This window comes from Nitratireductor sp. GZWM139, assembly GCF_030068685.1.
Lineage (GTDB): Bacteria > Pseudomonadota > Alphaproteobacteria > Rhizobiales > Rhizobiaceae > Nitratireductor > Nitratireductor aquimarinus.
The window spans coordinates 1-51,892 of the sequence record NZ_JAMQML010000022.1 but is presented as its reverse complement, the minus strand read 5'-3'; the positions used below and the strand labels follow the sequence as shown (position 1 = coordinate 51,892).

At 61.9% G+C, this 51,892-nt stretch carries 46 protein-coding genes and 1 tRNA gene; 20 read left to right on the top strand and 27 right to left on the bottom strand.

The window, feature by feature from the left end; translation table 11 throughout:
- Positions 1-10 precede the first annotated feature (10 nt).
- Complete coding sequence (locus NDI72_RS20410) at positions 11-298, bottom strand: hypothetical protein (RefSeq protein WP_283801627.1); 288 nt, start codon at positions 296-298, stop codon at positions 11-13.
- A 429-nt stretch (positions 299-727) separates the two neighbouring features.
- On the opposite strand from NDI72_RS20410, the gene NDI72_RS20405 reads away from it, so the two are divergent.
- Positions 728-1,639, top strand: a complete 912-nt coding sequence (locus tag NDI72_RS20405; protein ID WP_283801626.1) for a transglutaminase-like cysteine peptidase — start codon at positions 728-730, stop codon at positions 1,637-1,639.
- A gap of 2 nt (positions 1,640-1,641) precedes the next feature.
- On the opposite strand, the gene NDI72_RS20400 is transcribed toward NDI72_RS20405, so the two are convergent.
- From NDI72_RS20400 to NDI72_RS20370, 7 genes are all read right to left on the bottom strand, one after another.
- Positions 1,642-2,256 carry a ribbon-helix-helix domain-containing protein gene (locus NDI72_RS20400; RefSeq protein ID WP_283801625.1) on the bottom strand — a complete coding sequence of 205 codons (615 nt, stop codon included), beginning with the start codon at positions 2,254-2,256 and terminating at the stop codon, positions 1,642-1,644.
- Positions 2,257-2,261: 5 nt separating this feature from the next.
- Complete coding sequence (locus NDI72_RS20395; RefSeq protein WP_206546884.1) at positions 2,262-3,539, bottom strand: HlyD family type I secretion periplasmic adaptor subunit; 1,278 nt, start codon at positions 3,537-3,539, stop codon at positions 2,262-2,264.
- Between the two features lie 60 nt (positions 3,540-3,599).
- Positions 3,600-5,774, bottom strand: coding sequence for a type I secretion system permease/ATPase (locus NDI72_RS20390; RefSeq protein ID WP_283801624.1), 2,175 nt, complete (start codon positions 5,772-5,774; stop codon positions 3,600-3,602).
- Positions 5,775-5,803: 29 nt separating this feature from the next.
- Positions 5,804-7,249, bottom strand: a complete 1,446-nt coding sequence (locus NDI72_RS20385; RefSeq protein WP_113154097.1) for a TolC family outer membrane protein — start codon at positions 7,247-7,249, stop codon at positions 5,804-5,806.
- Positions 7,250-7,495: 246 nt separating this feature from the next.
- Complete coding sequence (locus NDI72_RS20380) at positions 7,496-8,083, bottom strand: L,D-transpeptidase (protein ID WP_502888436.1); 588 nt, start codon at positions 8,081-8,083, stop codon at positions 7,496-7,498.
- 80 nt (positions 8,084-8,163) lie between these two features.
- Positions 8,164-8,670: a hypothetical protein gene (locus tag NDI72_RS20375; protein ID WP_113154096.1), complete on the bottom strand. Its 507-nt coding sequence runs from the start codon at positions 8,668-8,670 to the stop codon at positions 8,164-8,166.
- Positions 8,671-8,838: 168 nt separating this feature from the next.
- Positions 8,839-9,627, bottom strand: coding sequence for a GGDEF domain-containing protein (locus tag NDI72_RS20370; RefSeq protein WP_206554274.1), 789 nt, complete (start codon positions 9,625-9,627; stop codon positions 8,839-8,841).
- Positions 9,628-10,001: 374 nt separating this feature from the next.
- On the opposite strand from NDI72_RS20370, the gene NDI72_RS20365 reads away from it, so the two are divergent.
- A complete protein-coding gene (locus NDI72_RS20365; protein WP_113154094.1) occupies positions 10,002-10,220 on the top strand; it encodes a hypothetical protein in 219 nt (72 codons plus the stop codon).
- 23 nt (positions 10,221-10,243) lie between these two features.
- Here the strand turns inward: NDI72_RS20365 and NDI72_RS20360 are convergent, their stop codons facing one another.
- Entirely contained in the window at positions 10,244-10,594 is a 351-nt protein-coding gene (locus NDI72_RS20360; RefSeq protein WP_283801622.1) for a hypothetical protein, read from the bottom strand.
- A gap of 378 nt (positions 10,595-10,972) precedes the next feature.
- Between NDI72_RS20360 and NDI72_RS20355 the strand changes: the two genes are divergently transcribed.
- From NDI72_RS20355 to NDI72_RS20330, 6 genes are all read left to right on the top strand, one after another.
- The gene (locus tag NDI72_RS20355; protein ID WP_113154093.1) at positions 10,973-11,995 is read left to right on the top strand and encodes an ABC transporter substrate-binding protein; all 1,023 of its coding nucleotides are present in this window, start codon (positions 10,973-10,975) and stop codon (positions 11,993-11,995) included.
- Between the two features lie 158 nt (positions 11,996-12,153).
- A complete protein-coding gene (locus tag NDI72_RS20350) occupies positions 12,154-13,659 on the top strand; it encodes a sugar ABC transporter ATP-binding protein (protein WP_283801621.1) in 1,506 nt (501 codons plus the stop codon).
- Positions 13,656-14,648, top strand: a complete 993-nt coding sequence (locus tag NDI72_RS20345) for an ABC transporter permease (protein WP_390881186.1) — start codon at positions 13,656-13,658, stop codon at positions 14,646-14,648. Before NDI72_RS20350 ends, NDI72_RS20345 begins: the two co-directional genes overlap by 4 nt.
- Positions 14,645-15,601, top strand: coding sequence for an ABC transporter permease (locus NDI72_RS20340; RefSeq protein WP_206546880.1), 957 nt, complete (start codon positions 14,645-14,647; stop codon positions 15,599-15,601). The genes NDI72_RS20345 and NDI72_RS20340 overlap by 4 nt, the downstream gene beginning before the upstream one ends.
- Entirely contained in the window at positions 15,598-16,617 is a 1,020-nt protein-coding gene (locus NDI72_RS20335) for a LacI family DNA-binding transcriptional regulator (RefSeq protein ID WP_113154089.1), read from the top strand. Before NDI72_RS20340 ends, NDI72_RS20335 begins: the two co-directional genes overlap by 4 nt.
- Before the next feature lie 14 nt (positions 16,618-16,631).
- The gene (locus NDI72_RS20330) at positions 16,632-17,870 is read left to right on the top strand and encodes a Gfo/Idh/MocA family protein (RefSeq protein WP_206994298.1); all 1,239 of its coding nucleotides are present in this window, start codon (positions 16,632-16,634) and stop codon (positions 17,868-17,870) included.
- A 52-nt stretch (positions 17,871-17,922) separates the two neighbouring features.
- Here NDI72_RS20330 and ampC read toward each other — a convergent pair whose 3' ends face one another.
- The 4 genes from ampC to fmdA all read right to left on the bottom strand — a co-directional run bounded on the left by ampC (position 17,923) and on the right by fmdA (position 21,564).
- Positions 17,923-19,122: a class C beta-lactamase gene (gene ampC / locus NDI72_RS20325; RefSeq protein ID WP_283801620.1), complete on the bottom strand. Its 1,200-nt coding sequence runs from the start codon at positions 19,120-19,122 to the stop codon at positions 17,923-17,925.
- A gap of 196 nt (positions 19,123-19,318) precedes the next feature.
- On the bottom strand, positions 19,319-19,624 hold the full coding sequence (locus NDI72_RS20320) for an FmdB family zinc ribbon protein (RefSeq protein WP_007007627.1): 306 nt from the start codon (positions 19,622-19,624) through the stop codon (positions 19,319-19,321).
- A 62-nt stretch (positions 19,625-19,686) separates the two neighbouring features.
- Complete coding sequence (locus tag NDI72_RS20315) at positions 19,687-20,199, bottom strand: AmiS/UreI family transporter (protein ID WP_113154086.1); 513 nt, start codon at positions 20,197-20,199, stop codon at positions 19,687-19,689.
- 138 nt (positions 20,200-20,337) lie between these two features.
- Positions 20,338-21,564, bottom strand: coding sequence for a formamidase (fmdA, locus tag NDI72_RS20310; protein WP_007007629.1), 1,227 nt, complete (start codon positions 21,562-21,564; stop codon positions 20,338-20,340).
- Between the two features lie 376 nt (positions 21,565-21,940).
- On the opposite strand from fmdA, the gene NDI72_RS20305 reads away from it, so the two are divergent.
- Positions 21,941-22,678, top strand: coding sequence for a response regulator (locus NDI72_RS20305; protein WP_283801619.1), 738 nt, complete (start codon positions 21,941-21,943; stop codon positions 22,676-22,678).
- Here NDI72_RS20305 and NDI72_RS20300 read toward each other — a convergent pair.
- Together NDI72_RS20300 and NDI72_RS20295 are read right to left on the bottom strand one after the other, a co-directional pair.
- Positions 22,663-23,862 carry a sensor histidine kinase gene (locus NDI72_RS20300; RefSeq protein WP_206554266.1) on the bottom strand — a complete coding sequence of 400 codons (1,200 nt, stop codon included), beginning with the start codon at positions 23,860-23,862 and terminating at the stop codon, positions 22,663-22,665. The genes NDI72_RS20305 and NDI72_RS20300 overlap by 16 nt on opposite strands.
- On the bottom strand, positions 23,859-26,489 hold the full coding sequence (locus NDI72_RS20295; RefSeq protein WP_283801618.1) for an ATP-binding protein: 2,631 nt from the start codon (positions 26,487-26,489) through the stop codon (positions 23,859-23,861). The genes NDI72_RS20300 and NDI72_RS20295 overlap by 4 nt, the downstream gene beginning before the upstream one ends.
- 398 nt (positions 26,490-26,887) lie before the next feature.
- Here NDI72_RS20295 and NDI72_RS20290 point away from each other — a divergent pair, with 398 nt between their 5' ends.
- Positions 26,888-27,994, top strand: coding sequence for an NAD(P)/FAD-dependent oxidoreductase (locus NDI72_RS20290; RefSeq protein ID WP_113154082.1), 1,107 nt, complete (start codon positions 26,888-26,890; stop codon positions 27,992-27,994).
- Positions 27,995-28,005: 11 nt separating this feature from the next.
- Positions 28,006-28,356, top strand: a complete 351-nt coding sequence (locus tag NDI72_RS20285) for a RidA family protein (RefSeq protein WP_283801617.1) — start codon at positions 28,006-28,008, stop codon at positions 28,354-28,356.
- Here the strand turns inward: NDI72_RS20285 and NDI72_RS20280 are convergent, their stop codons facing one another.
- Together NDI72_RS20280 and NDI72_RS20275 are read right to left on the bottom strand one after the other, a co-directional pair.
- Entirely contained in the window at positions 28,357-29,580 is a 1,224-nt protein-coding gene (locus tag NDI72_RS20280; RefSeq protein ID WP_283801616.1) for a multidrug effflux MFS transporter, read from the bottom strand. It lies immediately after the preceding gene.
- 32 nt (positions 29,581-29,612) lie between these two features.
- On the bottom strand, positions 29,613-30,074 hold the full coding sequence (locus NDI72_RS20275; RefSeq protein ID WP_113154079.1) for an Lrp/AsnC family transcriptional regulator: 462 nt from the start codon (positions 30,072-30,074) through the stop codon (positions 29,613-29,615).
- Positions 30,075-30,182: 108 nt separating this feature from the next.
- On the opposite strand from NDI72_RS20275, the gene NDI72_RS20270 reads away from it, so the two are divergent.
- Positions 30,183-31,640: an aminotransferase class V-fold PLP-dependent enzyme gene (locus tag NDI72_RS20270; RefSeq protein WP_283801615.1), complete on the top strand. Its 1,458-nt coding sequence runs from the start codon at positions 30,183-30,185 to the stop codon at positions 31,638-31,640.
- A 207-nt stretch (positions 31,641-31,847) separates the two neighbouring features.
- Here NDI72_RS20270 and NDI72_RS20265 read toward each other — a convergent pair whose 3' ends face one another.
- The 3 genes from NDI72_RS20265 to NDI72_RS20255 are packed head-to-tail and all read right to left on the bottom strand — an operon-like array spanning position 31,848 to position 36,656.
- On the bottom strand, positions 31,848-33,005 hold the full coding sequence (locus NDI72_RS20265) for an osmoprotectant NAGGN system M42 family peptidase (protein WP_206544538.1): 1,158 nt from the start codon (positions 33,003-33,005) through the stop codon (positions 31,848-31,850).
- Positions 33,006-33,062: 57 nt separating this feature from the next.
- Complete coding sequence (gene ngg / locus NDI72_RS20260) at positions 33,063-34,877, bottom strand: N-acetylglutaminylglutamine synthetase (RefSeq protein WP_283801614.1); 1,815 nt, start codon at positions 34,875-34,877, stop codon at positions 33,063-33,065.
- Positions 34,878-34,880: 3 nt separating this feature from the next.
- On the bottom strand, positions 34,881-36,656 hold the full coding sequence (locus tag NDI72_RS20255) for an N-acetylglutaminylglutamine amidotransferase (protein ID WP_283801613.1): 1,776 nt from the start codon (positions 36,654-36,656) through the stop codon (positions 34,881-34,883).
- Between the two features lie 90 nt (positions 36,657-36,746).
- On the opposite strand from NDI72_RS20255, the gene NDI72_RS20250 reads away from it, so the two are divergent.
- Together NDI72_RS20250 and hemA are read left to right on the top strand one after the other, a co-directional pair.
- Positions 36,747-37,265, top strand: coding sequence for a MarR family winged helix-turn-helix transcriptional regulator (locus tag NDI72_RS20250; RefSeq protein ID WP_283801612.1), 519 nt, complete (start codon positions 36,747-36,749; stop codon positions 37,263-37,265).
- A 163-nt stretch (positions 37,266-37,428) separates the two neighbouring features.
- Positions 37,429-38,706, top strand: coding sequence for a 5-aminolevulinate synthase (gene hemA / locus NDI72_RS20245; protein ID WP_206544534.1), 1,278 nt, complete (start codon positions 37,429-37,431; stop codon positions 38,704-38,706).
- 99 nt (positions 38,707-38,805) lie between these two features.
- Here hemA and mscL read toward each other — a convergent pair whose 3' ends face one another.
- On the bottom strand, positions 38,806-39,225 hold the full coding sequence (gene mscL, locus NDI72_RS20240) for a large conductance mechanosensitive channel protein MscL (RefSeq protein ID WP_206544533.1): 420 nt from the start codon (positions 39,223-39,225) through the stop codon (positions 38,806-38,808).
- A gap of 204 nt (positions 39,226-39,429) precedes the next feature.
- Here mscL and NDI72_RS20235 point away from each other — a divergent pair, with 204 nt between their 5' ends.
- Positions 39,430-42,918, top strand: a complete 3,489-nt coding sequence (locus NDI72_RS20235; protein ID WP_206544532.1) for a PAS domain-containing hybrid sensor histidine kinase/response regulator — start codon at positions 39,430-39,432, stop codon at positions 42,916-42,918.
- Between the two features lie 11 nt (positions 42,919-42,929).
- Here the strand turns inward: NDI72_RS20235 and NDI72_RS20230 are convergent, their stop codons facing one another.
- Entirely contained in the window at positions 42,930-43,607 is a 678-nt protein-coding gene (locus NDI72_RS20230) for a response regulator transcription factor (RefSeq protein ID WP_222473776.1), read from the bottom strand.
- Positions 43,608-43,835: 228 nt separating this feature from the next.
- Here NDI72_RS20230 and NDI72_RS20225 point away from each other — a divergent pair, with 228 nt between their 5' ends.
- Positions 43,836-44,165, top strand: a complete 330-nt coding sequence (locus NDI72_RS20225) for a hypothetical protein (protein ID WP_283801611.1) — start codon at positions 43,836-43,838, stop codon at positions 44,163-44,165.
- 40 nt (positions 44,166-44,205) lie between these two features.
- Here the strand turns inward: NDI72_RS20225 and NDI72_RS20220 are convergent, their stop codons facing one another.
- Positions 44,206-44,643: a hypothetical protein gene (locus tag NDI72_RS20220; RefSeq protein ID WP_283801610.1), complete on the bottom strand. Its 438-nt coding sequence runs from the start codon at positions 44,641-44,643 to the stop codon at positions 44,206-44,208.
- A gap of 136 nt (positions 44,644-44,779) precedes the next feature.
- Between NDI72_RS20220 and NDI72_RS20215 the strand changes: the two genes are divergently transcribed.
- Positions 44,780-45,127, top strand: a complete 348-nt coding sequence (locus tag NDI72_RS20215) for a DUF952 domain-containing protein (RefSeq protein WP_113154070.1) — start codon at positions 44,780-44,782, stop codon at positions 45,125-45,127.
- Entirely contained in the window at positions 45,124-46,215 is a 1,092-nt protein-coding gene (locus NDI72_RS20210) for a quinone-dependent dihydroorotate dehydrogenase (RefSeq protein WP_283801609.1), read from the top strand. Before NDI72_RS20215 ends, NDI72_RS20210 begins: the two co-directional genes overlap by 4 nt.
- A 125-nt stretch (positions 46,216-46,340) precedes the next feature.
- On the opposite strand, the gene NDI72_RS20205 is transcribed toward NDI72_RS20210, so the two are convergent.
- The 4 genes from NDI72_RS20205 to NDI72_RS20190 all read right to left on the bottom strand — a co-directional run bounded on the left by NDI72_RS20205 (position 46,341) and on the right by NDI72_RS20190 (position 49,263).
- A complete protein-coding gene (locus tag NDI72_RS20205; RefSeq protein ID WP_283801608.1) occupies positions 46,341-47,684 on the bottom strand; it encodes an MATE family efflux transporter in 1,344 nt (447 codons plus the stop codon).
- Positions 47,685-47,694: 10 nt separating this feature from the next.
- Entirely contained in the window at positions 47,695-47,958 is a 264-nt protein-coding gene (locus tag NDI72_RS20200) for a DUF6460 domain-containing protein (RefSeq protein WP_113154067.1), read from the bottom strand.
- A 98-nt stretch (positions 47,959-48,056) separates the two neighbouring features.
- Positions 48,057-48,130, bottom strand: a tRNA-Gly gene (locus NDI72_RS20195).
- Positions 48,131-48,345: 215 nt separating this feature from the next.
- Positions 48,346-49,263: a LysR family transcriptional regulator gene (locus NDI72_RS20190; RefSeq protein ID WP_283801607.1), complete on the bottom strand. Its 918-nt coding sequence runs from the start codon at positions 49,261-49,263 to the stop codon at positions 48,346-48,348.
- 102 nt (positions 49,264-49,365) lie between these two features.
- Between NDI72_RS20190 and NDI72_RS20185 the strand changes: the two genes are divergently transcribed.
- Together NDI72_RS20185 and NDI72_RS20180 are read left to right on the top strand one after the other, a co-directional pair.
- The gene (locus NDI72_RS20185; RefSeq protein ID WP_206554259.1) at positions 49,366-50,187 is read left to right on the top strand and encodes a carbon-nitrogen hydrolase family protein; all 822 of its coding nucleotides are present in this window, start codon (positions 49,366-49,368) and stop codon (positions 50,185-50,187) included.
- A 36-nt stretch (positions 50,188-50,223) separates the two neighbouring features.
- Positions 50,224-51,552, top strand: coding sequence for an MFS transporter (locus NDI72_RS20180; RefSeq protein ID WP_206554258.1), 1,329 nt, complete (start codon positions 50,224-50,226; stop codon positions 51,550-51,552).
- Positions 51,553-51,892 lie beyond the last annotated feature (340 nt).

Here is a 51,892-nt window from a genome sequence, read left to right as displayed (position 1 = left end):
GGGATACACCTTAGCTGACTGTCCGATTTTCCGGGACCACTTCACCCTGCGGAAGGCGGACAACATTGTCTGCGTCGGGCGTGATCGTTTCCGGCACATCCGGCACGGCTGCCTGAGAGGTTGGCTCCGCGACCGGCTGACCGGTCGCCGGATCGACGGGCGTCGGCTCGGCGGCAGTCTCGTTCTGCGCGAACTGGAGAGCGTTCTGCTCTGCCTGGCTCAGGCGCGTGCTGGTTGAAGACTGTTCAGCGGCAGTTGCGCGCTCGTCGGTGGTATTCGTGCGGTCATTGTTGGCCATGGGAACCCCCAGAAACAGATGTTCCCGGGAGCCAGACACGCCGTTTTAGTCGGCACAATATGAACTGAGCATCATTGATATATCATCATATTCCGAACGGACGAAAATTTCCCGTTGGTTAATGCTTGAATATAAGCAATTATACATTTGCCTATAATTATCCCTTTTTGACAGCCTGCGCCGGCTGCTCCCGCCGGCCATTCTGCCCAGAGACCTGAATGGTAAACAGAGATGAAATAGATAAAATCCCATTTTAAATAAATTGAACAACATGTCTAAGTATAAAATAATCCAAACAACTTAATCGGCATTTCATTTGCGCCTCTTATCGTCATTGCAAGATCAGGGGACGATCAAATGAAAAACTCCAGAGGCCTATACATAGGTGCAAGCCTTGCGCTTGCCATCTCAGCATCCGCCTCACTTGTCATGCAGAAAGAAGCGCAGGCGGGCGCTTATGTGCCAACGCCGGTGCAGATTTCCTTCATCTCCAGCATGAGCGCCATGTCGGCGGCCGCAACGATGACGGCGGCGACCCGGGGGCTTGCGGAACTGAAGACGCAGTGGGAACGGGCGGCTTCGCGCGCCGCTCCCCAAAATGCGCGCTTTGCGGCAGGCGCCGGCAAAAGGCCCGCCGGAGAACGCAGGCAGGCGGGCAATGCCGCCATGGGCGTTTTCGGCTCCGTGGCCATTCCCTTTCGCGCCCTGCCATCCAGCGCCAGCTGGAAAGCCGTGTACCCATCCATAGCGCGCGCCGATTTCGCCGCCTGTACGGAGGCCGGAGACTGCGCGCAACGGGCGAAAGACCTGGCGCAGCTTGTGCGTGACGTCAAAGCAGGCCCGTTCTCGCGCAAGCTTGCGGAGATCAACCGGGCGGTCAACCGCAGAATTGCCTACGTCTCGGACCGGAACAATTATCGCCAGCTGGATCTTTGGGCGAAACCCCGGGACATTCTCCAGCGCGGCAAGGGCGATTGCGAGGACTATGCCATCCTGAAGATGGCGGCGCTCAACGCTGCGGGCATTCCGCTCGGCAGCATGTCGATCGTGGTGCTTCAGGACCAGCGGCGATCCCTGTTTCACGCCGTTCTCACGGTTTCCACGAGCCAGGGGCATTATGTGCTCGACAATCTGCACGACCGCGTGATGAAGGACACCGCCTTTGGCGACTACCTGCCGCTTTACTCGCTGAGCGCAGACCGCTCCTGGATCCACGGAAGAAAGCGCGACGGCTCCATGGTCGCAACGCTTGAAGGACTGCCCTCGGATCTTTCTCCGGGAGAAGGCTTCGACAATGCGGCGGCGCCCCAGAACCGGGTGACCGGCGTGAATGGCGGTTAGGGTCAGTTCGGCAGGATGAAACCGACAATCGCGTCAAGCCCGGCCAGCGGCGCAAGGATGGCGTTGAGACGACCGCGGATAAGCTGACGGTCCACACCGATCACAAAGCCCACCATTGCCGGTCCGCTGCCCTTCATCTTCAGCTTCTCGATCAGCTCTGAAAACTGGATATCGAGCGACAGGCGCACACCCCGCGCCGTGGCATCCGACGGCAGGCTGGACAGCCGCGACTGCACAAAGGCGATGAAAGGCGGATTGTGGGCCATCAACTGCCGGTCACCGGCAAGGGCGAAACAGGGCGACGGGCAGGCCATGACCATGTTGCGCACGGCCTGTCTGCCGGTTCTGGCCCGCATCAGATCGAGCGCGCCTTGCAGGTGGGAGACGGTTTCCACCCTGAGGGCCGATGTGAGGTTTGAGCCCTGTTCAAGCCGGTTCTCGCAGGCCTCGATCACATCGCCGACACTGCAGTCCTTCTCATCCGCGATCTCCTGCAGGGACGACCAGAATATCTCTTCCAGCCGGATGCCGCGCCGCGCGGCCCCGACCCTGAGGACGCGAAACCGGGGCTGGAAGGCCCAGTCTTCTTCACCGTGCGTTTCAACCGCTTTGTCCATGGCTGTCACCGCTCGCGCAGCGCTTCGGTGCGCGCCTTGTTAATCGGCTTCATCAGATAGGCGAGGATCGTCTTCTTGCCGGTCATGATGTCGGCAGTCGCGATCATGCCGGGAATGATCTTGTGGCTCCTGCCATCCCGAACCAGCTCGGCCTGATCGGTCTTGACCCGCACCTGATAGAAGGTTTCGCCCGTATTCTGATCCACGAGGCTGTCGGCGGAGATGTTCTCCACCTCGCCCTCAAGCCCGCCATAGATGGAAAAATCATACGCGGAAACCTTGATCAGCGCGGGCTGGCCCGGCCGTACGAAGGCAACGTCGCGCGGCGATATCCGCGCTTCGACGAGCAGTGTGTCGGATGTGGGCACCACGCCGGCCACCACGGTGCCGGGCTCCACATAGGCCCCGATCGTGTTCACCTCGAGCGTGTTGATGATGCCATCGACCGGCGAGCGGATATCGGTGCGCGCAACCCGGTCGGTTGCCCCGCGAATGGTCTCTTCGATGACCGACAGTTCCGCCAGCGCCTGTGTCTTTTCCACCAGCGCTTCCTGCTGAACCTGGAGCGCCAGCTCCTCGATCTGCAGCGTCGCCTCCTTGATGGAGGCTTCGATGCGCTCGACCGACTCGCGCGTGGATTCAAGCTGGCCCCGCGTCTCGGATAGTTCCTTCTGCACCCGCAGAAGCTCGGTCTGCGCCACCAGCTTGCGCTTGACCATGGGCTCCAGAAGATCGGCCTCACGCTGGGCGAGCGACAGGTTTTCTTCCAGCCGGGAGATGTTCGCGTTCGCCTCGTCGAGCTCATTCATGCGCTGTGTGCGCCGTTCGATCAGCACCGAGCGTTTGTTCTTGATGTTGTCGGCGCGGGCGCGCAGCAGGCGCGCTTCGTTCTGGCAGATGCCGGGCGCAACCTCCTGCAGCGATTCCGGGCAGATATATTCGGCTTCTAGATCGCCTTTCTCTTCCAGCTCAAGTCTGGCGATCTGGGCGCGCAGCGCGCGGGCGCGGGCGGCGGACTCGCCAAGCGACGACGCCGTGACCGTATCATCAAGCTGAAGGATGAGGTCGCCCTTGCTGACGGTCTGGCCGATCGTGACAGCGATTTCCTGCACGACACCGGCTTCGCTCGACTGAATGATCTGCGTCTTCGAGATCGGAATGATCTTGCCTTCGCCGCGCGCAATTTCCTGCACCTCGGCGATGGACGCCCAGCCAATAAATGTCATCAAGAGGGCTGCAATAACGACTAACCCCAATCGCGCAGCCAGTGGTGGACGGTCCATTTTCAATCCGCCTTTCGTCTTTTTATGTAAGGTCGCGCGCCACGCGGGCAACGCCTGGAGCTATTGCCCCCTTCCCGAACGCCCACCCGCGGCGTTCTTTTGCAGTTCTGCGATTACCCTCTCCTTGGGTCCGTCGGCGATGACACGGCCCTGATCGATGACCACCAGCCGGTCGACGAGTTGAAGCATGCTGTGCCGGTGCGTGGAGATCACCAGCGTCACATCATCCCGGAAGGCGGATTTGAGCCGCGCGATGAGTTCGCGCTCGCTTGCCAGATCCATTGCGCCAGACGGTTCGTCCATGAACACGATCTTCGGGTCGCTCAGGAGAATGCGCGCAATCGCGACCGCCTGTCGCTGACCGCCCGAAAGCTGACTGCCACGCTCACCCACCGGCATGTCATAGCCCCTGGGATGACGGGCGACGAACGCATCGACACCGGCGGCCTTTGCGGCGTCGACCAGCTCATCATCGGTCGCGCCGGGCTTGGCCATCAGGAGGTTTTCCTTCACCGACCCGGAAAAGAGGTCTGCCGCCTGCGACGCGAAGACGACCGCGGAACGCACCACGGACGGGTGATACTGGCGTATATCCACCCCATCGATGAGCAGATTGCCGCTCGACGGCGGATAGAGCCCGGCAAGCAGGCGGCCAGCCGTGGTCTTGCCGGAGCCAATGCGCCCGATGATGCCGACGCGCTCACCGCCCTTGATGGCGAGGTTGAAATCGTTGAGCGCGGGGCTGGCGGCCCCCGGATAGGTGAACCCGACATTGCGGAAGGCAACATCGCCGGTGCGGATTTCGCGGTTCACGAAGCCCGTGCTCTCCGGCCGGTCTTCGGGCTGCTCCATGATGGCGTTCAGAATGCGCAGCGACAGAAGCGCCTGGCGCATGCGCGACAGGGTCATGGCGATCTGGCCGAGCGGCGCGACGGCGCGGCCCGACAGCATGACCGTCGCGATGATCGCGCCCGTCGAGATATTGCCCTCGGAGAACTCGTAGGCGCCCGCAACGACAAGCGCCACGGTGACCAACTGCTGCACGAACTGCGTCATGTTCGACGCCCAGGAGGACAGCTGCTTGATGCCCTCGGAGGTGCGCGAGGCGTTCTTGGCAAGCTCGCTCCACCGGCGCAGCAATGTGCGCTCGGCGCGCAGCGACTTGACCGTTTCGATTGTCGCGATGGTTTCCACGAGAAGCGACTGGCGCTGCGATGCCTCATTGTTGGCGGCGGCGACACGGCGGCCGATGCGCGCCTGCGCGATGAGCCCGATGATCAATGCGAGCGCGAAGGCGGTCGCCGGGATCAGCGCCAGCCAGCCGGCAACGCTGTAAATGACCAAGAGGAAGACGAAAACGAAGACGCTGTCGATCAGCGTGCTGATCGTGTTCGAGGTGAAGAACTCGCGCACGAACTCATACTGCGTAACGCGGCTTGCATATTCGCCGGTCGACATGGGACGCGACGCCATGGTGGCGTGCAGCACTTTTTCGAAAAGCAGATAGGAAAGCTTCAGATCCGCTTTCCGGCCGGCGTAATCGATAAGGGCTGCGCGAACGCTTTTCAAAAGCAGGTCGAACAGGATTGCCCCGGCGACGCCGAGCGCCAGAACCCAGAGCGTGGCGGTTGCCTGGTTGGGCAACACCCGGTCGTAGACATTCATGACGAAGAGCGGTGATGCCAGCGCCAGAAGGTTCACGAACAGCGCGGCTATCGCCACCTGCGCATAGGAGCGCCAGAACGGCGCAAGCGTGGTGGTGAGCCAGTGGCGCTTTTCCATCTGCTGAGGCAGACCGGCATCCGCGCTTTCGGACTTGTTCTCATAGATGATGCTGAAGGAGACGATCAGCCCGACTTTTCTGGACAGGACATCCTTGAGCGTGACGCCTTCTTCCGCGATGGGATCGGGCAGAAGCGTGGTGCGCAGGCGGTCGCCATCGAGCGGCTCCAGAAGAGCCTGCGCCGTGCCATCCGCATAGACGACAAGCACCGGCAGATCGATGGATCCGCTGGCGAGATCGCGCCGGCTGTGCTGCTCCACTTCCAGACCGATACGCGCGGCGAGCCGCTCGATATCTTCCAGCGACGGATTGCTCTCGTCAAAGGGCGTATCGGAAAAGAGGACGGTTTCGGAACTCGGGCGCGCGAGAAACTGCGCGACCTCCCGAAAGGCAAACCTGAAACTGTCTGCCAGGAGCGGCGTGTCGGCTGTAGGGTTGCGAAGCTGTTCCACCTTGCGCCCTTGCCTGCTGCCCCGACCGGCTATTGAGACCGGATCGGAGCGAGGAGATCGAGCGGCAGATCGTTGGTCTGCCGCGATGGCAGTCTCTTATACGTCTCCGTCGGCGCCGTTTCAGGCACGTTGAACTCCGCCCGTGCGTAGGCCTCCGACTGTTTCGCACTGGAGAGGTTCATCGTGTCGAGAAGCGTGCCGGTGGCCGCCAGAATGCGATACTCGGCAAAACGCGCCGCATATTGCGCGGTCTTGGACAGGACATTCACGCTGAAGCGTGTGTTCTGCGCGCCGAGAACATCAAGCAGCGAACGCTGGCCAACCACGAGCTGCTCGCGGTAGGAACTGACCAGCTGGGCATTCGTCTGCGCCTGCTGACGCAGGGTCTGCGACAGATCGATCTGCCGCTGGCGGCGATCCCAGGAAATGCGGACCGCTTCCTCGACCTCACGATAGGCCTGATGAAGGACCAGACGCTGCTCGCTTGCGCGGCGGATCTGCTCCTGCTCGTTGGCGACGTCGATGCCGCCGCGATAGAGGTTCCACTTGGCGACGACGCGCGCCTGCAGATCGTTGGTGCGGCCGTCCGAACCATCAATGTCGTAACCGGCGCGGGCGCGGCCCTCGGCGCTGATCTCGGGCAGCATGTTCGAGCGCGCGGCATCGACCAGCGCATCGGCTGCATCGATATCGGCGTTGGCGACCTTGATGCGCGGGTTGTTGGCGCGCGCAATGCCGATGGCCTTGTCGAGCGAGGCCGGCAGCGCCGATGCCACGGAACCCGGCATGGAGGGATTGCTGAGCGGTTTGCCGACGAGCTTGTAGAAACGGATCTTGGCCGCTTCGAGTTCTTCCTCGGCTTCCTTGAGACGCGCCCTGGCGGACAGCGAACGCTCCTGCGCCTGCTGACGGTCAGCCTCGGTGAGTGCGCCGCCGGAAATCAGCGAGCCGATATCGCCCAGCATCGACTGGTGGAAGCTCACATTCTTGCGCGCTTCATTAACGATCTCGACCTGAAGCAGATATTCGAGATATTCGCGCACCACCTGAAGGGCGATTGTTTCCGAACGCTCGAGCACGCGGAAGGATGCGGAATCCACACGCGCGGCCTGACGATCAAGCTCGGCGCGGCGTCCACCGCCGTCGAACAGTTTCTGCGTGATGGAGAGACCGATCTCCGCCGGGTAGAGCGGATCGTCCTCAATGCCGGTGCCACGGCGCGAGGGATTGTCGAGGCGACGCGCGCCGACCGACGCTTCAAGATCGACACTCGGGAGATAAAGGCCCCGCGCCTGCCGCAACTCGAACTCGATGGCTTCGCGATTTTCGATCGCCTGCCCGATCTCGGGATTGGATTCCAGAGCGACCGCCATGGCTTCCTTCACGGAAAGGGCGTTTGCAGCAGTCGAAAACACAACGGCGCCACTCATAAGAGCGGCTGCCAGAACGCGCGTAATGCGTGGCTTCAGCGTCATTATCCCCCCTTTGACTGCGCGTTCCCTGCGCAGCAAATGGAAAAACCCGATCCCACATCGGGTCTCAATATGATGTTATGCTAGGACAACCATTCACGACTGGCTATGTCCCAAGTCGCGCTCCTACCCATTTTGGAGTAGTTTAGTCGCCTCATTTAAATAGAGGTGTTGCGCCGGCGCAACAAAATCCACTTCCTGTTAAGCATTTCAACCCTGAAATGCAGGAATTCAGTCAGCCTTACTGCTTTATCTCACGACCACGAGAGCGCCAATTTTGACGTTGTTATAAAGGGTTATAACATCATCATTGGTCATGCGGATGCAGCCGGAAGAGACGGCCTGCCCGATTGTCCAGGGCTGGTTCGTTCCGTGAATTCTAAACAGGGTTGAGCCCAGATAGAGCGCGCGGGCGCCCAACGGATTTTCCGGACCGCCTTCCACGAGGGTCGGCAGGATACGCCCCTGACCGGCCTCGCGGCGGATCATTTCGGCGGGTGGACGCCAGTCCGGCCATTTCGCCTTTCTGGTGATGCGTTCACGGCCGCGCCAGGCGAAACCCTCGCGTCCGACGCCGATCCCGTAACGCACCGCGGTGCCGTCGCCACGCAGATGATAGAGGCGGCGCTCGCCCGTATCGATCACAATGGAGCCGGCAGGCAGGTTCTCGGAATAAGGCACGACCGCCGGCTTGACGGCGGCGTCGCCCCAAGGCGCCTTGAAGGAGAGCGTGCGCTCACGGCGGACCCAGCGGCCCGTTGCCGGATCGAACTGGCGCACGGTGACCGTCTCTTCGGCGACTGCGCCACCAATCAGCCCCGGCAACACCGGGAGCATGAAAGCCAGCAAGAGCAGAAGCCGACAGAGCGCAGACATCATCCACGTCCTGTCACGAACGCGGTCCATTCCTGAAATGCTCATTCAGCCTCCTGCCCGGCCAGTTCAAATGTCTCGTCTTCTATGCGGATGGTGGTGGCGTTGGGCGCCGAGATGGATCTTTTGCGCCCATCCGCGCAGATCAGCGTCGGCCATTCCCCGACCTTGCAACCGACTTCCGCATAGAGGTTTGCCAGTGGCGCACCGCGCGCGATCACAAGCGCCCCGTCAGCAAGCCGGATGACATGCTGATCCTGCGGACCAACAAACGCCCAGACACCGCCATCCCCGGACGCTGCGTCAAAGCCACGGCCATAGATAGCATCGCCATTCCGGCCGACCAGCATGTGTCGATTGGCGGACATCGCCCAGGCATAGCGTTCCAGAACGCCGGGCTGGCCATTGTAGAGCGTGGTGATGTCGGTTTGCGCAGCGTTGTCGAGGGGCATGGCCGGCTGAAACACCCGAGCCCCGGGTTCATCCGCGCTGCCGGCCCCGCAGCCAAGCAGGAAAACGGCGACCAGCAGAAAACTTCGCATACGGTTCATTGCCGCCCCTTGCAGCACCGCCGCGCCCCTGACGGGAAAGCGCCGATGCCGTCAGCAAAAGCTGCGCCGCCCATGCAACCTGCTGCATGGGCGGTGCACTTGCGATCATTCTGAGGCTAAACAATCTTTGAGTCCAGCACCCACAGCGGGCGGGCCGGAGTGCTTCTGCTAGTGGCTCTCGCCGTTTTCGCGCGTTCCCATCGCATTGATCGCGCTGAGGCGGAACCGGTCACTGTCGCTCTGGCGCGCCATTTCGAGCTGCTCCGACGCGATGCGCATCAGACCGCGGAACTCGATCTGGTCTTCAAAGATCACACCGCCGATATCGACGCCGAGTTCCACGGGCTCGCCTTCCGCCAGGAAGCGCGATTTGGTGATGGCGGTGCGAATGCGCTCTCCCACATCGCGGGCCTGTTCAACCGTCGCGCCGGGAAGGAAGACGCCGAACTCGCTGTCGTTCAGACGACCGACCACATCGCTGCGGCGCACATTGGCGCGGATCACCGATGCGATCTGGCGCATCGACTCTTCACCCCAGCTGAAACCGTAATCGATGGCGATGTCGCGCACATTCTCGGCTTCGAGGATCAAAAGCGCGCCAAAGGTGCGCCCTGCCTCGGAAACCGTCGCGGCGCGGCGGCGCTCCACCAGCGTGGTGAACATCTCGCCGTTGAACACCTCGGTCGAGGGATCATGAGCGGCGGAGAAATTCCGGTCCCGCTTGAAGCGGCGCAGCTGCTCGCTTGCCTGCCCTATATAGAGAAGCAGCGGCGTGGCGATGACCACCGGCAGAATGAGCGCGGCAGCAAGGCTGCGCTGATAGGGATTGATCTCTTCGCCGAAGAAGAGGAGGTAGTGGACAAGGAACGAAAGCCCGACCGCTGCCAGTGTGCCAAGCAGCGTAAAGGCAATGAGCCATGTCCAGCGCGGTTTGCGTTGCAAGAGCGACTTGTCCATATGCTTTCAACGTCCCCAGTGTGACTGATCCCGTTGGTAACCGGCAAACTTCTAATAAAAGTTGACGGGACCCTTCGTCTTTTAACGATTCGCATAAGACGCTTCCGACCACAACACGCTTAAGCCGATGAAAAACAGGAATATTATTCCTTAATTCCGGCTCTGACGCGGCAGAAGAAAACAATCTCCCCACAAGCAATGGCAAGCTTCAGGGTCGGACCTTCCCAACCAGCGTGCAAGATTAAATCGGGTTTTCCAAAGAGAATGCGCCGGGAGAGCGCCGGTCGTTAAAATGCCATGGATCGTGTTTGTTTGCCGGTTACAATTTTCTGCGCATGGTCCTGCCATACCGGGGGCACCGAAAAAGGAACACCATGCCGACAGATTTTGCGTCCGTGCACGCCCACCTCGAAAACGCACAGGCCGAACTGACCGGTTCCGATCCGGCGACGCACCAGTTGCGCGAAGCCATCGGACTGTTGCTCGATGCCGCGCTCAAGGCCGAATTCTCGGCAAAGCCGGAAGCAGACAATGTGGTCCGCTTCCCCCGCGTGGCGCGCGCCCGACCCGGCCAGAACTCGCGCCACGGTTAGATCGCCGTGCGAAAATTGCTGCGTCAGGCCTGAGCGGCAAGCACCCGGTTGCGCGCCTTCTCGGCCTCACGCGCAATCGCGCGGTCGCTTTCGGCTGCGCCCTCCACATGCGTGGTGGTTCCTGAGCGGTCCAGGAAGACGAGCGCCACATCGGCGTCCGCGCCGACCATCACGGCCGCGACCCGCTGATACTGCGGATCGCCATCAAGCCTGTGGTTGAAAAGAATCTGCCCGTCCACATCGTCCAGCACCGACAGAAGCGCGGCCTCGAAGCCCTGCGCGATCAGGTCGGCGAGGTCGAGCAGAAGCTCCAGCTGGACAACCTCAAGCGACGGTTCATTGTGCACGGCGATGTTACTCGAATCATTACTCACTTCTAAGAAGTTAGCCGAGTGAATGAAATGCGGGCAACGCAGGCATGTGAACAGATTGTGTCGTCTTGAAACAATTTCACTTCCTCAAAAACCACGCCTTCTCTCCAGCACGTCTCTCAGCCACGCCTTCTGATTGCATAAGTAAAATCGGGCGCTTGCAGCTTCTTTGAGGCATCAGGGCGGCAATCCACAAAATTACGTACAAATTACGCCCCAAATTACATATTGAAATCGATTACATTTGCCATACAATCGATTTCATTGACGTGGCGGAAGACATCTTTCGCGGAGGACACGTCATGGAGGAGGAGTGCCGCACGATCGGCGAAAAGGCCTTGGCTGCCTGTGCCGTTGGTGCATTTCACCAGGGAGGAGTTCATGAAAAAACTGGCAATTGCTGCCGTAACCGCCGCTGCCCTTGCGGGCACTGCGCTTTCGGCTTTGGCCGAGGACTTCAAGATCGGTCTGTCGAACGGCTGGGTGGGCAGCGAATGGCGCACCCAGATGATCGAGGAGGCCGAGGAAGCCGCCGCCGCCTGGAAGGACAAGGGCGTGAATGTCGAAGTGGTCGCCCAGAGCGCCAATGTCGACGTGCCCGGCCAGATCGCGCATGTGCGCAACTTCATCAGCCAGGGCGTTGACGCCATCATCATCAACCCCAACAGCCCGACCGCCTTTGACCCGGTGTTCGCGCAGGCCAAGGAAGCCGGCATTCTGGTGATCGCCACCGATGCCGAAGTCTCTTCGCCCGACGCCCTTTACGTGGGCATCGACCAGAAGGGCTGGGCCATGGAAAGCGCCAAATGGCTGGCCGACACGCTGAACGGCGAAGGCAAGGTCGTCGCCATCAACGGCGTTGCCGGGCACCCGGCCAACGAGATGCGCGTTGCGGGCTACCGCGAAGTGTTCGGCGAGCATGACGGTATCGAGATCGTCAATGAAGTGAACGCCAACTGGGACCAGGCGCAGGGCCAGCAGGCCATGCAGAACCTGCTCGCGACCTATCCCGACATTGACGGCGTTTGGGTGCAGGACGGCATGGCCGCCGGCGCATGGCGCTCCATCATGGACGCCGACAAGGCTGGCGACATCGCCGCAACCGGCGAAATCCGCAAGGACTTCATCGACATCTGGACCGAGAACAAGCTGAACTCCGGCGCTTCGGTGAACCCGCCCGGCGTGATGGCAAGCGCGCTCAATGTGGCCGTGCTGATGCTGCAGGGACGTGAACTGAAGGAACCGGCCAAGGCCGGGCAGTATGAGAACGCGCTCTATCTGCCGATCCCGTTCATCAGTTCGGACAATCTGGAAGAAGTGGCCGCCTCCGTTGACGGAAAGCCGGGCTACTATTCCTACACGAGCTCGCTTTCCATCGACGACGCGGAAGCGCTGTTCAAATAGGACGAAGCCGGCAAAGGCCCCTCGCCCTCACCCTCTCCCCACATGCGGGGAGAGGGAGACATCCACGCCACGGCCATTCTCCTTCGCGACGTTGACGGGAGAAGAGCGCGGCGGGCGGATGAGGGACTGACGCCGACCTTTCAGCGATTGATGTAGACATGACCAAACTGAAGCTCAGCGGTGTAAGCAAGGCTTACGGCGCCACGCTGGCGCTACGCCGTGGCGACCTTGAACTGGACACCGGCGAAGTGCATGTGCTGATCGGCGCCAATGGCTCCGGCAAAAGCACGCTTTGCAAGATCGTGGCCGGCAGCGTGCGCCCGGATGCCGGCGATGTGCTGCTCGACGGGCGCGCGGTGACCGTGAGCGGGCCGCGTGCGGCACAGGCGCTGGGCATCGGCATTTTCTATCAGGAACTGAGCCTCGCCGATCATCGCAGCGTGGCCGAAAACATCTGCCTGCCCGACCTGCCGAAGCAGAGCGGATTCTTCATCGACCGGGCGGCATTGCGCGAAAAGGTCGAACGCTACATCGCGCTGTTCGAGGCCGTGGCCGGTGCGGAACTCAGGGCCGACACGAATGTGGGCGATCTGCGCGCCGACCAGCGGCAATTGGTGGAGATCATGAAAGCGCTGGCGACGGAAGCGCCGGTCCTGATCTTCGACGAACCCACCTCCGCCCTCGACCGCGCGCAGGTGGACCGCTTCTTCGAAATCCTGCGCGACCTCAGGAATGACGGCCGCAGCATCGTCTTCATCTCGCACCGCATGGACGAGATCTTCGCCATCGGCGACCGCGTGACCGTGATCCGCGATGGCGAGACCATCGACACGATGGCCATTGCGGAAACGACGCCGGAGGCCGTGATCCACATGATGGTGGGCGAGCAGGAAGAGCTTGCCGCCCCGCAGCAAGCTGCGCGCCCCGCACAGGCAACATCCACCGATGCAGCGCTGACGGTTGAGAACCTCACCGGCGCAGGCTTTCGCGATGTGAGCTTTACGGTCAGACGGGGCGAAATCCTCGGCCTCGGCGGCCTGCACGGACAGGGCCAGTCCGCTCTCCTGAAGGCGCTTTTCGGCGCGCCGCCGCCCAGTGCCGGCGAAGCGCGGATAGCACGAGAGCGGCTTCGCACCGACAGCCCGCGCAGCGCCATCGCGCAGGGCGTGGCCTATGTTTCCGGCGACCGGAGCCGCGACGGGGTGATCACCGGACGTCCGATCCTCGAAAATGTCACGCCCATCCATGCGCTGCGCAACAGGCTCGTGCTGGCGCGCCCGGGGCGGCTCGCTGAAAAGGCGCTGCCGGCGCTCAAGGCGCTGAACACGAAATTCGCCGGGCTTTCCCATTCCATCGGCTCGCTTTCGGGCGGCAACCAGCAGAAGATCGTGATCGCCCGCTGGCTGATCGACAAGCCCGACATCCTGCTGCTCGACGACCCGACAAAGGGCATCGATCTTTCGGCCAAGACAGACCTTTTCGCGCTGATCCGCAGGCTCGCCGAGGAAGGGCTCGCCATCGTGCTCTATTCGTCGGAAGACGCCGAGCTCCTGAACAATGCCGACCGCATTCTTGTGTTCAATGGCGGCGCGGTGAGCCGGGAGCTGAGCGGCGCGGAGCGCACCCGCTACAATCTCTACCAGGCAGCCTACGAGGCGGCATGATGACGACCAACGCTTCTCTCACAAAACAGGATGGCGGCGGTTTCGGCACGCTTTTGAGGCGCTTTCCGTTCCTGCCTGCCCTTCTCATTTTCGCGGTGCTTCTGGTGCTGAACGGCATCTTCGAGCCCAACAGTTTGAGTTTTCGCTCACTGACGGGCCTCGTGCGCACCTATATGGCGCTGATGCTTCTGGCGGTTGCCCAGACCTATGTGGTCTATGCCGCCGACATCGACCTTTCGGTCGGCGCCATCGCCTCGCTGGTCAATGTGACGATCATCGTGCTGATGCAGCATATGGGCGGTGGGGGGCTCTCGGTGCTGGCCGCGCTCGGCGTGGGTGTTCTCGTCGGACTGGCCTGCGGCCTCGTCAACGGTTTCGTGGTCGCGGCGCTGCGCCTGCAAGCCATCGTCGCCACCTTCGCCACAAGCATCTTCTTCACCGGGCTGGCGCTGGTGATCCTGCCGGTGGCCGGCATGCCCGCACCGACCGTTTTCTGGCGCACTTATGGCGGCAGTTTCTTCGGCATTCCCTTTGTCTTCTATGCCGCTGTGGCGCTTGCAATCCTGCTTTATCTATTGGCCCGCACCCGGCTTGCCACGCAGCTTCTGGCGGTGGGCGACGGGCAGCAGGCGGCCTTCCAGAGCGGGCTTCCCGTCACCGCGATCCGCATTGGCGGCTATGCGCTGTGTGGCGTGTTCGCTGCCCTTGCCGCCTTCTGCATCACCGGTGACACGGCAAGCGGCGACCCGCTGGTCGGCGCAAAGATGACGCTGTTCAGCGTTGCCGCCGTGGTGCTTGGGGGCAGCGCGCTTTCCGGCGGGTTTGGCACGGTTGCAGGCTCCGTCATCGCGGCGCTGATCATCGGGCTCATCAATTCGCTCGTCTTCTTCGCGGGCACCCCCTCGCACTGGCAGAATCTGGTGCAGGGGCTCGCCATTCTCGCCGCGCTGATGGTGGGTGTTCTCGTCAGCCGCAGGGGGCGGGCATGAACCGGCTGATCGACATTGCCAAGAACCCGCTCACCATCGCACTGGTGCTGATCGCGGCACTTCTGTTTCTCGGCAACACGCTTTCGCCGGGCTTCGCCTCCGGCGGGCAAATCCTGCGGCTCCTCATCGTCGCAGCGCTGCTGGGCATTGTCGCGGCCGGTCAGAACCTCGTCATTCTGGGCGGGCGCGAGGGCATCGACCTGTCCGTCGGCGGCGTGGTTTCGCTTTCGGCCATTGTGGCCGGCAATGTGATGAACGGCATGGATGGCGGCATCCCGCTGGCCATTCTGGCCTGCGTGGCGACCGGCGCGCTGTTCGGCCTGTTCAACGGGCTCGGCGTGACGCTGCTGCGCATTCCCCCGCTGGTGATGACGCTTGGCATGCTGGGCGTGCTTCAGGGGCTTCTGGTGGTGATCCGGCAGGGCATTCCCTCCGGTCGCGCAGCCCCGGCCCTTTCGGAATTCGTGACCCGGCCATTCCTGCTGGGCCTGCCGGGCATCATCTGGCTGTGGATCGGGGTTGGCCTGCTGATGGCCTTCATCCTGCACCGCACCGTGTTCGGCCAGCGCATCTACGCCATCGGCTCCAACGAGCAGGCGGCCTTCATGGCCGGTGTACCCGTGCGGCGCACGCGCATCGCTCTCTTCATGCTGTCGGGCGTGTTCGCCGCCATTGCCGGGCTCTGCCTGCTTGGTTATTCCGGCTCCTCTTTCGCAAATGTAGGGGAGCAATACATGTTGCCATCGATCATCGCCGTGGTGTTTGGCGGAACCCCGCTTTCCGGCGGCAAGGGCGGCTATACCGGCACCATGGCCGGCGCGGTTCTGCTGGTGGTGCTGCAAAGCATCCTGACCACGATCAACATCGATGAATCCGGACGGCAGATGGTGTTTGGCGCCACGCTTCTGGTGCTGATGCTGTTCTATGGCCGCGGTCGGGGGCTGCGCGCATGAACCGTCGGCCCAAGATCAAGGACATTGCCGAGGCGCTGGGCGTTTCGTCCGCCACCGTGTCGCGCGCGCTGAGCGGCAGCGATCTGGTGACGGAGGAGACGCGCGCGCGGGTGCGCGAAACAGCGGACGCCCTGCACTATCGGCCAAACGCCAGCGCCCGCAGCCTGCGCACAGCCCGCTCCATGGCGGTGCTTATGGTGGTGCGCGATGTGGGCAACCCGTTCTATCTCGACATTCTGAAGAGCGTGGAGGCCACGGCCCGCGCCGCCGGCTACTCGGTGCTGATGGGCAATACCGAGAACGATCCCGAGCGCGAGATCGAGTATTTCGACATGCTGCGCGACGGTCATGCCGACGGCATGATCCTGATGACGGGCAAGCTGCCGGCGCAGGAGGGCGCGCGCAACAGGCTGCCGCCCAATGCACCCATCGTGGTGGCGCTGGAAACCATTGAAGGCTCCGGCTTTCCGCATGTGCAGATCGACAATGTGGCCGCCTCCTGCGAGGCGGTGGAGCATCTGATCGGGCTTGGCCACCGCCGCATCGCCCACATATCGGGGCCGGTTCCCGAAGTGATGAGCCTTCGCCGACAGGAGGGCTATCGCCGCGCCATGCGTAATGCCGGCCTTGCGATTGCCGAAGGCTATGAGCAGCGCGGCGACTACCTGCTGCATGGCGGGGCCGCGGCCTGCAAGGCGCTGTTCGAACTCGCCGAACCGCCGACCGCGATCTTCGTGGCCAATGACGAAATGGCCTTCGGCGCGGTTCATCACCTGCGCGAGATCGGCCGCGACGTGCCCGGCGATGTGTCCGTCGTCGGCTTCGATGATCTCTATCTGAGCGAAGCGTTCTACCCGCCGCTGACCACGGTGCGCCAGCCGCGCACCGACATCGGCCGGCAGGCCATGGGCATGCTGCTCGAAATGCTTTCAGGGGCCGCCGTGCCCAGGGAACCCGTGGTGCTGCCAGCCACGCTGCGCGTGCGCGGCACCACCGCACCACCGAAAACAGAATGAAAGGGGAAACAACCATGTCCGCACAGCCCGGAAAACGCCTGCGCATCGGCCTTGTCGGCACCGGATTCATTGCCGAATTCCATCTGCGGTCCATGCTCGGCGTGCGCCATGTCGACGTGACCGGCGTCTACAGCCGCAAGGCGGAAAACCGCGAACGCATCGTGAAGCTGGTGGCGGAACTGGGGCTGGGCGACTGCAAGAGCCATGACAGTCTGGCATCCATGCTACAGGCCGACGATGTGGACGCGGTCTGGATTCTCTCCCCCAACGACACGCGCCTCGAGACGATGCGCACCATTCATGACGAAGTCGTTTCGGGGCGCAGCAAAGTGTTTGCGGTGGCCTGCGAAAAGCCGCTTGCCCGCACGCTGTCCGATGCGCGTGAGATGCTGCGGCTCGTGGAAGACGCCAGGCTGAACCACGGTTATCTGGAAAACCAGGTCTTCGCCCAGCCGGTCCTGCGCGGCAAGGAGATCATCTGGCGGCGCGCCGCCTCCACCACCGGACGCCCCTATCTGGCGCGCGCGGCAGAAGAGCATTCCGGCCCGCACGAGCCGTGGTTCTGGCAGGGCGACAAGCAGGGCGGCGGCGTGCTGCTCGACATGATGTGCCACAGCGTTGAAGTGGCCCGGCACCTTCTGACGGAACCCGGCAGGAAGCGGGATTCCCTGAAGCTGAAGGCCGTGCATGGCACCGTGGCCAACCTCAAATGGACACGCCCGCGCTATATCGAAGACCTGAAGAACCGCTTCGGCCCGGAAGTGGATTACGCCAACCGCCCCTCCGAGGACTTTGCGCGCGGCAATGTGATCCTGGAGGACGAGGACGGCAACGAGCTGATGATCGAGACGACAACCTCCTGGGCCTATGTGGGGGCGGGTCTGCGCATCCAGCTGGAACTGCTTGGACCGGAATACGCCATGGAGTTCAACTCGCTTGGCACCGGCCTGAAAATCTTCATGTCGCGCGAGGTGAAGGGCGAGGAAGGCGAGGATCTGGTCGAGAAGCAGAATGCCGAACAGGGCCTGATGCCCGTGCTGGAAGACGAGGCCGGGATCTATGGCTACACGGATGAGAACCGGCACATGGTGGAGTGCTTCCGCAAAGGCGAGGAGCCGCTGGAAACCTTTGCCGACGGCGTTGCCGTTCTGGAAATTCTGATGGGTCTCTACCTGTCGTCGGAGACCGGCGACACGGTGCGTTTCCCGAACCCGGACCTGGAAAACTACGTGCCTCTGGTGGCGCGTCGATAACCCACCAATCGTTCGCTGGCGGGCCTCTCCCGCCTGCCGGCGAATGGCCCTGTCACGGCTGTGCCTGCTTCAGGGCTGCAAGAATGCGATACCCTGCCCGCACCCGGTCACGCACCGACACATTCCTGTTGGCCAGAATGGCCACGCCGATCCTGCGCCCCGGCACGAACGCCACATAGGCCGAGAAGCCCCTCGTGGAACCGGTCTTGTTGACGAGCACCTTACGGCGCGGCGGGAATGGCGGCTTCAGATGCATGGCAGGAACATCGTCGCGCGCCATTCTTCTGGAATTGCCATCGAGCAGACGCTTCAGGCTGACCGGATAGGCATATTGCTCCCAGACCAGATCCTGCGTGATGGCGTCGGCCTTGTAATAGCCGGTGAGCGCCTGACCGATGGCGCTTTGCATATCCGGCTCCAGATCGCCGCTTTGCATATGCGCCTCGACATAGCGGATGAGATCGGTCGCCGTTGTCTTGACGCCGTAGGGTGCAGAGGCCAGCGCATTGTCAGACAGGCGGGCGGGTTCGTTCTCCGTCGTATAGCCCTGCGCATAGTCCTTCATCCGGTCAGGAGGAACCTGCGTGTAGGTGTTTGCGAGCCCCAGCTTCGGCAGGAGCAGATTTGCGAGGGCATCGTCATAGTCCCGCTGCAGGGCGTCGGCCGCGATGGAACCGAGAAGCGCGATGCCGATATTGGAATAGGTGCGCTCCGTACCCGGCGAATAGCGACGCTCCCAGCCCCTGCAATAGGCGACAAGCGCGTCCTGACTGTCCACGCCCGGCGGCAGGAAGAGTTCGAGCCCGCTCGTATGGGTCGCCAGTTCCAGGATGCGCACGGCGTCGAAAGCGCTGCCCTCAAGCGCCGGAAGGCGCGAACTGACCTCGTCGAAAAGCGAGAGCTTTCCCTGCACATGCGCGTAGGCCGCAAGCAGACCGGTGAAGGTCTTGCTGATCGAGCCGATCTCGAACAGCGTGTCGTCATCCACCGCCGCACCGCTTTCACGCGAAGCGACGCCGTAGTTGAAGATGCGATGTTCCCCCCCGACAGTGACCGCGATTGCAAGACCGGGAAGATCGTGGTCCTGCATGAGCCGCTGCGCTTCGGCTTCGATTGTCGCGACTGGCTCTGCCAACTGACTGACATCCGCAGCCCGCGCGGGCGAATGGGGCTCAAGAGCAAAAAGAACCGGTGCAGCGACAACCGCCAGAATGCTGAAAGACGCCGCACGACGCCAAAGCTTATGAAGCATAAAATTACTCTAAAATATCAATAACTTGCCCCTTGTAGAAGGAATTACGCCAATTTGCAGAAATCATAAAGCGCACCGTTTCAACAAATCTGGCGACAAAATGAAACAGGCGTACGGCGCCCCCGGAATGCGGGGGCGCCGTCTGCCTGAAAAGCACCCTGAATCGGCCTGAAGGCCTGTGTCCGCGAGCGCGAACTCAGCAGTGGCCGATCATCCATTTCTTGCGTGGAGAAGGCGGGCCCTTCTTGCCGATATTGCACAGCGAACAGCCGCAACCGGCCAGATGTTCCTTCTTGACCACGCGCGGCTCGCTGCCGCTTTTTTCCGAGCGCGCCAGCGCGCGCCGGAGCGTGCCGTTCATGAGGCTGAGGCTTGGCGCGGCCACATCGCGACTGCTCGGCGTCTGGCAGCTCGGGCAGGCGCATGCATTGCCTGCATCAGCCATGGACGTCCACTCGTCGAAAGGTCCGCAATCTTCGCAAACATAATTGTAAAGCGGCATGTTGGTCTCCGAAAATTCTGTCTCGCATGGTGCGGCGGCCTGACGCCGCCGCACGAAAAAGCTCAGAGCATTCCCTGAAGCAGCAGGAACCCCGGCAGCCAGCCGGTGATGATGCCCGTGAGGAGCGTGACGACGGCAGTGGCCTGCAGGATCGGACGCTTGAGGGCAAGCAGCAGGAAATACATGAACCAGAGCACCGCCCAGATGGCCCAGTTGAGGCCGAGCCAGGTGTCGGTGAAGGTCTGCGCGCCGGCCAGTCCTTCAATCGCGATGGGCACGACGGTGATCGCCACGAACAGGCTGAACCAGCCGAGCCCGCGGCCATCGACCGCGACCACGCGGTTGTAGGCGACCCAAAGATAGGTGGTGGTGAACAGCAGCGTCAGCGCCGCAGACTTGACCGACGCGGCATCCGCCGCAGCGCCGAATGCCGAAGCCAGCGCAACGCAGAGCGTGACGAAGCCGGACACCACATTGATGACGACAATTTCCTTGTCGTCGATCTTTCCCATCAGCCACAGCCCGTTGAGAAACAGGACGGCGCCGACGTAAAGCAAGGCAAACCCGAGCAGCATGGCAGCTCTTCCTCCCGAAAGGCGGGTTCAGCCGGGTCCCACCCCGGCTGTCCCACTCGTTTCTTTTGAAAACGGCCGACGGAGCACCGGAACAACCGGGAGGCGGTCTGCGCCTCCCGGCCCGATGCTCCAGGCCACTCAGCTTGTTCGCGCGACATCCACGCCGGAGACCTGTTTGGTCGGCCCGGTCGAGTTCGGATTGATGTCGAAGTCGAAAATCGCTGTCGGAATGGCCAGCGTGGCGCACACATTCGGTATGTCCACAATGCCGGCTATTCGGCCCTCCACCGGCGCTGTGCCGAGGATACTGTAGGCCTGTTCGCCCGTGTAACCGAACTTCTTCAGATACTCGATGGCGTTGAGACAGGCCCGGCGATAGGCCACATGGGCGTCCAGATAATACTGTTCGCCCGTGTGCTCATCGACCGAGATGCCCTCGAAGATCAGGTAATCATCGAAATGCGGATCAATCGGGCTCGGCTTGAAGATCGGGTTGACGACACCGTATTTCGCCATGCCGCCCTTGATGACATCGACGCTGATGTCGATCCAGCCGGCCATTTCGATGGCGCCGCAGAAGGTGATTTCGCCATCGCCCTGCGAGAAGTGGATGTCGCCCATGGAGAGACCGCCACCCTTCACATAGACAGGGAAATAGACCTTGGAGCCACGCGACAGGTTCTTGATATCGCAATTGCCGCCATGTTCGCGCGGCGGCACGGTGCGCCACGCTTCTTCCGCCGCCTTGCGTGCTGCATCACCCGACATCTGGCCCATGAGCGCCGTGTCGGAATAAGGCAGTGCGGCCAGCGGCGGCACCCGGTTCGGATCGGTCGAAACCAGCTCTTCCTCACGGCGGTTCGCTTCGGCCAGAAGCGCATGATCGGGCAGACAGCCGATCAGGCCCGGGTGAATGATGCCCGGATAGCGCACGCCCGGAATGTGGCGCGAGGTCGTGTAAATGCCCTGGAAATCCCAGCACGACTTGGTTGCGTTCGGATAGTGCTCCGTCAGGAAGCCGCCGCCATTTTCCTTGGCGAACAGGCCGTTGAAGCCCCATTCGGATTCAGGCATTGCGCCGATATCGAGAATGTCGACGACCAGCAGATCTCCTGGCTCTGCGCCCTCGAAACCGAACGGACCGCTCAGATAGTGAACGCGGGTCAGGTCGACATCGCGCACGTCGTTGGCGCTGTCATTGTTGCCGATCTGACCACCGGTCCAGTCGTAGCACTCGACGCGGAACACTTCACCGCGCTTGAAGGTCTCAACCATCGGAATGTCGGGATGCCAGCGATTGTGCGTCTTGATCGCTTGATCCTCAGGCGCCTTGTTGAGATCGACTGAAAACACTGTTTTAGGCATAGGTCTCCTCCTCTTGAACGGCCAGTCGGAGGTTCCAGTGTCGAGCCCCCCGTCATTTTTGCGCCCGCCCGCAAGATGCGACCGGACGAAACCGTGCCGGAGAAGATTAGGTCTGGACTGTAAGCCGATTGGCTCTGGAGAACGCCCGCTTTGTAATTTTTTGTAACCGCCCGGGGACATTCCGGAGAATTCGTTTTCGCTTGAACAGCCTGAAATAAGCTCTGAATTTCAGTCATTTGCCGTGGGCGCATCCAGAGCCGCCAGCGCCTTGCCCGCCCCGGTTACCTTTGGCCGGATACAAAACGCGCATTTTCCAAAAGGCCGGAGCAAACTCCCTTCTCGACCGATGCAACCGTTTGCGACTATCGTATGAGCCATGGGGATCACGGACGAAAAACATCGCGTACTAATTGTCGATGATGATCAGCGTCTTCGACGCTTTCTTCAGCGTTTCCTCACGAGCGAAGGCTATGCCGTAACAAGCGCCGAGGATGGCCGCTCCATGCGCCGCGCAATGGCGGATGAGGACTTCGATCTCGTCATTCTCGATCTGACCTTCCCGGTCGGCGAAGACGGTGTCTCGCTGGCGCGTGGCCTGCGCGCCCAGCACGACCTGCCGCTGATCATGCTTTCAGGCAAGAACAACACGATCGACAAGGTGGTCTGCCTGGAGCTGGGGGCAGACGATTACGTGACCAAGCCGTTCGAGCCGCGCGAACTTCTGGCCCGCATCCGCACCGTCATGCGCCGCTTCGCCAAGCGCATCAGCATGCCGGAACCGCAGGAGAAAAGCCGCTCGCCGATCATGTGCTTTGCCGGCTGGCAACTTGATCCCGCACGGCATCAGCTTTCCTCACCCCGGGGGGAACCGGTGCGTTTGACGAGCCAGGAATTCCAGCTTCTGGCGGCGCTGGTGGAGCGGCGCGGGCGTGTTCTTTCGCGCGAGCAGATCCTCGACATCGTCGCCAACCGCAACTGGAACCCCTATGACCGCAGCATCGACGTGATGATCGGCAAGATCCGCCGCAAGCTGCGCGACAATGCCCGCGACACCCAGTTTATCAAGACCATTCGCGGTGTCGGTTACATGTTCGCGCCTCAGTCCGAGGAATAGTGCGCCGGCAAATACAGATTGACGCTGGTGCCCTTGCCCGGCGTGCTGAGAATGCCGAGACGGCCACCGGCCTGCCGCACGAAGCCATCCACCATCGACAGGCCAAGACCGCTGCCCTGCCCCGGCGGCTTGGTGGTGAACATGGGCTGGAGCGCGCGGCGGCGCACCGCCACCGGCATGCCATGACCGGTATCGCGCACCGACAGGAGCACATAGCGCCCCGGTAACAGCCCCGAAGCGACGCGCGCATCCTCCGGGCGAACGATCACATTCGACGCGTCGAAATGCAGGCTCCCGCCGCCCGGCATCGCATCGCGCGCATTGAGCGCCAGATTGACGAGGCTCGGCTCCAGCTGACCGGCGGGAATGAGCACGCTGTTCAACCCGTCTGCGACATTGAGCGAAACGGACACCGTATCCCCCAGCGTGCGCCCCAGAACCCGCATCAGGGGCGGAAGCGCCTCGCCAAGCTGCACCACGGCAATGTCTTTCGCGCGCTGGCGGCCAAAGCGCAGCAGGCGGTCGGTGAGTTCGGAACCCGACCTGGTGGCCTCGAGCGCATCGGTGACCAGTTCGGCCAGTTCCGGCTGGTCGGCCAGCCGCTCCTCCAGCCAGCGCAGATTGCTCAGGAGAACGGCGAGGATGTTGTTGAAGTCATGCGCGATGCCGCTGGTGAGCTGGCCCATCGCCTCCATGCGCTGCTTCTGCCCGAGCCGCTCGGCGGCCAGCCGCTTTTCTTCCAGAAGCCGGATGCGCTCGAAGCAGCGGGCGAGCGTGGCAAGCAGGTCTTCGCTGTGAAACGGCTTGCAGAGATAGTCATAGGCGCCCGCCTGCAACGCCTCGACGGCAGTGTCGATGGAAGCGTAGGCGGTGACCATCACGCACACCACGTCCGGTTCGCGCTGGCGGATCTGGCGCACCAGATCGACGCCATTGCCGGTGCCGAGCCGCACATCGACCAGGGCGACCGCGATCCGCGCGTCTTCGAGGAAGGCGAGTGCTGCCTGCGGATCGTGGGCAACCACGATCCTGTAGCCTTCGAGTTTCAGGAGGCCCGACAGGCTGGCGGCGAAATCCTCATCATCGTCGACGATAAGCACGCAATGATCTTCCGCCGGTGTGGTTTCACGCAACGGATGTTCGCCGATGACTTCTGCGGGGAGGTCGAGTTCACGATCAGTCATGCCTTGCGCACTCCCGCACATGGCAGAACGAGCGATACGGTGGTGCCGACACCCTTCTGGCTTTCGATGAGCACATCGCCGCCATGCTGCTCCATGATGCGCTTGACGAGCGGCATGCCGAGCCCGACGCCAAACGCCTTGGTGCTGAACAGCGGCTCGAACACGCGCTCGGCCACATCCTGAGACATGCCGCCGCCATTATCGGACACCGACAGGTAGACGCGGTCGCGCAGGCGCTGCGTGGAGATGATGATCTGACCGCTTTGCTTCCCGCGTTCCTCGCAGGCCTGCGCCGCGTTCTGCAGAACATTGGAGAAGGCCTGCCGCAGACGCTCTGCATCGGCAAGCACGTCGCACCCGGCATCAAGCTTGAGCGTGATGAGATGCGCGATCTCCTGATCCTCTTCGCTCAATTGCTGTTTGACCCAGCGGTCGATGGCGACGGGCGACATGACGGGCGCATGCTTGCGCGAGAAGTCCAGTAGATCCTCGATGATGCGCACGCAGCGCCAGGCATTGCGTTGCAGGCGCTGCAATTCGCCGGTGACGGGCTCATCCGCGTTCTTGAGCGAGCGGCGCAGAATATCGGCGGAGGTGACCATCGTGCCCAGCGGATTGCGCAGCTCATGGCTGACCGTGGCGGTGATCTGACCGATTGCCGCCAGACGCTCATTGGAGGCGAGCTCCTGCTGCGCCTGCCGAAGCTTTTCAAGCGATGTCACCAGATCGCGCTCCGCAAGCTCGCGGCTTTCATGCGAAAGAACGATCCACCACGCGCCGATGGCGAGCAGCGGCAGGAGCGCCAGAAACACCCGCAGGAGAAGCGCGCCGCTTTCCACATGCGGCTGAAGCGCGGTCGGCTCGATCAAGCGGTAGGTCAGCAGAAAGACGGCAGCCGTCATCACCGCCAGCGAGAACAGAACGCCGCTCACCTTGAGCAGGCGCTGCGTCATGCGTGGCGCGATCTTGCTGCGCAGGGCGCGGCCCAGATAATGCGGCGCTTCCAGATTTGCGCCGGGAACCTTGCAGGCATCGTGGCAGTGGGAATCGAGACTGCAGCAGAGCGAGCAGATCGGACGCCGGTAGAAAGTGCAGTGCACCATGTCCGGCCGCTCATATTCCAGTTCGCAGATTTCGCAGCGCACCACCGGCTTGTCGGGCTCGGCAAGCGGCACGCGCGGACGGGCGAGATAATAGCGGCCGCGTGTCGCCACGCCGATCAGCACCGCGCTTGAAAGCGCGGTGAAGAAGGCGATGGGGGCGGCATAGGCTTCCGCCAGATCGCCGAAACTGCCCATGAAGCAGATGATCGCGAACAGCGAGGCAAACGCCATCGACCCGCAGCCGACCGGATTGAAATCGTAGAGATAGGCGCGCTTGAACTCGGTGAAGGGCGGGCTGACGCCCATCGGCTTCAAGATGGCGAGATCGGCGAAGATGGAGCCGATCCAGGCGGCGGCGATGACCGAATAGACCGCCAGCACCAGCTCAAGCGTCTGGAAGATGCCGAGCAGCATCAGAAGCAGCGAGATCAGGATGTTGAAGATCAGCCAGACCACGCGGCCGGGGTGATAATGGGTGACGCGCGAGAAGAAATTGGACCAGGCGAGCGAGCCCGCATAGGCGTTCGTCACATTGATCTTGACCTGCGAAATGAGAACGAAGATCGCCGCCAGCGCCAGCACGGTGCGCGGGTCGTCGCTCACATATTCATAGGCCTTGATATACATGTGGATCGGTTCGAGCGCCGTCGATGGCGAGAGGCCGGCCGAGACCGCAAGCACGGCCAGAAGACTGCCGCACAGGATCTTGAAACCGCCGACCACGATCCAGCCGGGACCGGCGGAGATGACCGCCGCCCACCAGCGCCAGCGGTTTTCGCGCGTCTTGTCGGGCAGGAAGCGCAGATAATCCACCTGCTCGCCGATCTGGATGGAGAGCGCGCACAGAACACCGATGGCGGAACCGAAGGCGAGCACATCGAACCCGCCATCCGGCGTTTCGCTGCCGGCAAACGCCATCCACTGATCGAGCGTTTCGGGATGGCCGACCGCAATGTAGATGAAGGGCGCAAGCAGCATGGCGATCCAGATGGGCTGGGTGACCATCTGCAACTTGCTGATCATCGTCACGCCCATGAAGGTGATCGGAATGATGACGAGCGATGAGATGATGTAGCCCAGCACCAGCGGCACATCCGCGAACAGCTTCAGCGCCTGCGCCATGATCGCGCCTTCGAGCGCGAAAAAGATGAAGGTGAAGGTCGCATAGATCAGCGACGTGATGGTGGAGCCGATATAGCCGAACCCCGCTCCGCGCGTGAGCAGATCCATGTCGATGTTGTAGCGGCTGGAATAATAGGCGATGGGCAGGTTCGTCACGAAGACGAACAGGCAGGTGATCAGAACGGCGGGAAACGCATTGGCGAACCCGTAGCTGAGCGTGATCGCCCCGCCGATGGCCTCCAGAGCCAGAAACGAGATGCCGCCAAGCGCGGTGTTGGCGATGACGAACGGAGACCAGCGCCGGAACGACCGCGCCGCATAGCGCAGCGAATAGTCCTCCAGCGTCTCATTGGCGATCCATGAATGATAGGATCGTAAGGCAGGCGATTGCGGTGTTTCCACTAACGCGCACTCCGCCCTGCACACCGCCAGTCAGGCGAAGCCTGTGCTTTACGCATCTTGTTGAGGTTCTCCCATTCTCCCCGTCAAATGATCACACAAAGCCGGCTTCGAGACCAGTCCCCGCAGCACGGGGGAACGGCGTTCTTCCCCATCCGGTTTGTGTGTGAAAGACGGGTCGCGCCGGCGCAGTGCCATAATGCGCCGACCGCGTTGAGCCTATTGCTTTCGCTTCATGCCCGTTATCTGTGTGCCGTCGCTAAATCGCCCAACCGGCAGCGTTTGAGTTGACAAAATCTCCCCGCGCCCTCAGACGCACGGGGCAATCATGTGTCCGCAGAGGCACAGGCACAGGCACATTCGGACGTCGCGAGCGGCGGCAAAACAGCTTGAGGGGAAGCATGAGCGAGACATCCGACATCATCGTCATCGGCGGTGGCATTGCAGGCATCGGCGCGGGCGCGCGCATGGCGGCGGACGCCAGCGTGACCGTTCTGGAGACGGAAGAGGCCATCGGCTATCACGCCACCGGCCGTTCGGCTGCGATCTACATCCGCAATTACGGCAACGACACCCTGCGCGCCCTCAATGCGGCTGCCGAACCGGTGTTCAAGGAGCCGGAAGGCATTTCTGACGAAAGCCTGCTCACTCCGCGCGGCCTGCTTTATGTGGCGACCGAGGAACATGTCGGCGCGCTCGACAAGATCCTCGAAGGCGCGACGGGCATGGAGCGGCTCGACGCGGACGCTGCGGTTGCGCGCGTGCCCATTCTGCGCCGCGAAAACATCGTGGCGGCCGCCATTGAGGAAGGCGCGCAGGACATCGATGTCGACCGTCTGCTGCAGGGCTTTGCGAAGATGCTGCGCCATCAGGGCGGCCGCATCGTCAACAAGGCCCCCGTCACCGCCATTTCGCGTGCGGATGGCGTGTGGACGCTTGAAACCCCGCAGGGCTCGTTCTCCGCACCCATCATCGTCAACGCCGCAGGCGCATGGGCTGACGAGGTCGCGAAGCTTGCCGGTGTGCAGCCGCTCGGCCTGACGCCGATGCGCCGCTCGGCCGTGATCCTGCCCGCACCCGAGGGGCACGACGTCACGCGCTGGCCGCTTTTCGCCTGCGCGGGCGAAGGCTGGTACGCCAAGCCCGATGCGGGCAAGCTGATGGTTTCGCCGGCTGACGAAGATCCGTCAGAGCCTTTCGATGCCTGGCCCGACGACATGGTACTGGCCGAGGGCCTGCATCGCTTTGAACAGGCCGTCACCGTGCCTGTGACACGCATTGAACGGAGCTGGGCGGGCCTGCGCAGCTTCTTCCCCGATCGCACCCCCGCTGTCGGCTTCGCGCCGGATGCGGAGGGCTTTTTCTGGCTGGCCGGCCAGGGCGGCTATGGCGTACAGACCTCGCCTGCCCTTTCCGCGCTCGCAGCCGACCTGTGCGCCGGTCGCAAGTCCGGCCTCGCTGAAACCGTGGTGCAGGCACTTGCGCCACACCGCCTCATCAAGACCTGAAAGGAAAAAACATGTCCGATATCAAACGCATCGACACCGGCACCCGCATGAGCCAGGCCGTCGTTCACAACGGCACCATCTACCTGGCTGGCCAGGTCGGTACGCCGGGCGCAAGCGTCGCCACGCAGACCAAGGACATTCTGGCCAAGATCGACGCCCTTCTCGAGCAGAACGGCTCCGACAAGTCGCGCATCCTGCAGGCGACCATTTGGCTCGCTTCGATGAACGACTTTGCCGAGATGAACGACGTGTGGGACGCATGGGTTGCTCCCGGCCACGCACCGGCGCGCGCCTGCGGCGAGTCCGCACTGGCAACGCCCGAATACACGGTCGAGATCATCGTCGTCGCGGCAGCCGGCTGATCAGGCCCCGCGCTTGACCGGTATCACCGGTTCCCGGCTCGCCCGCGCGGCGAGCCGGACCAGCATCAGGCCCACAATGCCCGTGACGAGAAAGCCTGATGCAAGCGGAATGGTCGTTTCGTTGTAGAACGCGCCAAAGGCCACGGCGAACACCACCGCCACAAGGCTCGATCCCGATGCGATCAGCGATGCGCCGAGCCCGGCCAACTGGCCGAGAGACTGCATCGCCATGGCATTCAGATTGCCAAACAGAAATCCGATGCAGAAGAAGATGGCAAAGCCCAGCGCCATGAAGGCGGGCAGTGGCGGATGCCCTTCCCACACAAGGGAAAGGGCAAGCAGGCAAAGCCCGAACGCCACGAGACCGCAAAGCGCATATTCGCACATGGCCTGCATGCCGAAGCGACGCACCACCTGTGCGTTGACCATGGAGGCCAGACCGATGCTGGCGGCGAAGGCTGCAAAATAGGCCGGGAACAGACTGCCGATCCCGTAAACATCGAAGAAGATATCGGCTGCGGTGCTCAGATATTGCAGATGCGCGCCGAACACGAAGCCCGTGGCCACGATCAGAAGCGAAACGCGCCGGTTGCGCAGAACGCGCGAACCGTTTTGCAGGAGCGTGACCGGGTGAAAGCGGATGCGGTTTTGCGGGGCCAGCGTCTCGGGTTGGCGCATGACAAGCCAGATGCAGAGCAGGATCGAGAGCGCCAGATAGACCGCGAAAATGGCGCGCCAGCCGGCGAATGCCAGCACCGCCTGCCCCATGGCGGGCGCGATCATCGGCACCAGAATGAACAGCACGAACATGAAGGACATGATCCGCGCCATGGCCTCACCCTCGAACTGGTCGCGGACCAGCGCGCGCGTCGCGATCTTGGGGCCGGCGACGCCGATGCCCTGCAGGATGCGGCCGAGCACGATCATTTCCACCGAGGTGGAGAGCATCGCCACCACGGTTCCGACCATGTAGAGCGCGAGCCCGCCGACCAGCGCCCGCTTGCGGCCGATGGCGTCGGCGATGGGGCCAATCACCAGTTCGCCAAACACCATGCCGAAGATGAACAGCGACACGATGTGCTGCGTGGACAGGGGCGGCTCCACATGCAGATCGCTCTCGATCAGGCGCAGCGCCGGAAGCACGGCGTCGATGCTGAGCGCGGTCAGCGATGTGAGGAACGCATAAAGCGCGATGCGCTCGAAGGAGATTGTCCGTTTTTCCATCGGCTCATGTTTATCAGATTGGCAGGGGCGCATCAGATTGGAAGGGGACGCCGTTCCTCGATGGCCTCCATGGCGAAATAGGAGGTGACCGATTCCAGCTCCACCTTCTGGATCAGGCGCTGGTAGACGGAATCGAAGCTCTGCATGTCCGTTGTCACGATGCGCAGCATGTAATCGTAATCGCCGCCAATGCGAAAGAAGTCGACCACTTCCGGAATGCTGGACACGTGCTGGCGGAAGGTCTGCAGCCAGGTTGTCGAGTGGTGGCGCGTCTTGACCATCACGAATACCACCAGCCCGAGCCCCAGCCTGTTGCGGTCGACATTGAGCGTGCGCCCGCGAATGACGCCGCGCTCCTCCAGCGATTTCAGCCGGCGCCAGCAGGCATTCTGCGACAGCCCGACCTTCTCCGCCAGGTCGCGTTGCGACAGGCCGGCGTCACGCTGCAGCTCGCGTAATATTCTTCTATCAAACTGATCGATTTTCTCACTCATATCCGATCATATGACCGAATTTTGAGAGTTTTGCCATCACTTTGTGTGGGAATGATCGCTCATCATTGTGCGATCTTTGCGCATTGATCAACTTCCCGGACCGCCGCCATGCCCAGTGACCTTCTCAAAGCCTTTGCCGACAATCTCAAGCGCACAGACCTCGACGCCTATCTGCGTGACGGGCTGATCGGCGAGAATGCCGTAATCGACGGTCCTTTCGGCAAGAAGACGCTGGTCTATGCCGACTATGTGGCGTCCGGCCGGGCGCTGGCGCAGGTGGAGGATTTCATCCGTGATGAAGTGCTTCCCTATTATGCGAACAGCCATACGGAAGCCTCCTATTGCGGTTCCTTCTGCACCCGCCTGCGTCAGGCGGCGCGCGCGGAAATTCACCGGATCGTCAACGCCGACGACAAGACCAGCGTCGTCTTTTCAGGCGCTGGCGCGACCGCCGGCATCAACCGGCTGGTGCGGCTTTTGCAGATCTCCGAGGCCGTGGCCGCAGGGGCGCGCGTCGTGGTTTTCACCGGGCCTTACGAGCATCACTCCAACATTCTGCCCTGGCGTGAAAGCGGCGCGGAGATCATCGCCATTCCCGAAGCCGCGACCGGCGGCCCGGACCTGGGCGCGCTTGCCACGGCCCTTGAAGCAAATGCCGATGCGGCGCTGAAGGTCGGCACGTTTTCCGCCGCCTCCAACGTGACCGGCATCATCACCGACACGGACGCGGTGACCCGGCTTCTGAAGACCCATGGCGCGCTCGCCATCTGGGACTATGCCGGTGGTGCGCCCTATCTGGAAATCGACATGAAGCCCGGCACGGACTGCGCCAAGGATGCAGTGGTGCTTTCGCCCCACAAATTCCCCGGCGGACCGGGCGCATCGGGTCTTCTGGTCCTGCGCAACGAAATCGCCCGCACCGCCTGCCCCTCCATGCCCGGCGGCGGCTCGGTGAGTTTCGTTTCGCCCTGGGGCCACGAATACTCGACCTCGCTTTCAGCGCGCGAAGAGGCCGGAACACCCGATGTTCTGGGCGACATCCGCGCGGCCCTCGTGCTCATCATCAAGGAAGCGCTTGGACAGGACTTCATCGACCGGCGGCATGAAGAGCTGCATCAGCGCGCAATCGCCGTGTGGTCGAAGAACCCGTGCCTGCAGATGCTCGGCAATCCGGCTGCCCGGCGTCTGCCGATCTACTCCTTCCGCATTCTGTGCCCGGAGAACGGCACGGTGCACCACCAGCTTTTCACCCGCATGCTGAGCGATCTTCACGGCATTCAGGTGCGCGGCGGCTGCGCCTGCGCCGGCCCCTATGCGCACCAGCTTCTGGGGATCGACGAGCCCACCTCGAATGCGCTCTTGCAGAGCATTCGCGACGGGCAGGAGATGGAAAAGCCGGGCTGGGTGCGGCTCAATCTGAGCTATCTGATGACGGACGAGAAAGCGGACTTCATCATCGAGACCGTCGACCGGCTGGCGCGCGAGGCGCAGCGGCATGCCGGCGCTTACGACTTCGATCCGCGCACGGCCCGCTTCCGCCACAAGACGCTGGCCATGGCCGGTTAGAGCATCAACCCGTGAGGGTCGGCGTAGTGCGTGGTTCGACAAGCTCACCATGAGGGAGGGCTTTGGCTACCAAAGCCGTCACTACGCCTTTGGCCAAGGTTCTCCGCCAGGAGGGGATTGCTCCTCTCATGGCGAGCCCCTGAGCCTGTCATAGGGCTAACCACGCACCGCCTTAATGCAATGCCCCATCCTGCACGGTGGTTTGCCCTACTCCTGCTTCGGCAGGTTGTTGGCGCGCCGCGCCATCTCGGCTTCATTGGTGGGCTGCTCGGTGAAGCCCTCGATGTCGGACACCTCTTCCACATCCCGCTCGATTGCCAGCGGGCTTGCCACATAGGCGGTGGCCAGCTCGGCCACCGAACGCAGCGCATGCACATGGATACGCTCATAGCCGTGAGAGGCATCCACACCGAAGGCGATCAGCGCCGTGCGAACGTCATGCCCGGCCTCGATGGCCGATGCGGAATCGGAGCGGTAGTAACGGAAGACATCCTTCTGGTAGCGAATATCCTCCTCGCGGCACAGATCCACCATCTTCTTCGTCAGGTGATAGTCGAACGGCCCCGCCTGGTCCGCCATGGCGATGGTGACGCCGAACTCTGCCGAATTCTGCCCCGGCGCGGTGGTGCCATTGTCGATGGTGACCATGGAGGCAATCTCGGGCGTGACGATGGACGCCGCGCCCACCCCCACCTCTTCCGCGATGGTGAAAAGCCAGTGCGTGTCGACCGGCAGCGTCACCTCGTGGCGCAGTAGTGATTCCAGCGCGGCAAGCGCGATGGCGACGCCCGCCTTGTCATCGAGATGGCGTGAAACGATGAAGCCGTTTTCCAGGAATTCCGGCTGCGGGTCGATGGCGACGAAGTCGCCCACATCGATACCAAGATTGTGCGCGTCGCTGCGGCTCCAGCACATGGCGTCGATGCGCAGCTCCACGTAATCCCAGCCGACGGGCATCTCGTCGACGCCGTCATTATAGGTGTGGCCCGAAGCCTTGAGCGGCAGGATGGTGCCGCGATAGCTGCCCTTCTCGGTGTAGATCGTCACCCGCGCGCCTTCGGCAAACCGCGCGGACCAGTGACCGATTGGCACCATCTCGAAACGGCCATTGTCCTTGATGTATTTGACCTGCGCGCCGAGCGTGTCGAGATGGGTGATGATGGCGCGCGCGCCCTGACGCCGGCCGCCGCGCACCACCGCGCGGATCGCGCCGCGCCGCGTCAGCTCCGGCTCGAGGCCAAGCCGCTCCAGCTCTGCCGTGACATGGCGGACGATGGTGTCGGTGTAGCCCGTCGGACTGTCAATCGACAGAAGCGCCTTGAGCTGCGCGACAAGATAGGAAACGTCGATTTTCAGTCGCGACATGCAATTCTCGTCATTTCAGCGGGCCTCGTCATTTCAGCTTGTGCCGTCGGCCACGGATCAGGCTTTGGGCGTCAGCGCACGTTCAGCGGATTTTGCACCGGAGCGCGGGAAGAGCAGGTCGACGAAGCGCTCGGCGGTCGGTTGCGGTTCATGGTTCGCCAGCCCCGGCCGTTCATTGGCTTCGATGAAGACATAGTCCGGCTGGTCGGGCGACTTGATCATAAGGTCGATGCCGACAACGGGTATGTCAATGGCGCGCGCGGCGGCACAGGCCGCTTCCACCAAATCCGGATGCACGTTTTCCGTCACATCGTGAATGGAACCGCCCGTGTGCAGATTGGCCGTCTTGCGCACCTCCACTTCCTCGCCCTTGGGCAGGATGCTGGAAAGCGCATAGCCAAGACCGGCAATGCAGCGGCGCGTCTCGTCATCGACGGGGATGCGGCTCTCACCGCCCGTGGCGGCCGCCCGGCGGCGCGACTGATGCTCGATCAGCTCTTCGATGGTCCGCTGCCCGTCTCCCACCACGCGCGGCGCACGGCGCACGGCGGCGGCAACCAGGCGATAGTCGATGACGACCAGACGCAGATCCTCGCCCTCGAAACAGGCTTCGACCAGAACCCGGTCGGAAATCTCGCGGGCGGCGCGGATGGCGTTTTTCGTCTCGTCCAGCGTTTCAAGACCGACGGCAACGCCCTTGCCCTGCTCGCCCCGCGCAGGCTTTACCACCACGCGGCCATGCTTCTCGATGAAGGCGCTGAGCGCCGTGTCGTCATCGCCCGCCTCCATCTGCTCGGGCACGGTCAGTCCTGCACGCTCCACCACGCGGCGCGTGACCGCCTTGTCATCGCAGATCGACATGGCGACGGCCGATGTGAGCTCCGAAAGGCTCTCGCGGCACTGGATCGAACGGCCGCCGAAGAACAGGCGGAAGAAGCCGCCCTCGGCATCGGTCACATCCACCGCAACGCCGCGCCGGTGCGCCTCATCCACGATCAGGCGCGCATAGGGATTGAGCCGGTCGAACTCTTCCGGCGGATGGGTGAACAGTTTCTCGTTGATCGGGTTCTTGCGCTTGACCGCAAACACCGGAACCCGGTGAAAGCCGAGCTTCTCGTAAAGCGCGATGGCCTGTTCGTTGTCGTGCATCACGGACAGGTCCATGAAGCTTGCCCCGCGCGCGGCGAAATGCTCCGCCAGCCGCCGCACCAGCATCTCGCCAACCCCGGCATGCCGGCACTGCGGATCGACTGCGAGGCACCAGAGAGACGTTCCGTTCTCGGCATCCTGAAACACGCGGCGATGATCAACGCCCGTGACCGTGCCCAGAATGTCGCCGGTCTGGTCATCCTCGGCGACGAAATAGGTGACGGCGCGGCTATCGCGATTGGTCCAGAAAAAGTCCGGGCGCACGGTGACCATGCCCCGGCTCTGATAGATCGCGTTGACGGCGTTGGCGTCCGCCTCGGATGTCAGCCGCCGGATGAAGAAGCCGCGCGGCTGCCGCCGGCTCGGGCGATAGGTGGCCAGATCAAGCCGATAGGTGTGCGAGGGATCGAGGAAAAGTTCCTGCGGCGCCATGGACAGGAGCACATGCGGGTCGCGAATGTAGAAGGCGATGTCGCGGCGGGCGGGGCCTTCGTCGCGCAATGCGGCGGCCAGCTCCTCATTGGTTTCAAACGTCTGGGCAAACAGAAGCCTGCCCCAGCCAAGTTCGAGCGAGACGTGCTTTTCCTGCCGCGCGGCTTCTTCATCCGGCGGCGCGTGGGTCGGCTTCATGGTCTCGCTTCGCAGGCGCTTCAGGCGGTAGCCGAGCGCCTTGTCGCTGCGCCCGCGTGAAGCGCGCAAAGCCACGTCCTCTTTCTTGGCCATCGGTCACACCCCGTGGGTTTGCAGCCAGAGTTCGAGCAGCCCGACCTGCCAGAGTTCCGACCCGCGCAGCGGCGTGATGTGGTCAGCGGGCGCGGCGTAAAGCCTGTCCAGATAGTCCTGCCGAAACAGTCCGCGTTCGCGCGCAGGCTGCGAAGACAGCGCATCGCGCACCATGTCGAGATAGGGGCCATCGACATATTTGAGCTGTGGTACAGGGAAATAACCCTTCTTGCGGTCGATCACCTCATGCGGGACCACCTGCCGGGCGACTTCCTTCAACACGCCCTTGCCGCCCTGTTTCAACTTTTCCTCCGGCGGAATGCGGGCGGCCAGTTCGACCAGTTCGTGATCGAGGAACGGAACACGCGCCTCCAGCCCCCAGGCCATGGTCATGTTGTCGACCCGCTTCACCGGGTCATCGACCAGCATGACGGTGGAATCGAGCCGCAGCGCCGAATCCACCGGCGTGTCTGCGCCGGCCCGCGTCAGATGGGCCGCGACCAGATCGCGGCTTGCATCCGTATCGGCGATCCAGTCGGGCGAAAGCTGCTCTTTCAGAACCGCGTGCGAGCGGTCGAAGAAGACGTTCGCATAATCGCCCACCACATCGTTTGAGTTCATCAGCGGCGGATACCAGTGATAACCGCCGAAAATTTCGTCTGCGCCCTGCCCCGACTGCACGACCTTGATGTGCTTCGAAACCTCCTTGGAGAGAAGGTAGAAGCCCACATTGTCGTAGGAGACCATCGGCTCCGACATGGCGGCGAACGTGCCGGGGAGCGCGTCCATCAGATCGGCTGACGGCACGAAGATCTTGTGATGATCGGTGCCGAATTCTTTCGCGATCAGATCGGAATAGACGAACTCGTCGCCCTTCTCGCCATTGGCCTCTTCAAAGCCGACGGAGAAGGACATCAGATCCTTCTGTCCCGCCTCGGCGAGCAGGCCGACGATCAGACTGGAATCGACACCGCCCGACAGAAGGACGCCGACCGGCACATCGGCCACCATGCGGCGTTTGACGGCAAGGCGCAGCGCCTCCAGCGTGCGGTCGCGCCATTCGTCGGGTGACAGCATTGCCGTTTCGGGATCGCGCGCAAACGGCGGGTCCCAGTAGACCCGGTCGCGCTGGCTGCCATCCGGCTCGATCACGCGGATCGTCGCGGGCGGAAGCTTCTTAACGCCGTTCAGAATGGTCCGCGGCGGCGGCACCACAGCGTGGAACGTCATGTAATTGTGCAGCGCATGGCGGTCGATGGATGTGTCGACATCGCCCGCCGCCAGCAGCGCCGGCAGGGTGGACGCGAAGCGGATGCGGCCCGGCGTCTCGGCCAGATAAAGCGGCTTGATGCCGAACCGGTCGCGCGCCATGGCGACGCGGCCCGTGTCGCGCTCACGCAGCACGAAGGCGAACATGCCGTGAAACCGGTTCACGCATTCCTCGCCCCAGGCATGCCAGGCCTTGAGGATGACTTCCGTGTCGCCGGTGGAGAAGAAGCGGTAGCCCTTGCCCTCCAGCTCGGCGCGCAGCTCCGGATAATTGTAGATGCAGCCATTGAACGCGATGGTGAGACCCAGCTCCGGGTCTTCCATCGGCTGGCGCGCCTTTTCCGACAGGTCGATGATCTTCAGCCGGCGATGCCCGAAGGCGGCATTGCCGTGCACGACCGCGCCCGCGCCATCAGGGCCGCGCGGGGCCAGGCAGTCCATCATTTTCGAAAGAGCGACAGGTGAGGCAGGGCGGCCGTCGAGCCGCAGTTCTCCGCAGATTCCGCACATGGATAGAGATCTGATCCTTTGTTTGTCATTGCTTCGGAGCGCACTTTAGTTATAGTTATGATTATTAGATGTCAAATGAATGGCGTCCGCATGAGTTCCGACAAGACAACTGACAAAGCCGCCGACTGGTTCCGCAATGAAGAGTTACGCGCGGTCGAAAAATCCATCCGCCGCATCGTTCGCGCAAACGATGTGCAATCCAAGGCGCTCGCCAAGCAGATCGGGCTGACCGCAGCGCAGCTTGTGATCCTGAAGGCCACCGCCGCCCTTGGCGAGGTCACCACCACCGTGCTTTCGGCACATGTGGACCTGAGCCCGGCAACCGTCATCACCATTCTCGACAATCTGGAAAGCCGCCATCTGGTGGAGCGCTATCGCTCGCGCCATGACCGCCGTGTGGTGCACACGCGGCTCACGCCCGAGGGCGAGGCGCTGGTGCGGCGCGCGCCCGAACCCATGGGAGACGCCTTCGCGCATCGTCTGGCCGCACTCGATGAAGAACGACGCAACCAGTTGATCGCAGCGCTGGCCACCATTGCCGACATGATGGCGCCGCCCGGCGGCACGCCCGCTTCGGCCGGTCGCGCGAAGACCACTCTGTCGCATTGAAATGCACGCTAACGCGCAGTAAATCCTGAGAGATCACGCGCATTCGACCGCGATTTGATCGAGCGCAAGGCGACGGCAGGCAAACGTGTCAATTTGCCCGCAACGCACAATGGACGCGGGAAAGGTCGGACACTATGATCGCGCCGCACAGCAGGAAGGTCCAATGAATTACCAGCGTTTTTTCTCCGAAGCGATCGATCAACTGCACGCCGAGCGCCGCTACCGCGTTTTCGCCGATCTCGAGCGGATCGTCGGCGCGTTTCCGCGTGCGCTCTGGCGCTCTGATGAAGAAGCGCGCGAGATCACCGTGTGGTGCTCGAACGACTATCTGGGCATGGGCCAGCATGAGAGCGTGATCTCCGCCATGCAGGACGCAGCCGGCGCCATGGGCGCGGGCGCAGGCGGCACGCGCAACATCTCCGGCAACAACCATCCGCTGGTGGAACTCGAAGCCGAGCTTGCCGATCTGCATGGCAAGCAGGCCGGTCTGGTCTTCACCTCCGGCTTCATCTCCAACGAAGCGTCCATCTCCACCATCGCCCGCCTGCTGCCGAACTGCCTGGTGCTTTCGGACGAGTTAAACCATGCCTCGATGATCGAGGGCGTGCGCCGTTCGGGCGCAGAGAAGAAGATTTTCCGCCACAACGACGTCGAGCATCTGGAAAGCCTGCTCAAGGCAGCCGGCCCGGAACGCGCCAAGCTGATCGTGTTCGAATCCGTCTACTCCATGGATGGCGACATTGCGCCGATCGAGGCGATTGCCGATCTGGCCGACAAGTACAACGCCATGACCTATATCGATGAGGTTCACGCCGTTGGCATGTATGGCGCGCGTGGCGGCGGCATCACCGAGCGTGACGGCCTTGCCCACCGCATCGACATCATCGAAGGCACGCTCGCCAAGGGCTTTGGCGTGATCGGCGGCTACATCACCGGCTCCACCGCCGTGATCGACGCCGTGCGCTCCTACGCTTCCGGCTTCATTTTCACCACCGCGCTGCCGCCGGCAATCGCCGCAGCGGCCACCGCCTCGATCCGCCACCTCAAGGCGTCTTCGGTCGAGCGCGACGCGCAGCAGCGCCAGGCGCAGCAGACCAAGGATAAGCTCTCGGCGGCCGGCCTGCCGGTCATGCCCTCGCAGACGCACATCGTGCCGCTTCTCGTGGGCGACCCGGAACTGTGCAAGCAGGCAACCGACCGGCTGCTCGAGAAGCACGGCATCTACATCCAGCCGATCAACTATCCGACCGTGCCGCGCGGCACGGAGCGTCTGCGCATCACGCCGACGCCGTTCCATGACGATGCGCTGATCGACACGCTGCGCGACGCGCTTCTGGAAACCTGGGAAGCGCTCGGCATTCCCTTCAACGAAGCCGACCAGCCGCAGCAGGCCAAGTCCGACCGCGTGGTGTCGCTTCTGGTGCCGAAGTCCGGCGGCTGACCCAGCCCGAAAATCCGAAAATGAAAACGCCGCCGGAATTGCTTCCGGCGGCGTTTTTCGTGGATGGCCACCGCTTCCCTTGAAGAAAGCGGAAGCTGATTATTTCTGCTTGGACAGAAGGTCACGGATTTCCGTGAGCAGCTGAACATCGGCAGGCGGAGCGGCAGGCTCGGCCGGCTTTTCAGCTTCCTTGCGGCGCATCGAATTCACGCCCTTGACCATGAGGAAAATGATCCAGGCGAGGATCAGGAAGTTCACGACCACGGTGAGGAAGTTGCCATAGGCAAACACAGCGCCCTGTTCGCGCGCCGCATCCAGCGTCGTCGCCGTGACGGCGGACGAGAGCGGCACGAAGTAATCCGAAAAATCGAACCCGCCGAAGATTGCGCCAACAATCGGCATGATGATGTCATCGGTGAGCGACCTGACGATCAGACCGAAGGCCCCGCCGATGATCACACCGACCGCAAGGTCCATCACATTGCCGCGCGCAATGAATTCCCGAAATTCCTTCATCATAAGGGCTTCTCCCCAATCTAGCTGCACCCCCGGCGACTCAAACGCCGCCAGCTCCGGCTACATAACAATGATGCAAGCAAAAAGTGCAACAAAAACTGCATTTTCGGCTATGAGACAGTACCATTCGCCGAAAGAAGCATTGGACAGGTTCCCGTGGCTGTGTTTGCCTTCCGGGTGGCCTTCAGAGGAGGAGTTGGCACACAAGTGCAGGGCTGGGTTATCGCCATCATCGCCGTCGCCTATGTGACGCTGCTCTTCTTCATCGCAAGCGTCGGCGACAATCGCGCCTCGCGAAAGGCCGGACTTGGCTCGCGCCCCTTCATCTACGCGCTGAGCCTGGCGATCTATTGCACGTCCTGGACCTTTTTCGGCTCCGTTGGCCTTGCGTCGGAGCGCGGGCTGGAGTTCCTGGCGATCTATATCGGTCCGGTTCTGGTTTTCCTGTTCGGCTTCCCGATCCTGAAACGCATCATCCGGCTGGCGAAGTCCGAGAAGATCACCTCCATCGCCGACTTTCTGGCAGCCCGCTACGGCAAGAGCTTTGCCGTCGCCTCCGTCGCCACGCTGATCGCCACCTTCGGCACGGTTCCCTATATCGCCCTGCAGTTGAAGGCGATCTCGGATTCCGTCAGCCTCATGGTAACGCATTACGATGGCGCGCCGCCGACCATGGACTTCTTCGTCGGCGACATGGCGCTGATCGTGACCTTCCTTCTGGCGATCTTCGCCGTTCTGTTCGGCACGCGCCATGCGGACGCGACCGAGCATCAGGAAGGGCTGATCCTGGCCGTGGCCGTGGAGACGGTGGTGAAGCTCGCCGCCTTTCTGGCGGTCGGTGTGGCCATCACTTTCTTCTTCTTTGAAGGGCCGGTGGAACTGGCGCGCACGGTCAGCACCCTGCCCCAGGTGCAGGAGGCCTATACCTATCCGACCTCGCTCGCCACCTGGATCGTGATGACCACACTGAGCGCATTTGCGATCATCATGCTGCCGCGCCAGTTCTACGTGACCATCGTGGAAAACCGCAGCACGGCCGAACTGGAAACGGCGAGCTGGCTCTTTCCGCTCTATCTCATCCTCATCAATCTCTTCGTGCTGCCCATCGCATTTGCGGGGCTGGCGATGGTCGGTGATGCGGCGAATTCCGACCTCTACGTGCTGGCGCTACCGCTTCTTGCCGGGCACGATGCCCTGGCGCTGATCGCCTTCATCGGCGGTCTTTCCGCCGCCACGGCGATGGTCATCGTGGCGAGTGTGGCGCTGTCGATCATGATCTCCAACGATCTGGTGATCCCGCTCTTCCTGCGCCGGCTGCTCAGAACCGACCATCGCGAGAAGGATGACTGGTCGACCATCATTCTGAACATCCGCCGTGCGGCCATCTTCATCATCCTGTTTGTGGCCTTTCTCTATTATCGGGAAACCACCCACAACACGCGGCTCGCCGCCATCGGCCTGATCTCGTTTGCGGCCATCGCACAGTTCGCGCCGGCCTTCTTCGGCGGGCTGATCTGGCGCGGCGCAAATGCGCGCGGCGCGCTGCTGGGCATGGGCGCAGGCTTCACGATCTGGGCCTACACGCTGCTTTTCCCGTCGCTCGCGCCTCAGGACACCGGCATCATCATCGACGGGCTCTTCGGCCTGCCGGCGCTGAGGCCGCAGGCGCTTTTCGGCACCGTGGCCGAGCCCCTCAACCATGGCGTCCTGTGGAGCCTTGCGGTCAACACGCTGTTCTTCGTGCTGGGTTCGCTCTCGCGCGCCGCCCAGCCGCTGGAGCGCATTCAGGCCGCCATCTTCGTGCCGCGCGACACGGGGCCCATACCGACCCTGCGCCGCTTCCGCACGGTGGTCACCGTCAACGATCTCAAGGACACGATCTCGCGCTATCTGGGAGCCGAACGCACCGAGCGCTCCTTCGCCACCTTCGAGGCGACCCATGGCGTGCGGCTCAACGGCAACGACCAGACAGGCATCGCGCTCGTGCGCTTTTCCGAGCAGCTTCTGGCCAGCGCCGTCGGCTCCTCCTCCTCGCGGCTTATCCTGTCGCTCCTGTTTCAGCGCAACGACCGCTCGCCCCGTGACGCCCTGCGGCTGCTTGATGACGCCTCCATGGCGCTCCAGCACAACCGCGACCTGCTGCAGACCGCCCTCGACCAGATGGAGGAAGGCGTCACCGTTTTCGACCGGGATTTCCAGCTGATCTGCTGGAACAGGCAATACCGCCTGCTCTTCAATCTGCCCGACGAGATGGGTCAGGTCGGTGTTTCGCTCGACCGGTTCGTCAATCTGCTGGTGGTGCGCGGCGAGCTGCCCGTCGACGCCTACACGATGACGCTCAACCGGTTTACCGATTTCGGCATGCCGTGGGAGATCCGCCTGCGCAAGAGCGGCCGCATCATTGAGATGCGCACCAACCCGATGCCCGATGGCGGCATCGTCGCCACCTACACCGACATCACGCCGCGCGTGGAGGCCGATGTGGCGCTGAAACGCGTGAACGAAACACTGGAGCAGCGGGTGGCCGACCGCACGGCGGAGCTGATCCGGTTGAATGAAGAGCTGGCGCAGGCGCAGGTGATCGCCGAGGAAGCCAATCTCGGAAAGACGCGCTTTCTGGCCGCCGCCGGCCACGACATCCTGCAACCGCTCAATGCCGCGCGGCTCTACTGCTCGTCGCTTCTGGAGCGCGCAAAGGCCGGCGAGACGCGGGAATATGTCAGCAACATTGAATCCTCACTCGATTCCGTGGAGGCGATCCTTGGCGCAGTGCTGGACATCTCGCGGCTGGACACGGGCGCGCTGAAGCCTGCTCCCAGCGTTTTCCAGCTGGATGGCCTGCTGCGCCAGATCAGCACAGACTTCATGCCGCTGGCCGATGAGAAAGGGCTGGACCTGACCATTGTGCCCTCAACACTGACGGTGAACACGGACCGCAACCTGCTGCGCCGGCTGGTGCAGAACCTCGTTTCCAATGCGATCAAATACACGCCGAGCGGCCGTGTTCTGGTGGGGGTGCGCCGCCGCGGCAGCCTGCTTGAGCTACAGGTGATCGACACCGGCATCGGCATCGCCACCGACAAGCTGAACACCGTGTTCCGCGAATTCACCCGGCTGGAGGAAGGCGTGCGGCAGGCGCAGGGGCTGGGACTTGGCCTCTCCATCGTCGACCGCATCGCGCGCGTGCTCAATCTTGAAATCCGGCTGGATTCGGAGAGCCAGCAGGGCACCCGCTTCTCGGTCATCATCCCCGTGAGCGCGACGCCGGCCAAACCCGCCGAACAGCCAAAACCGTCGGCTGCCGTGCCGCAGGCAATGCTGGAGGGCCTGCGCGTTCTGTGCATCGACAATGACCCGCGCATTCTGGATGGCATGCGCAGGCTGCTGGAGGGCTGGGGCTGCACCGTGCTGACGGCGACCGGGTCGGCCACCCTGCCCGACCTTTCGCACACACAGCCCAACATCATCCTCGCCGATTACCATCTGGACAATGAAGTCGGGCTCGACGTGATCGCAGCCCTGCGGGCGCGTTACGGCGATGCGATACCGGCGATCCTGATCACCGCCGACCGCTCGAACGAGGTGCGCGCGCAGGCCGAAGCGCTGACCGCCATGGTTCTGAGCAAGCCGTTACGTCCCGCATCGCTGCGCACACTGCTCACGCGCTGCCGTCAGATGCTTGCCGCCGCCGAATAGGCAGCAATGCCTCAGTCCTCGGTTGCGATCGTGTCTGCGCCGATCTTCGAAAGGCGGATCACCGCCTGCGTGCGGCTGTCGACATCCAGCTTCTGCAGAACCGCCGAGACATGCGCCTTGATCGTCGCTTCGGAGACGTTCAGCTCATAGGCGATCTGCTTGTTCAGAAGCCCTTCGGCCAGCATGCTCAAAACCCGCGTCTGCTGGGGTGTGAGCGTCTGGAGGCGCTGGATGAGATCGGCGACCTCCGGATCGCCCTCGGCACCCAGATCGATGTCCGCCGGCGTGTAGATATCGCCATTGAGCACGGCCTGAACCGCCGTGCGGATCTCGTCCATGCCAGAGGATTTGGAGATGAAACCCGATGCGCCAAGTTCCAGAGCGCGCCGGATGGTCTCGGGGCTGTCATGCGCGGAAACGACGACAATGGGCAGGGCGGGGTTCATGCCGCGCAGCGCAATCAGCCCTGAAAGACCACTTACGCCCGGCATGGTGAGGTCGAGAAGGACCAGATCGACGCTGTCATCGACAAGCGCCTTCGCCCCCTCGAAATCGCCCGCTTCCAGTATCTCGCATGCACTGTCCAATCCAGAAAGTGCGCCTTTCAGCGCTCCCCTGAACAGAGGATGGTCGTCGGCGACCAGAAATCTATAGCCAGATACCAAATATCCCTCCCGCGCCCGCAGCATTATTGTCGTGTTCTTCCGCTACGGCTCCTCCACCGCGATTATGCGGGGAATAGCCGCATTTTCAAGCTCGACGGTGGCAAAGGGCTGCCGCCACGGGGCCGGAACTCGCAGAAGTTTTACTTGTCTGCCCATAACCTATGCCACAGACTGGTAAAGGGGTGACAACCCCGCAGGCTGATCATGGAGAAAATCCACAGGGTAGCGACATTCTGCATCGGACGAGCGGTCATGTTCGGTGCGCTCGCCATTGGTCTGGTGATGCTCAGCTTTTCGTTTGATCTGGTCGTTGCCTTCAGCGCCGGCGCGCTGATGACCCTGATCATGTCGGAAATTCTGATCCTGAAGGCCTATGCAACCGCGCGGCAGAACCCCCGGAAAACCGAGACCTGGCTTTATCTCAGCCCCGACGCCCGACCGGCGGGGCGGTCGGGAGCCAGGGTGTTCATCTCGATATTGAAGGATATCTATCTGCGTTTCGCCGCCTTGAGCCTCAAGGTCGGCTGCGGCTTCTTCATATTCTCGATGATGCTGCGCCTCATGCGCGCAGCCGCGGTCTGAAACACGGTCAGGGGCGTTTGCAGCCCCTGCTCAGATGCGATCAGGTGCGATCAGGCGCCGGTGTGTTCGGCGTGGTCGTGGTTTCTTCTTCCTCGAAGTCCTTCACGATGCCCATGAAGCGACGGAAAAAGCGTTCCATGAGCCCGAGCGTCTGCTCGAATTCTTCTTCCGACGGCAATTCGGAAGCGGCCTGCGGATTTGCATTTTCAAGCGCGGCAAGGCGCTCTTCCAGCGCATTGAGCCGGTCCTGCAGAGCCGTGATGTCTTCCTCATAGGCCGTGCGCTCATCGGCGGCCGGAGAGCAGACCAGCTGGCCGGAACGCTCGCGGCAGATCGACATGGAGCCGGTGCGGGTGTCCATCCGCACATAGCCTTCTTCCGTGCGCTCCAGCCGGAACCGCTCGGCATCCTGCGCCATGGCGCCCGATGTCATGGACAGGACGATCAGCGCCCCGGTGGCCGCAATGGTCTTGCGCATTGGTCCGCTCCGCTTTCATGCAATTGGTGATGGGATCATGAGCAAGGAATGCGCCATAAATGGGATCGGGCGCAATCCCCCGAAAACACCTTTTCGACCCTTTCGCTGAACCCGCATTACAAGTATAGCCGCAGGCATGGCTGACATGATCTATAAAATCGCACCCCGCACGCTCTGGCAGGAAGCCGAAGAGGCGGGGGTGTTTCATGGCGCACCTGTCGACCTTGCCGATGGGTATATTCACTTCTCGACCGCCGGGCAGGCTGCGGAAACGGCGGCCAAACATTTCGCCGGTCAGGACGATTTGCTTCTCGTTGCCGTCGACGCCGACGCGCTGGGCGACGCCCTGAAATTTGAAGTGTCACGCGGCGGGGCGCTTTTCCCGCATCTCTATGCTCCGCTTTCGCTTGATGCGGTTTCCTGGGTTCGCCCGCTGCCGCTTGGCGCGGATGGAGCCCACGTCTTTCCAGAGCTTGCCAAATGAAGTCCCTGCTCGACAAGATTGCGCGCCAGGCCCTCTTCCGGATGGATTCCGAGCGCGCTCACAACCTTGCAATCATGGCCCTGAAGAGCGGCATGCCCCTCGCCCGTCCTCCGCAGATCAGCAAACGCCTCAAGACGATTGTCGGCGGCATGGTGTTTCCCAATCCGCTCGGCATGGCGGCCGGCTTCGACAAGAACGCAGAGGCGGCAGACGGGCTTCTGCGCCTTGGTTTCGGCTTTGTCGAATGCGGCACCGTGACCCCGAAGCCGCAGGCCGGCAATCCGAAGCCCCGCCTCTTCCGGCTTGAAGAGGACGCCGCGCTGATCAACAGGCTCGGTTTCAACAATGACGGCCTCGTGGCCGTGCGCGAGCGCATCAAAGAGCGCGCCGGGCGTGGCGGCATCGTTGGCGTCAATATCGGCGCCAACAGGGACAGCGAAGACCGCATCGCCGACTATGAGACGGGCGTGCGCGCCTTTGGCGACATCGCCTCCTATCTCACCGTCAACATCTCCTCGCCCAACACCGCCGGCCTGCGCGCGTTGCAGGACCGGGAAAACCTCTCCGAGCTTCTGGCCCGCGTTCTGGCGACACGCGACGAGGTGGCCAAGCGCCGCCGCTCGCCGGTGCCGCTGTTCCTCAAGATCGCTCCCGACCTGACGGAAGAGGCTATGTCCGACATTGCCGCCGAGGTGCTCGACAAGCGCATTGATGGCCTGATCGTCAGCAACACCACGCTTTCCAGAACCGGCGCAACCAGCCGGCTTGCGCATGAGAAGGGCGGCCTTTCGGGCCAGCCGCTGTTTGAGCGTTCGACCATCGTGCTTGCGCGCATGCGCCTTCTGGTGGGCCCGGCCATGCCGCTGATCGGCGTTGGCGGGGTGGACTCGGCCGAAACTGCGCTCGAGAAGATCCGCGCCGGTGCCGACCTTGTGCAGATGTATAGCGGCATGATCTTCGGCGGCACCTGCCTGCCCGGAAAGATCCTCGAAGAGATGAGTGCCTACGCCCAGCGCGAGAACCTCGCCTCGCTGCGCCAGATCCGCGATACGCGGGTGGATGAGTGGGCCGCGCGCGCCCTGAACTGACGCGCGCCCGCAGACCTGACGGCAAAAGACGCTACGGCATTTTCGCTGAACCGCGAGAACGCCCCGACGCATTGTTTTTCGCAGTTCCGGAAGGAAAACCGGTTCCCGCTTTTCCCGGAACTGCTTTAACTCCCGAAGGTCTGCCGTGCGCGCGCTGGCAGGATGGCTGCCAGACTGATGCCGCGCACGATCAGGAAGATGTGCAGCGTCGCCCAGAGGCCGTAATTGCCGAAAGCGCGCGTCAGGAAGAACAGGCAAACGAGATAGACGGCGAGCGACAGCAGCATCATGTTGCGCATGTCGCGCGACCAGGTCGCGCCGATGAACACCCCATCCATCTGAAATGCCAGCACGCCGGAGACCGCAATCAGCGCCGCCCATGGCAGGAACACGCTGGCGATCTCGCGCACATCCTCGGCTTTCGCAATGAAAGCGACGAGATCGTCGCCAAACAGCACGAAAACACCGGCCAGCGCCAGTGCGAGACCAAAGCCCCAGACGATGGTGAGCCACACGGCCTGCCGGAACGCCGGCCGATAGCGCGCGCCCACCGCCCGCCCGGCAAGCTGCTCGGCCGCAGTCGCCATGCCATCAAGGAAATAGCCGGCGATCAGGAAGAAATTCATCAGCACCGCATTGGCCGCCAGCGTGACCGTGCCGAACTGCGCGCCCTGCCGCGTGAACAGCGCAAAGGCTGCCAGAAGCGAGAAGGAGCGGATCATGATATCGCGGTTCATCGCCACCATGCGCATGATTTCCGGGAAATCGAACACCCGCGCCAATGAAACGCGCGGGCCGTTTCTGAACCGCCATGCCAGAAGACCAAAGCCCGCCAGCGCACCCAGCGCCTCGCCGCCCACCGTGCCCCAGGCCACGCCCTCGATGCCCCAGCCCAGCGAAAGACCGAGAAAGACCGATAACGCGATGTTTGCGCCGTTCAGGATCACCTGAAGGCCAAGGCCGAGCCCCCCTTCCCCGCGCCCCAGCAAATAGCCAAGGATGGCGTAGTTGAGCAGCGACAGGGGCGCGCCAAGAATGCGGATCGCCACATAGGCATGCATGGCCTCGGCAACGCGCGGATCGGGATTCATGAACCGGACGCCGGCGGCATTGACCAGCGGCCCGAGCGCGACGACCAGAAGCCCGCAGACGAGCGCAATCGCCAGAGCGCGCCACAACACCGCCTGCTCTTCCAGCACATCGTCGCGGCCGAACGCCTGCGCAACCAGCCCGGTGGTTCCCGAACGCAGGAAGTTGAACGTGGTGAACACCACGTCGAAGACGATGGCGCCCGCCGCCAGCCCGCCCAGAAGGGCGGCGTCGCCATATTGCCCGATGACGGCCGTGTCGGTGATGCCGAGCAGCGGCGTGGTCAGATAGGCGAGCGTCATCGGCACGGCGATCGACAGGACCAGCCGGTTGGTGACCTCGAACGGGCGCGCGGCCCGCGTCGGCGTGGAAACGTCCATTCCCGCCGGCCTAGCGGCGATAGCTGAGAAGACGCAGGATCAGGAACGCCGGCACAACGATGGCTGCACCCAGAAGGATGTAGCTTGCAAAGCGGCCGAGTGCATCAAAGCCCATGTTCCACAGATGCACGACCGTGTCGCGCAGCGCATAGAAGATATCGAACGGCGACCAGTTGAAGGCGCTCATGACGAAGCCGACGATGAGCGACACGATCAGCAGTTTGATGATGACGCGCAGCGGGCTGTCGCCCAGAAATCTGGTCAGTGCCGACACCGGAATGCTCCTTGATCTTGACCGCAAAGAGATACGCACCCGCTGGCGCGGGCGCAAGCTTGCGCGCTGCGAAAAAGGAAATACCGGCTGAGCGGGACTGGAGCGGGTAGCGGGAATCGAACCCGCGCGTTCAGCTTGGGAAGCTGACAGGCTACCATTACATCATACCCGCGCAGCGCGCATTAATCCGCGACCCGCGGCCCGGCGTCAAGCGGGATTGTGAGAGGGCGGTGCGGTTGTTGCCGGTTTCTGGGGCGAGCGGGCCCCAGGGTCTGGGCGCTTCGTCAAGGAAGTCGTCTGACGGGGGCGAAAGTCTTTCAGGCGGATCTGATCAGGGTTGAGCCGAGAACAGGCTGAATTCCAGGGACTGTCTGGAATTCCATCATATCAGCGCGTCAATTCAACCAGCCAGTCGTTGTTTCTTACCCCATGCAGGAAACAGATAAACTCCTTGACCAAGGGCGTCTCCCGCGTTCGATCCCACGCCACTCCAATCTCGAATTGAGCGCAGTCGTCGATTAATGGGATTGCGACGATATCCTCAGGCAGCGCTGACCTTATCGAGGATCCATAGAGGGTTACACCACGCTGTAACGCGACTAGCTGAAGCAAAACGGGAACGTCATCGGCTTCTTCAATGATCGTGGGTAAGAAGCCTGCGGATAAGCATGAGTTGGACACTAGGGAGCGAAAAGTTTCCCATCTCTTATCTGTGCCCATGACAAACCCAGCATCCTTGAGTTCACTCAAAGAGACAGCGGTTCTCCTTGAAAGCGGATGGTAGATTGAAACCAGAAGCACAAATCTCTCTTTTACCACAGGTAAAAGACTGAGCGGCGCTTTGCATGCTGCCGATAGCATAAAACCGACATCCACTTCGCCAGCCTCAAGAGCCCGCAACTGTTCATGCGAGGCCATCTGATAGAGGCTGATAGTAGCGGAAGGATGGGCGCTCCTAAACTTTACGACAAACTCTGCCATAGGTCCGTAAGAAGCCTGTGCCGAGTATGCTATTACAATCTCGCCTGCATATCCCGAAGCGAGTTGGCGCGCGTGACGCGTTGAGCGCTCCAACAGCAACATCGCTTTCTTCGCATCATTTGCAAGAACTTCGCCAGCATCGGTCAGGCTAACCCGCCTTGTCGTCCGATCAAAGAGCCTGAATCCAAGCTCTTTTTCCAATGCCTGAACCGCGCGGCTTACCGCTGGCTGGGCTACATTGAGTCTTTCAGAAGCTTTTCTGAAATTCAGTTCCTCAGCCACAGCCAAGAAGTATCTGAGGCGTGTCAGATCTGGAACTCTCATCTACGATTAATTCCCACTCGCTATCAATCACAATCAAATTGATCTTAGACTTCGTGATCTGCGTCCTGTCAAATCCGCTAAACCCTAACGACATGGACAACTATGAACACGACAAGCATTACGGTTGCTGTAGCCCAAGCCGTAGGCACGGCCGACCTGGCACAGAACATCTCAACAATCGAACGGATGTCAGCTGAAGCCTCTCAGCGCGGCGCTGAGATTGTTGCCTTCCCTGAGGCCATGATGTTCGATTTCACCTCATCGGCAGAAGACCTATTCGCAGTCGCCTGCAACCATGGTGAAGAATTTGAGAATAAAGTTCGATCGATAGCAAAGAAGACTGGCATAGCAATCGTCACAGGTGCCTACGCCAAAGGGACAAACGCCCTCGCGAGAAACATGATGATCGCGATCGATCAGAATGGAGAGACACTTGGGCAGTATCAGAAACTCCACCTCTACGATGCGTTTCGATACAAAGAATCCGAAAAGAACGAACCTGCCAGTTTAAAACCCGACTTCAATGAACTCGTTACATTTGAACTCGGCGGGTTCAGATTCGGTTTACTTAACTGTTACGATATCCGCTTCCCAGAGATGGCTCGCCTGTTGATCGACAAGGGTGCTGACGTCCTCTTGGTGTCGTCTGGCTGGGTTGCCGGCCCCCTGAAAGAGTTTCACTGGGAAACCTTACTTAAGGCTCGGGCGATCGAGAATACCTGTTTCGTTGCCGCTTCATGCCAACCCGCACCGCTTTCCGTCGGCTTGAGCATGATTGTGGACCCCAATGGCATTCCCGTATCAACGGTACCCCAAGGCGACGGGCTTGCAATCTCAACCATTAATGCCGAACGCGTTTTAGAAACGCGAGAGACCCTGCCTTGCTTGCAGCATCGGCGGTATGCAGTGCGCCAGCTTGGGTGAGACTGCCTATAAAATCCATATGAGGAGGAAGTAAGAATGTCTGCTCACGCTGCAGTCACCGATGATAAATCGGCAACTCAAAAATCTCTGGCAATGCGACGCGTTTTAGGCTCAGCCGCAATTGGACAATTCGTAGAGTGGTACGATTTTGTGATCTATGCCTATTCCGCTGCGGTCATCGCCAAGCTGTTCTTTCCAACCACAGACCCGGTAGCGGGTTTGCTGTCAACATTTGCCGTGTACGCTGTCGGCTTCCTGATGCGTCCCTTGGGGGGCTTCGTGTTCGGAAGTCTCGGGGATCGTATCGGCAGACGTCAGGTCTTGTCGCTTGTGATATTCTTGATGGGAGGAGCGACAGTAGCGATCGGCCTGCTTCCGACATATGCTCAGATCGGAATTCTCGCCCCGGCGCTCTTGGTGGTATGCCGCCTCATACAGGGCCTATCCGCCGCCGGCGAAACCGTCGGCTCAAACTCTTTCGTGGCTGAGCATGCACCTAGCGAAAAGCGAGGTCTCTATGTGGCTTTCACATACTCATTTGCAAATCTTCCGCCCATCTTTGCTGCATTGCTTGTCCTCTTTCTGACAAACGCCATGAGCGGCGACGCATACGAAGCTTGGGGATGGCGCATTCCGTTCCTTATCGGCGGGCCACTCGCACTAGTTGGCCTATACATCCGTAACAAGGTCGATGAATCTCCCGCGTTCAAAACAACCCAGGCCGCAAAACGTTTGGCGACAACTCCAATACGAGATGCAGTACAGAGTCAGAGACAACAGATGGCGTTTAGTTTCGCACTAGCCGCATTCTCGAGCCTCGGCTTCTATACGCTCTCGGGATACTTCGTGAGTTACCTCACCGGCACGGTCGGTCTGGATAGCAATTCAGCCCTACTTTCAAATAGCATTGCGCTGTTTGTTGCCTTCGTAGTCATGATCGTCGGCGGGGGGCTGTCGGATGTTTTTGGAAGAAAGCCACTGCTTCTATTCGGCGTTATCTTCAACGCGCTCGCATGCATACCAGCCTACATGCTGGCGTCGCAAGGAAGTCTATTGTCGGCCGTGCTGGGTCAAAGCCTGCTGGCACTCGGTTGCGGACTATTTTGGGGACCGGTTGGCATCGCGCTACTCGAGTTATTCCCAACACGCACCCGTTTCAGCGCCTCTGCAGTAAGCTACAATCTCGCATACACTATCTTTGGTGGAACCGCACCATTCGTAGGAGTTTGGCTCGTCATGCAGACTGAGAGCAAGCTTGCGCCTGCGTTCTATATGGCTGCCATCTCCGTTGGCGTGGTGATTGCTATATTGTTCATGCCAGAGACATCAAAGAGCAGTCTGGTTCACGAAGAAGACATGAGATAGCAACGAGACATTGTCCTAGACCTTGCTGCTCCCTCATTAATGACAAGAGTTTGCAAGCTGGATTTGGATATTTGGGCTTCGCGTCTGGCACAAGCGCGTCGGTCGCGAAGCCCACACTCTGGTCAAGCGCTTGCGGCAACGGCTGTTTTTTTTGCGACCATCAGATTGGGTAGGCCCCGGTTTCGTGGGCGCCCTAGGGAGACGTTTCCTATTGTTATTCGAACTCGACAGGTGAGCGCGCCCTCCATCCGCTGGACAAGTCTCAGCGTAAATTAAGCTACTCTCTGCACCTGCACCGTAAGCGGTGCGCCGGTCACACTGCCTGGTCGTAGTTCCATGG

Coding starts and splice junctions, on each gene's coding strand:
- NDI72_RS20410 (WP_283801627.1), bottom strand. CDS start 298: ATGGCCAACAATGACCGCACGAATACCACCGACGAGCGCGCAACTGCC.
- NDI72_RS20405 (WP_283801626.1), top strand. CDS start 728: ATGCAGAAAGAAGCGCAGGCGGGCGCTTATGTGCCAACGCCGGTGCAG.
- NDI72_RS20400 (WP_283801625.1), bottom strand. CDS start 2,256: ATGGACAAAGCGGTTGAAACGCACGGTGAAGAAGACTGGGCCTTCCAG.
- NDI72_RS20395 (WP_206546884.1), bottom strand. CDS start 3,539: ATGGACCGTCCACCACTGGCTGCGCGATTGGGGTTAGTCGTTATTGCA.
- NDI72_RS20385 (WP_113154097.1), bottom strand. CDS start 7,249: ATGACGCTGAAGCCACGCATTACGCGCGTTCTGGCAGCCGCTCTTATG.
- NDI72_RS20380 (WP_502888436.1), bottom strand. CDS start 8,083: ATGCTCCCGGTGTTGCCGGGGCTGATTGGTGGCGCAGTCGCCGAAGAG.
- NDI72_RS20375 (WP_113154096.1), bottom strand. CDS start 8,670: ATGAACCGTATGCGAAGTTTTCTGCTGGTCGCCGTTTTCCTGCTTGGC.
- NDI72_RS20370 (WP_206554274.1), bottom strand. CDS start 9,627: ATGGACAAGTCGCTCTTGCAACGCAAACCGCGCTGGACATGGCTCATT.
- NDI72_RS20365 (WP_113154094.1), top strand. CDS start 10,002: ATGCCGACAGATTTTGCGTCCGTGCACGCCCACCTCGAAAACGCACAG.
- NDI72_RS20355 (WP_113154093.1), top strand. CDS start 10,973: ATGAAAAAACTGGCAATTGCTGCCGTAACCGCCGCTGCCCTTGCGGGC.
- NDI72_RS20350 (WP_283801621.1), top strand. CDS start 12,154: ATGACCAAACTGAAGCTCAGCGGTGTAAGCAAGGCTTACGGCGCCACG.
- NDI72_RS20345 (WP_390881186.1), top strand. CDS start 13,656: ATGATGACGACCAACGCTTCTCTCACAAAACAGGATGGCGGCGGTTTC.
- NDI72_RS20340 (WP_206546880.1), top strand. CDS start 14,645: ATGAACCGGCTGATCGACATTGCCAAGAACCCGCTCACCATCGCACTG.
- NDI72_RS20335 (WP_113154089.1), top strand. CDS start 15,598: ATGAACCGTCGGCCCAAGATCAAGGACATTGCCGAGGCGCTGGGCGTT.
- NDI72_RS20330 (WP_206994298.1), top strand. CDS start 16,632: ATGTCCGCACAGCCCGGAAAACGCCTGCGCATCGGCCTTGTCGGCACC.
- ampC (WP_283801620.1), bottom strand. CDS start 19,122: ATGCTTCATAAGCTTTGGCGTCGTGCGGCGTCTTTCAGCATTCTGGCG.
- NDI72_RS20320 (WP_007007627.1), bottom strand. CDS start 19,624: ATGCCGCTTTACAATTATGTTTGCGAAGATTGCGGACCTTTCGACGAG.
- NDI72_RS20315 (WP_113154086.1), bottom strand. CDS start 20,199: ATGCTGCTCGGGTTTGCCTTGCTTTACGTCGGCGCCGTCCTGTTTCTC.
- fmdA (WP_007007629.1), bottom strand. CDS start 21,564: ATGCCTAAAACAGTGTTTTCAGTCGATCTCAACAAGGCGCCTGAGGAT.
- NDI72_RS20305 (WP_283801619.1), top strand. CDS start 21,941: ATGGGGATCACGGACGAAAAACATCGCGTACTAATTGTCGATGATGAT.
- NDI72_RS20300 (WP_206554266.1), bottom strand. CDS start 23,862: ATGACTGATCGTGAACTCGACCTCCCCGCAGAAGTCATCGGCGAACAT.
- NDI72_RS20290 (WP_113154082.1), top strand. CDS start 26,888: ATGAGCGAGACATCCGACATCATCGTCATCGGCGGTGGCATTGCAGGC.
- NDI72_RS20285 (WP_283801617.1), top strand. CDS start 28,006: ATGTCCGATATCAAACGCATCGACACCGGCACCCGCATGAGCCAGGCC.
- NDI72_RS20280 (WP_283801616.1), bottom strand. CDS start 29,580: ATGGAAAAACGGACAATCTCCTTCGAGCGCATCGCGCTTTATGCGTTC.
- NDI72_RS20275 (WP_113154079.1), bottom strand. CDS start 30,074: ATGAGTGAGAAAATCGATCAGTTTGATAGAAGAATATTACGCGAGCTG.
- NDI72_RS20270 (WP_283801615.1), top strand. CDS start 30,183: ATGCCCAGTGACCTTCTCAAAGCCTTTGCCGACAATCTCAAGCGCACA.
- NDI72_RS20265 (WP_206544538.1), bottom strand. CDS start 33,005: ATGTCGCGACTGAAAATCGACGTTTCCTATCTTGTCGCGCAGCTCAAG.
- ngg (WP_283801614.1), bottom strand. CDS start 34,877: ATGGCCAAGAAAGAGGACGTGGCTTTGCGCGCTTCACGCGGGCGCAGC.
- NDI72_RS20255 (WP_283801613.1), bottom strand. CDS start 36,656: ATGTGCGGAATCTGCGGAGAACTGCGGCTCGACGGCCGCCCTGCCTCA.
- NDI72_RS20250 (WP_283801612.1), top strand. CDS start 36,747: ATGAGTTCCGACAAGACAACTGACAAAGCCGCCGACTGGTTCCGCAAT.
- hemA (WP_206544534.1), top strand. CDS start 37,429: ATGAATTACCAGCGTTTTTTCTCCGAAGCGATCGATCAACTGCACGCC.
- mscL (WP_206544533.1), bottom strand. CDS start 39,225: ATGATGAAGGAATTTCGGGAATTCATTGCGCGCGGCAATGTGATGGAC.
- NDI72_RS20230 (WP_222473776.1), bottom strand. CDS start 43,607: ATGCTGCGGGCGCGGGAGGGATATTTGGTATCTGGCTATAGATTTCTG.
- NDI72_RS20225 (WP_283801611.1), top strand. CDS start 43,836: ATGTTCGGTGCGCTCGCCATTGGTCTGGTGATGCTCAGCTTTTCGTTT.
- NDI72_RS20220 (WP_283801610.1), bottom strand. CDS start 44,643: ATGCGCAAGACCATTGCGGCCACCGGGGCGCTGATCGTCCTGTCCATG.
- NDI72_RS20215 (WP_113154070.1), top strand. CDS start 44,780: ATGGCTGACATGATCTATAAAATCGCACCCCGCACGCTCTGGCAGGAA.
- NDI72_RS20210 (WP_283801609.1), top strand. CDS start 45,124: ATGAAGTCCCTGCTCGACAAGATTGCGCGCCAGGCCCTCTTCCGGATG.
- NDI72_RS20205 (WP_283801608.1), bottom strand. CDS start 47,684: ATGGACGTTTCCACGCCGACGCGGGCCGCGCGCCCGTTCGAGGTCACC.
- NDI72_RS20190 (WP_283801607.1), bottom strand. CDS start 49,263: ATGAGAGTTCCAGATCTGACACGCCTCAGATACTTCTTGGCTGTGGCT.
- NDI72_RS20185 (WP_206554259.1), top strand. CDS start 49,366: ATGAACACGACAAGCATTACGGTTGCTGTAGCCCAAGCCGTAGGCACG.
- NDI72_RS20180 (WP_206554258.1), top strand. CDS start 50,224: ATGTCTGCTCACGCTGCAGTCACCGATGATAAATCGGCAACTCAAAAA.